The sequence below is a fragment of the Flagellimonas sp. genome, from assembly GCF_965233845.1.
Classification (GTDB): domain Bacteria; phylum Bacteroidota; class Bacteroidia; order Flavobacteriales; family Flavobacteriaceae; genus Flagellimonas.
Window position 1 is genome coordinate 3,363,187 of sequence record NZ_OZ247584.1, and the last position, 57,671, is coordinate 3,420,857.

Genomic DNA, 57,671 nt, shown 5'->3' on the forward strand with positions numbered 1-57,671 from the left:
AATCTGGCACTTTGCGCGAGGTTTATACCGAGACATATAAAGAACGACGTAGAAAAAGTTACATGGGATACAGGACGAAACAACGTTTAGTACTAGTGACAATTGATCAACAAGAAAAGAAGTACATCCTAACTTCTAATTTCAAAGAGTATTGGCCCATTTTTCAAGACTCTAGTGCAATAAATAAGTACATGAAAGTTAGATTAGGAAAAGATAATTCTAGGGAAGATCCTGTGGAGATAAGATTAGATAATAAAACAGTTTATGGTAGAGCAAGCTGGGCCAAGAACAATTGGATTTTTCCAGCTTCTATTTTGCTAGTCATTGTTCTTTTCATCCAATTGTTAGCATCCCACAATGATTCATCAAAAGCCAAACAAGCATGAAGATAATTTCCGTTCGCGAAAATCCTGAAAGCTTGGAACATGTTATCTCCTATTTCCAACAGACTTGGAAAAGTGTTCCACCAGAGGTATATCAAGATTGCATTAGTAGTTGTATTGACTCCCCTAATCCATTACCACAATAGTATTTGTTGGGAAATAATGGAGAAACCATAGGTTGCGCTGGACTGATCACCAATGATTTTATCAGCAGAATGGATCTATATCCTTGGATTTGTGCTTTGTTCATTGAAGAGAAACATAGAGGAAAGGGTTACCCCATAATCCTGATTGAAAAAGCTAAAGAAGATGCCCGCAAAGGTGGCTTCCAGCACATTTATCTCTGTACAGAGCATATAGGATATTATGAAAAACATGGATTTCAGTATGTAGGTCAAGGGTATCATCCTTGGGAGGAGGAATCAAGAATCTACGGCCTTCAATTGTAGCTCGCCAAAGTAACACACAGAAATAAAAAAACCGACTTCGAAAAGTCGGTTTTCATATCGTTAGAACTGTTTTTTATCCTTTAACGCTGGCCAATTTTCGCTCTGTACTTTTAATGTTGTTCAACTGTAGATCCCGAAGTACATTAATGGCCTCTTCTACATAAATATCCCTAGCCAAGTCCTTGTGCCAACGGTTTCTTTTTTCACGCAATACGGAGTCTTGGGTAAACAATTCAGTTTCGTATTTCAAAGATTCAAATGTGAGTTTGGAATCATATTCCCTTAGACTCTTGAAGTGGTCTGAACGCTTTTTGGCTTCACCTTCCTTGACCTTATAGACATCATAATTCAAGGAAACAATGGTTTCGTCCTGTTGTTCCTTTAACCATTTGGCATTTTCCTCAATCAACTTGATCTGTGGATTTGCAGCCATTCGTTTTTTACTATTGGCCACTGCTGTTTCAAAATCGATATAACCATCCCAGATTTCATAGTCAGCAGGAGATATCTTGTCCCAACCCAAAGGATTTTCCTGATCTCTCTCTCCCAGGTCGATATAGCTGTAACGGTCTGGAACCACAATATCACTCTTTACTCCCTCCAATTGGGTAGAACCTCCATTGATTCTGTAGAATTTTTGGGTGGTAAGCTTTATGGCCCCTAAATCTCCGTGCTCGTTGCTACGGACAATATTATCCAAGGGAATCACATTTTGAACGGTTCCCTTACCAAACGTCTGCTTACTACCGATTACAACAGCACGCTTATAATCCTGCATGGCCGCAGCCAAAATCTCTGATGCAGATGCAGACAACTCATTCACCAAGATAACCAATGGGCCATCCCATTGAATTCGCTCGTCCTTATCTTCGTGTACTTCTTTTCTTTGTCCCGAAGACCTTACTTGCACAATTGGACCATCCTTGATAAAAAGTCCGGCCATTTCCACAACGGTCTTAAGGGAACCTCCACCATTATCTCTAAGGTCAAGCACAATGCCTTCAACCCCAGCTTCCCGAAGTCGGTCTACCTCTTTGGCAACATCTGTCGCGGCATTTCTTTCGGTATAGTCCTCAAAATCTACATAAAACTTGGGCAGATTGATCAATCCATATTTGTGATCTTCTCTTTTAACGGTAGCAGATTTAGCATATGATTCTTCCAAAAGCACCACATCCCTTGTTACTGAAACCACTTCAATAGTTCCATCCACACGTCTAACGGTCAGGTCAACAACAGTGCCCTTAGGCCCTTTAATCAATTTGATGGCGTCGTCCAAACGCATTCCCACAATATCAATGGGTTCTTCGCCATCTTGGCCCACCTTAAGAATTTCATCCCCAACTTCTAGGCTTTGATCCCTCCAAACAGGTCCACCTGAAATGATTTCCATGATTCTGGCACCTTCGGGTTTCTTTTGCAAACGGGCACCTATCCCTTCAAACTTTCCAGACATTCCAATATCAAACTTCTCCTTGTCATCAGGAGCAAAGTAGAAGGTGTGCGGGTCAAATTCATCCACAATGGTGTTGATGTACTGTACAAACCAGTCTTTGCGCTCCAAGTCATCGATAAAATCAAAAAACTCGTCCAAGGTATTTTTTGTGTTTTCCCTGGCATCTGCCTCCAATTCATCCCTATTTACTGCAGAAGTAATGCTGTTATAGGTCAATAGATTGGCATTGTTTACCTGCTCCCCGGCATCCGTGATTCCGTTTTCGACCTTACCGTCAAAAACTGCCAAGGTATTGTACTTCAATTGCTTTCTCCATCGCTCCTTCAACTGCTTTCTGTTGGCAGCGTAATCTTGGTCTTTATAATCAATATTGATGGTTTCCTCAATGGAATAATCAAAAGGTTGGGACAATACCTCCTTGTAAATATCCTTTGCTTCTCCCATACGCTTCATCAAACGCTGGTACACAATGTTAAAGAAAGTGATGTCCGTATTTTTTATTTCGTCATCAATTTGAAATCTATACTTTTCGAACTCCCGAATATCGCTTGCCAAAAAGTAGCGCTTTGTTGGATCTAGAATATCCACAAAGTCATCAAATACATTAGACGAAAAACTATCATTTAGGTTTTTGGGCTCATAATGACCGCGTTCCAAGACGTAGGTAATCAAATCCAACAACAATTTGTCCTTGTCGTCGTTTTCAAAAGATTTGCTTGTAAAACTACAGGAGGCTACTGCCACAAGAATTACCAAAAGAGCTAAGGTGAAATTCTTTTTCATAAAAAGGTTGTTTAATTGGGAACGAAACTAGTTGGCTAACCAACCATAAAATCATCACTTCATCCTCCGTTTCTACTTGTATGAATTCCCTAAGATACTGAAAAAACCGTGCCAGTCTGGTCAAGTCCGTTTAATTTTTTGTTAAACACCTAGAGCTTCATATCCTAATGAAAAACGTATTTTTACCCTATTAATTATATAAAATGGATAAACCGCTCATCCTGGTCACAAATGATGATGGAATTACTGCCCCTGGGCTTCGATCATTGATCAGTGTAATGAAGGAAATAGGAGAGGTAGTTGTGGTAGCTCCAGATAGCCCACAATCCGGCATGGGACATGCCATTACCATTGATAGCACCTTATATTCCAAACAGGTCATCATTGACCAAAAAGAAGGGGCTCCCTTAGAGTACAGTTGTAGTGGAACCCCGGCAGATTGCGTAAAATTGGCCCTCCAAGAATTGTTGGACAGAAAGCCTGATATCTGTGTTAGTGGTATCAATCACGGTTCCAATGCGTCTATTAATGTTATTTATTCCGGTACCATGAGTGCTGCCATTGAGGCAGGGATTGAAGGGATTCCCGCTATTGGCTTTTCGTTATGTGATTATTCCTGGGAAGCAAATTTTGAACACACCAGTAAATCCATAAAGAAAATTGTGACTGAGGCATTGCTTCATGGAATTCCCAAAGGTACCGTGCTCAATGTGAATTTTCCTAAAACCGATAAAGAACCCAATGGCATTAAGGTGTGCAGACAGGCCAGGGCCAATTGGAAAGAACAGTTTGACAAACGAACTAGCCCCACTGGCAAGGATTATTACTGGCTTTCCGGGGAATTTGAGCTTTTGGATAAGGGACAGGACACAGATGAGTGGGCACTTTCACAAGGCTTCGTTTCCGTGGTTCCCACACAGTTTGACCTTACCGCCCATCATGCCATTCCACAAGTAAACAATTGGAGTTTAAATGAATAGCAGAAAAGAAGTTTTAATCGGGTTTGTTGTAGGTATTATTGCCAATACACTTGGAACCCTGGGATACATTTTGATTTTTTCCGACCTTGGAATTACCGAAACCTTTGAAGCCGCTGTTTCCCAAGGCCATATGGGCAGCTTACTCGCACTGGGCGCGATACTTAATTTGGTGGCCTTTTTTGGGTTTTTACGGCTTAAGAGGGACCACAGGGCCAGGGGGGTCATGGTGGCAACCCTGCTTACAGCCCTGCTCATCATGTACTTTAAATTTTTCAAATGATCTTGACCCTTGAAAATGAATTTTTAGGATGAAGTACTACATCATTGCCGGGGAAGCATCAGGAGACCTTCATGGTTCAAATTTGATCAAGGCCATTAGGCAAAAGGATGCCAGTGCCCAGATCAGATGCTGGGGCGGTGATTTGATGGAACAAGCGGGCGGCACATTGGCCAAGCACTACAAAGACATGGCTTTTATGGGGTTTTTGGAAGTCATCAAGAACATTCCCACCATCTTCAAGAACATCTCTTTCTGCAAGGAGGATATCGGAAAATTTAACCCCGATGTCATAGTTTTCATTGATTTTTCAGGATTTAACCTTCGCATTGCAAAATGGGCCAAAGCAAATGGCTTTAAAACCAATTACTACATCTCTCCCCAAATTTGGGCCTCAAGGGAAGGCAGAATCAAGAACATCAAAAGAGATATTGATCAAATGCACGTAATTCTCCCTTTTGAAAAGGATTTTTACGAAAAAAAGCATGGCTATCCAGTTCACTTTGTGGGGCATCCCCTAATTGATGCCATTGAAAACACGGATATACCCGAAGAACGGGATTTTCGTTTGCAAAACTCGTTGGATTCTGATAAACCTATCATAGCCCTCCTTCCTGGGAGTAGAAAGCAAGAAGTTCAAAAAATGTTGGCGGTAATGCTTTCGGTGACCAAGGATTTCCCACTGTATCAATTTGTGATTGCAGGTGCACCCAGTTTACCCCAGGATTTCTATTCCTCCTATCTGAAGGAAAACAAAGTGGGGTATGTTTCCAACCAGACCTATGCTCTGTTAAAGTACTCGCATGCCGCATTGGTAACCAGCGGAACGGCCACCTTGGAAACGGCACTATTTGGTATTCCCCAAGTGGTTTGTTATAAAGGGAATTGGATTTCGTACCAAATTGCCAAACGAATCATTACGTTGGATTACATCTCCCTGGTCAACCTGATCATGGACAAGGAAGTGGTCAAAGAACTGATACAAAATGATTTAACAACAGCCAACCTTAAACAGGAGCTTGGCAAGATTGTTGAAGGACCCAAACGCGAAGCTATTTTGAATGACTATCAGATGCTTCGGAAAAAACTAGGTGGAAAAGGTGCCAGTCAATTGGCGGCTCAATTAATCATTGAAAATGCTTAATTTATGGCCTCAAGTCACAAACCTACTTAACATGTTACGAAACGTCCTTTGCATTCTTACCCTTTTGTTCCTGCTTGGTTGTGGGGCAAAAAAGAAGCGAACGTATAGTAAAAACAGAACTCCTACCATCACGGTCGAAGGTTCAATTGAGGAAGCTGCACCACCCAAAATCTCCAGAAAAGAAGAACAAAAAAATACCAAGGCCCAAAATATCATTGCTACGGCGATGACCTTTTCGGGCACCCGTTACAAATTTGGGGGAACCACCCAGAAAGGCATGGATTGCTCAGGATTGGTGTTTGTTTCGCTCAAGGAAAATGATATTGAATTTCCCAGGGTATCGCACCAGATGGCGGAACATGGAAAACGCATTAAGGTAGGCCAGGTACAAAAAGGAGATCTACTTTACTTTAAAACGAGCAAAAGTGGCAAACGCATCAATCATGTGGGATTGGTGGTCGATGTCAACCGAAACGAAATCAAATTTATTCACGCTACAACCTCACGTGGAGTCATAGTTTCTTCCCTTAGGGAAGGGTATTGGAACCACGCCTTTGTCAAGGCCATGAGGATATTGTAAATGCAGCAATTTAATTTTGTGTCCATTAAGTTGACCCTCTGCCTAATCGTGGGCATTGTGTTGGGTTTTTATTGGAATATTAGGCCCCATTGGGCTCTGATTCTTCTTCTCTCACTACTCCCCATCCTTTATTTTAGTTCCAAAAAACAGAAACGTCGAGCTTTCCCTTTTTTTGAATGCCTTACTGCAATAACCACCATAGTTCTCGGAGTTTTTACGGTAACTATTTCAACGTCCAGCACATGGGAAGGAAGGTCTGAAAATCCGAAAGAAGATGTCACAGGCCTATGGGAATTAAAGATTCAGGAAGTATTAAAACCGAACCCGTATTCCCAGCGATATATAACCCAGCTGCATTCGTTGGACGGGAGCAAGTCAAGAGGGAAATTGCTGCTCACCCTGCCTTTGGATTCCACTTCCAAATTGCTCAGGGTTGATGACGAACTTGCACTTTGGGGAAAGGCAGAAACCATCCGTCCCCCTTTAAACCCCAATAACTTTGATTACCAAGACTATTTGGCCAAACAAGGAATCCGACGTCAAATTCGAGCAGAGCCCAATCAATTTAGGATTCAGGAAAATCCCTCCTCTACGCTATACGGAATAGCCTCCCGCTTTAGGAATCGAATAATTTCCAACTTGAAACAAGAGCAATTTGAAAAGGAAGAATTAAGCGTGATCCAGGCCTTGGTGCTGGGCCAGCGGAAGGACATATCTGAGGACACCTACAAAAGTTATAGGGACGCTGGAGCGGTACATATTTTGGCTGTTTCTGGACTACATGTGGGCATCCTGCTCCTTTTGTTTCAATTTTTACTGTCACCTCTGGAAAGACTCCCAAAGGGGAAAACCTTTAAGTTAATTGCGGTGGTTCTTTTTCTTTGGATGTATGCCTTTATCGCAGGATTATCACCCTCCATAGTGCGGGCCGTTACCATGTTTTCCTTTGTGGCCTATGCCATGCACTTGAACCGTCCCACCAATGCCTTTAACATCTTGGCGCTTTCCATGTTCTTTATCTTGTTGATCAAGCCTTTGTTCCTATTTCAGGTGGGTTTTCAAATGAGCTATGCTGCTGTATTTTCTATTGTTTGGTTGTATCCCAAATTGCAACGGTTTTGGTCTCCAGAAAACGTCATCTTACAAAAGTCCTGGCAACTTATGTCCGTTAGTATTGCGGCCCAATTGGGTGTTTTGCCAATAAGCCTCTATTATTTTCATCAATTTCCTGCCTTATTCTTTGTTTCCAATCTTTTAGTGGTGCCTTTTCTAGGGTTGTTATTGGGTATGGGAATTCTTGTGATCATCCTGTCTTTGGCCCATTCCCTACCCCATCAATTGGTGGAGGTATATAATTTTTTAATTGGAACCATGAATGCCGTAGTGGCCTGGGTGGGAAAGCAAGAAGGATTTGTTTTCAGGGATATTCCATTTGACCAAGTTCAGATGGTTTTGGGGTATGTTCTTATCATTGCGTTGGTACGAACGCTATCTAAACCCAGCGTTAAAAATATTTGGATGCTGGGTATTGGCATACTATTGATGCAATTATGGGCTATTTGGAACCAATGGCAATCCGGTACTGCCCAAAGCTTGGTTTTGGCCCATCAAACCAAACAGAGTTTACTGCTCCATCAACAGGGAGATGCTTTAACTATTTACAGCAGGGACACTCTTTTAACACCTACATGGATTGACCACTTCAAAATTGCAGAGCGCATTGCATCCACCAAAGTGCATGCATTAAAAAACAGTTACAGACTCAACCAAAATAGAATTTTTGTGGTGGACAGCTTTGGCAGCTATCCTACAAAAAGTGGTGTTGACTATCTCGTGCTAACCCAATCTCCAAAAGTACATTTGGGCAGACTCTTGGACTCTGTTCAACCTAAAATGGTCTTGGCAGATGGAAGCAATTACAGGAGTTATGTGGACCAATGGGAAACGACCTGTGCACAAAAAGAAATCCCCTTCCACAGTACCAGTGAAAAGGGATTTTATGTTTTCAATTTTGATAAAGATTAATGGACGTTGCCCATCAAACGTTTCATTAAAGGGCCAAATAGCAATACTACCGCCCCTGCCACCAAGGCGTAAATGGCAATCAATCGAAATCCATCCAAATAGACGTCCAAGGTTTCGAGACCTCCAACATTGCTATCCGTACTTTCAATGGCCAATTGTTTGGAGATGAACCCAACAATCTGGAAGGCATAAGCGGATGACAGGAACCAAACGCCCATCATAAAGGCCACGATTCGCTTAGGAGACAAATCTGTGATTTTTGATAATCCCACGGGAGACATAAATAGTTCTCCTACGGAAATAATAAAATATAGCCAGAGCAAATATGAAAACGGAACCATCCCATTTTCGTCTGCGCTACCCCCACTCAAGGACACCACATAAAAGGCCAAACCTGCCAATACCAGTCCCATCCCAAATTTGTATGGGGTTCTTGGATTGATTTTCTTTTTGGCCATATAGGTCCACATGATGGAAATTGGGATGGACAAAATAACAATGAACATGGAGTTCAGGGCATTTGTCTGACTTGCATTAATCAAGGACAAGTCCACATTTCGAGCCGCAAATAAGGTAATCACACTGCCGTGTAGTTCATGAAAGCCCCAGAAAATGGTCATAAAGAAGGTAATCAGCAACGCCATAAAGAGCTTTTTGCGCTCATCCGCTGTTGATTTAACCATGATGGTTGCCATATATATCAGTACGGCTATCCCCACCAGATAAAACAAGAGATTTACAATATTGGTATCCGCAAAAGCCGTTCCTTCGGCTCCCAACGATTTGTAGGAGTGCAGTAAAAATGCAATCAAAGGTGCGGACAAAAAGGCCAAAATGGGAATCAGATGCTTTTGGGGAATTCCCATCACCTTCTTTTCATAAACCTCAACACTGGGTGGTCTCCCTCCATCACCAAATACATTCTTTTTAATGCCGCTCCAGAAGAAGAGCAGACCCGTTAACATTCCAATTCCGGCAAGACCAAAGCCGTAGTGCCATCCATAGGTTTCTCCAAGCCAACCACAGAGCAAAGGGGAAACAAAGCCTCCAATGTTTATTCCCATATAAAATATGGTGAATCCAGAATCTTTTCGGGTATCTCCATCCTTATATAGTGTTCCTACGAAGGTGGATATGTTGGGCTTGAAAAAACCATTTCCAACAATGATCAAAGCCAGAGCCAAGAAGAAAGCTATGTTGTGTTCAATGGCCAACACGAAATGGCCTAGCGCCATCAAAATTCCACCTAAAAAAATGGACGCCCGCATTCCTAGAATGGAATCCGAAATCTTACCCCCGATAACTGTGGAAGCATAAACCAAGGAACCATAAGAAGCATAAACTGCCGCTGCGGCATAATCCCTCGTGGCCAATGCCTCAAAAATTACATTAACCATATAGAGCGTGAGCAATGCACGCATTCCATAGAAACTAAAGCGCTCCCACAACTCTGCAAAAAACAGGTAGAATAGGCCTTGTGGGTGCCCAAAGAGCTGCTTTTCGCTAGCCGGTTTTACAATATCTGACATATATTAGATAGTTTGGTTACAAATTTTCCTTGACGAACTTGGTCATCTTACTAAAGAGATGGAGTCGGGTATTGCCCCCATAAATCCCATGATTTTTATCGGGATAAATGGCCCAATCAAAATCCTTGTTCGCCTGCACCAAGGCCTCGATCATGCGCATGGAATTTTGCACATGCACATTGTCATCCCCTGAGCCATGAACCAAGAGGTATTTCCCCTTTAACAATTCAGGGTAGTTAAAAGGTGAGTTGTCGTCATAACCGCCAGGATTTTCTGCCGGGGTACGCATAAAGCGTTCGGTGTAAATGGTGTCGTAGAATCGCCATGACGTAACCGGCGCAACGGCAATGGCCATTTCAAAAACATCATTTCCTTTCAACAAGCAGTTGGTACTCATATGACCTCCGTAACTCCAACCCCAGATACCGGTACGGTTTTCATCAATATAGGGGCGTTCACTCAGTTTTTTGGCGGCAGCTATCTGGTCTTCTGTTTCATATTTTACCAGATTCATATAGGTGACTTTTTTGAAGTCGCTCCCTTTTAAGCCCGTTCCCCGCCCATCCACACAGGCCACAATATAACCTTCGGATGCCAACATTTCGTGCCAATAATCGTTGCTTCCCAACCACCTATTGGCAACTTGTTGGGAACCCGGACCGCTATATTGGAACATTAAGAGCGGGTATTTTTTATTGGGATCAAAATCCGCAGGTTTGATCATCCACATGTTCAAATCATTGCCGTTGATGCTGATGGTTGAAAATTCCTTTGGACTTAATTCATAGCCTTCCAATTTTTCGTCCAGGACTTTATTGTCCTTGATTACCTTGAGCAGTTTTCCATCCGATGCTTGGTGCAAGGTAAATTGATATGGAGTGGTGGCACTGGAATACGTATTGATATAATAGGTAAAGTTCGCGCTAAAGGCAGCTCCATTGGTGCCTTCTTTGGCGCTCAATATCTTCTTTTTCTTTCCATTTGACCCAATGCTATACACCCCCCTATTTATAGAACCATTTTCCGAGGATTGGTAATAAACTCGTTTTCGTTTTTCATCATACCCATAATAGGCCGTTACCTCCCAAGGGCCCTGGGTCACTTGGTTTTTCAACTTCCCATCCTGTCCATATAGATAAATATGGTTAAACCCATCCTTCTCGCTCGTCCAGATAAAACTGTCATCAGGTAAAAAGGTGAGATCATCCGTGATATCCACATAAGCTGCATCTTTTTCTTCCAACAAAAGACCAACCGAATTGTTCGTCGCGTTGACGGTATACATCTTCAGATCGTTCTGATGTCTGTTAAGGATCTGGACACTCAACTCATTGGGATTGTTTTTCCATTTGATTCTTGGAATGTAATAGGCGTCGCCCAAATCCACATCGGAGATATTTCCAGAGGCTGCGTCATACATGTGCAGGCTAACGGTGGCGTTTTCCTCTCCTGCTTTGGGATATTTGAATTCATATTGAAAGGGGTACAGGTTCTGCCCAAAAACATCCATGGAAAAATGGGGAACGTTGGTCTCATCAAAACGAAGGAAAGCAATCTTGCTCCCATCGCTGTTCCATGCAAAAGCCCTTACAAAGGCAAACTCTTCCTCGTACACCCAATCGGTAACACCATTGATTATGGTTCCCTTACTCCCATCCGAAGTGATTTGCTTGGTGGATTTGGCAGATAGGTCAAACACATAAATATTGTTGTTGTAGACATAGGCCACAGCTGACCCATCAGGGGACAGCAAAGGCTCCTGAATTTTTTGATCGGAAATCTTGGTGATGCTTTTTGCTCCTACGTCATATACATAATATATGCCCAGACGAGAATGTCTAAAAATGGGCTCTATTTCCGTGGCCAATAAAACTTTGGACTCATCCTTACTAAAGGTATAGGAACTGAAAAAGGGAACCTCCCCAGAAGAGGCAACAATGGTTTCCACCTTTTCCGATGTTTCATAATTGTATTTATCCAAACTACTGGATCTTGGGGATCTGTTGAAATTAAGAACCGTATAGTCCGTTCCATTTTTCATGGAGCGGAGCGCATCCATATATTCTGTTCTGAAGGATCCTTGCCAGATATCTTCAAGGGTTATTTTCTTTTTTTGGGCTTGTGAAAATGTTAAAAATCCGAGGGTAAAAATGCAAAGCAGGAATTTGTTTCCCATATATGTTAGAAATTGATTAAAAACCGTCAAGTTTACTAATATTTTACCAAAATATAAACTTTGCAGTTACACTTATAACAGGAAATCTCCTTGAAACCGCTCAAATCCCGTCCCAAAATGGGATTATCCTTATATTTGAATCCTTTAACCAAGCACCATGAACACTCCCGTTGAAGGATTTTCAAAGCTTTCCAAAACCGAAAAAATCGATTGGATTGCGGAACATTGCACCAAGGACCCCATCGCTTCAAAAGCACTGTTGGAACAATACTGGAACGAAGACCCCGAGGTTCAAAAGGTGCATGATGAGTTTATCGAAAATACCTTATCCAATTATTACCTCCCATTTGCGGTGGCCCCCAATTTTTTGCTCAATGGAAAGTTTTATGCCATTCCCATGGTCATTGAGGAAAGTTCAGTGGTCGCAGCAGCAAGCAATGCCGCTAAGTTTTGGTTGAGCCGTGGTGGTTTTACATCCGAAATTATCGGCACCGAAAAAGTGGGGCAGGTTCATTTTATGTTTCATGGCAACGCGGACAAGCTACCATCATTTTTCGCACAGCTTAAACCCAAGTTGATCAGCGGTGTCTCCGCCATCACCAAAAACATGGAAAAACGCGGTGGAGGAATAATTGATATTGAACTCCGAAGTCTGGACAACAAGCTTAAGGGATATCATCAACTACACTGCACTTTTGAGACCCTGGATGCCATGGGTGCCAATTTCATCAACTCCTGCTTGGAGCAGTTTGCCAAGACCTTAAAATCCGAAGCCAAAACGTATGCTGCATTTACACCCGAAGAAGCAGAAGTGGAAGTGGTCATGAGCATCCTCTCCAATTATGTTCCCCAATGTTTGGTAAAAGCAGCGGTAAGCTGTCCCATATCCGACTTGGACCAAGCTGGTATCTCTGGACAAGAATTTGCCCATAAAATAGTTCGGGCCGTGGAGATTGCCAAGGTAGAACCACACAGGGCAGTTACCCACAACAAGGGCATTATGAATGGAGTGGACGCGGTGGTTCTGGCCACTGGAAACGACTTTAGGGCCATAGAGGCCGGGGTACATGCCTACGCAGCTAAAAACGGACATTACTCCAGTTTGACGCATGCCAAAATTGAGGATGGTATCTTTTCATTTTGGATTGAACTGCCTTTGGCCTTGGGTACCGTGGGTGGGCTTACATCGCTTCATCCCATGGTTAAACTTGCGCTGGAAATTCTAGGGGAGCCTACTGCCCAAGAACTGATGCAGGTGGTTGCCGTAGCCGGATTGGCCCAAAATTTTGCCGCGTTGCGATCCTTGGTCACCACGGGGATACAAAAAGGGCATATGAAAATGCACTTGATGAACATGCTCAACCAAATGGGAGCAAGTGAAAGTGAGAAAAAACAGCTTGTCAATTATTTTAAGGACCATACAGTTACCAATGCATCCGTTAAGGAAGCCTTGGAAAAGATCCAGTCGCAATAATGCAGCAAGAATTTTATAGCAATGGAAAACTGTTGCTCTCCGGGGAGTATGCCATTCTGGACGGAGCTGTTGGGCTCGCCGTGCCCACTAAGTTTGGGCAATCCCTTAAAGTTGTTCCATCCAACAGTCCTTTTTTAGAGTGGAAGAGTTTTGGTGCCGATGGAAAACTTTGGTTTGAAGCAGAATTTGAAATTCCAAAGCTTAAGCTAAGGGCAACTTCAGATGAAAAAATGGCCAATCGATTATTGGAGGTTCTTACTGTTGCAAGATCCTTGAATCCAAATTTTGTGGCTGATAGCAATGGCTGGAGTTTGGAAACCTTCTTGAGCTTCCCAAGAGATTGGGGGCTCGGCACTTCCTCCACCTTGATCAACAATATTGGCCAATGGGCCATGGTGGATGCACACGACTTATTGCAAAGAACTTTTGGGGGCAGCGGTTACGATATTGCCTGTGCACAGTACAACTCTCCTTTGTTATACCATCTTAAAGACAACCACCCTAGCGTTGAAGAAGTGAGCTTTGATCCTCCCTTTAAAGAAAATCTGTTTTTCGTGTATCTCAATAAAAAACAAAACAGTAGGGATGCCATTGCCAACTATCGTTCGCTGGAATTTGACAAAATTGAATTAACCCAGAATTTAACCCATATCACCAAAAACATGGTGACATGCAGTACCCTAGCCGAGTTTGAAGTTCTGATGGATTTGCATGAACAAACCTTGTCAGAAGTGCTAAAAGTACCCACGGTCAAAAACACGTTGTTCCCGGATTATCCTAGATTCGTTAAAAGTTTGGGTGCTTGGGGGGGTGATTTTGTTTTAGCTACAGGTGGTCCTGAAGATCAATTGTATTTTAAGAATAAGGGATATTCCACTATACTTCCTTATTCGGAGATGGTACTCTAAGCAGTTTACCTTTACATTTGGAAGTCGAATCCAGGCTCACCATCTAAATATTTCAAAAAGATAAACATCTCTCAAAATACCTCATCCGTAAACTGAAATGGGGCATTCGTCAATTTAGGGGGTATAAACATCATGGATTTTCAGAATTTTTCATTGAAACTTAAATGGTAAAAATTCAGATACTATGGTGCCTTCTTGGGATTTTACTTTTTTATTCTTCTTATTTCAAGTACTACTGATCATCGTTATATCCCTTTGGAAAAGGAAGAAAAATCGAAATGAGCAGAAAATGGCACTGCTTTTTGTAGTGCTGCTGTCCTATAATGCCTTTCTGACCTACTACGGTTGGGGCAGTTCCAAAGAGGAGTTTTATCTAGTGATGAGCTATGTGCAGTTTGTTCCCTTGCTTTTGCTCACCATCACCTTTTACATAAAGCCGTGGCGGGTTGGGGCTATCAATCAACGGATCCCAAAGCATCTTTGGTCTTTTGGGAAAGATCACAAATATGAAAAAACGGGGCTTTCCAAGGCCTTTTCCCATGAACTAAAGAACAAACTGGAACATCTGATGTTGACCCAAAAACCTTATTTGAATCAGGAATTAAGGCTGGATGACATTGCCAAATTGCTGGATGTTTCCAGACATCATGCTTCACAAGTAATCAATGAGAATTTTGGTCTAAACTTTTACGAATATGTCAATAGGTTTAGAATTGAAGAGGCGAAAAAGAAGCTATTGCTTCAATCCGAGCATACTGCCCCATCCATTTCTGAGGTGGCCTATCAATGTGGATTTAACAACCGGGTTTCCTTCTACAAAGCATTCAGAAAAATAACCCATTCCACACCTTCGGAATTTATGGGCAAGGTAGCTTAGCAAGCCATCAGCTCCCATCAACTGAATTACCATAAAGATCAAATAAATTAATCCATAAGCTGTAAATCCAGCCAGCCCGATTCTATCGCTTTCTATCCCCATGTATCCGCATTGACCAGAATTTTTGATTCACGGGTCAGCCTGTAAATCTCGTTCGGCAATTGTGTAAAGGTTTTTAAGGGTTAACAAAGTCCGTGTTTTCAATTCGTTTTTTTGCTCGGCAATCTTCAAAAAACAGGAGCCAAAACTTTTCTTCCCCATTTATTTCCATGAGGATTATTTGAATTAGCTGACAAATACAAAGTTGAACTCCTGTTTGGTCGATTGCTCTGACTAACTCTTAATTATTATTTATGAAATCAAAAAATCTATGCATGATGCTGGTGCTATTGCTTTGTATAAGCGCAACCGCACTGGCACAAGAGAAGAATGTTTCGGGTACCGTTTCCGACCAAAACGGATTTCCACTCCCGGGTGTTAACATTGTAGTTGCAGGCACTTCCAATGGCACCCAATCCGACTTTGATGGAAAATACTCCATTATGGCCAGTCAAGGCCAAACCTTGGTATTCTCCTATTTGGGTCAAAAAGATGTTAGCGTTGCTGTAGGAGCAAGCAACACCATCAATGTCCAAATGGAAGAAGATGCCCAAGCCCTTGAGGAAGTTGTGGTAGTGGGCGCCTTTGGTATTAAAAAACAAGCACGTTCCTTAGGTTACGCGGCTACAAAAGTTAGTGCCGAGGATTTAACGGAAGTTGTAAACACAAATCCGCTGGAATCTCTTTCTGGATCGGTTCCAGGTGTTGATATTTCAGCTCCAGCTCAACCAGGTGCATCCGCCAAGGTAATCTCACGAGGTTTTGGATCTATTACGGGAAGCAATACTCCTCTCTATGTGATTAACGGTTCCCCTGTTCTTGATAGGGCCAATGGTTCCATTATAACCACAAGTTCTTTCGATGTAGGTTCCGGAGTCGTGGATTTGGACCCTAACAATATTGAAAGCATCAACTTTCTAAAAGGTGCCGCCGCTACCGCTCTTTATGGATCACGTGCTGCCAACGGGGCTATCATTATTACAACCAAAACAGGCAAAGGCAGGATTAAAGTTGATGTAAGTTCCTCCATCGACTTTAATGAAGTTGGCAAATTGGTGGATAAACAACAGCAATTTGGCACGGGTTGGGCCGGACATTCCTATTCCAATGTAACCGGGGAAGGTCCTTTGGCCGCAAGTAACGAAAATGGTTCTTGGGGGGCTCCGTTTGATGGTGAAATTAGAGCATGGAGCCGTATTGTGGACAATACCCAGTTAATCAAACCTTACGTTCCATTGGAAGATAATGTTAGGGAGTTCTTTGATATAGGACACACCTACACCAACTCCATAACCATCAGTGGTGGTGACGAAAACGCAAACATGGCCTTCACCTACTCCAGGGTGGACTCAGATGGGATATTTCCAACAGATTCAGACTCCTTTAAAAAGGACAACTTTGGACTGAACACCGGATTAAAAGTAGACAAACTGGCCATCAAGGCCAGTGCCAACATTACCAATAAGGATCAATGGGCTATCCCTTCAGGTCAGGGTGATGATGCCGCTTTTGGGAAATCATTGATGCAGGAGATGATTCAGATGCCCAACGACATTAGCATTGTTGACATGGAAGATCAATCCAACATTTTCAACACCCCAAGTTATTTCTATACTCCTTATGCCGCCAATCCCTATGTTTCATTGGAAAGCAATAAAGTTCGGTCTTTAAAAAATCGATTCTTTGGAAATGTAAATCTCAACTACGAACTCCATGAAAATTTCAACTTAATTTTCCAAATAGGAGGGGATGTGGACAATGAATATATCAAAAGAACCGGGGCCATAATAAACTATATCGAAGGTGCTCCCCAAAATTTGGCAGGCTCCAATGAAGTTGTGGGTGCAGTAGGCGAATATAAATATTCAAATAAGGAATTGGATACTTATTTGAACTTAAATTTCAACAAGGATCTTAACGAAGATCTAAACTTGAATATTCTAGCAGGTTTTAACTATAATCAGCGAAACGGAGATGCCCTTTCGGTGGTGGTAACTGATTTGGACTTGCCCGATTTTTACGAATTGAGCAATTCAGCCTCAACCCCATCTCTTGGACAAAGCAATTATCTCCGAAGGGTATTTGGACTTTACGGTAGTGCGGAGCTGGGTTTTATGAATCGTTATTTCCTGACCCTCACAGCACGAAACGACAACTCGTCTACCCTACCCATCCAAAACAATTCATATTTCTATCCTTCTGCCTCCTTGGCAGCAGTGGTAGTTGATACCAATTCAAGCTTTGTTAAGCTGAGGGGCGGGTATGCACGAATTGGTAACGACACCGGTCTCTATCAGGTATATTCCACCGCAGGACAAGCTGTAAACGCCGGTTATTTTGGTGCCATTGAATATCCTTTCGCAGGGCTGAATAGTTACGAAGTATTTGGTAGAATAGAAAACCAAAATCTAAAACCTGAAATTACTGACGAACTGGAATTTGGACTCGAAACACAATTCTTTAACAATAGAATAGGTCTGGACGTTTCCCTATATCAGCGGGACACCAAAGATCTCATTGTTGATTTGAATGTTCCCCGTTCCACGGGTTACAATCAGATTACCGGAAATTTTGTGGATCTTCAAAACAAGGGTATAGAGTTGGCCTTTACGGCCAAACCTATTCGTACCCAAGATTTTGAATGGAGCCTGACCTATACCTTCGCCAAGAACGAAAGTGAAGTGACCCACGTAGAGGGAGAGGACGAATTTGATGAAGATGGCAATAAGTTAAAAAAGAAAATCTCCATCTATTCTGCCTATGACATTAACTTTTATGCACAAGAAGGACAACCCCTAGGCGTGTTTTATGGTCCGGCACCAGAGACAACAAATGATGGCGAATTTATTGCGGATCCCAATACCGGATACTATACCTATGATGGGAAAGAACATTTTCTAGGAACCTCCCAGCGTGACTTTATCATGGGGTTACAGAATTCCTTTGAATACAAAGGGTTTAGGTTATCCGCTAATTGGGACTGGAAACAAGGGGGCAAAATGTACTCCTATACCAAAAGGTTGAGCTATTTTGTTGGGAACGGACAGGAAACCACCTATAATGATCGGAATCCATTCATTCTTCCCAATTCTGTAATAGCTGTTACGGATGAACAAGGCAATGTGACCGGTTATGAAGAAAACACCACCTATGTGGATTATGAAGATGTGACCGCCTTTTATAATGCAAGCCAAAATCAGGCTATACAAAGCGAGCATATCATTGATAAATCCTTCATCAGATTGCGCTCAGCCGCACTAACCTATAGTTTCCCTTCCAAGTTTGTTCAATCCGTTGGGTTAACCGGTATGTCCTTATCGCTCTATGGTAAAAACCTCTTTTTGTGGACTCCAAGTGATAACACTTACGTAGATCCCGAAACTACCTCCTACGGTAGGGGTATTCGAAGTGAATTTGGAGAGTTCGCCACCAACCCAGCCCAACGTGCTTACGGAGCCCGCGTTAAATTCTCATTTTAAAAACAAATCCATGAAAAAAACATATTTCATTTATACTCTTTTACTGTTCACCGGAATTGTAAGTTTAATTTCCTGTGACCATGATCTGGATATAAACGTTGATCCTGACCTATTAACCCCCGAACAAATACCCATGGCAGCTGAGCTGCCCACCGCGCAAACAGGAATTGCCGCGGCAGCAGGCACATATTTTGCCATTCCCGGGGGCTTTTGGAGCCAATTTTGGACCCAGAGTGCGGTAGCCAATCAATACCGTATTTACGATAACTACTCAGTTACCAATTCAAGCACCTTGTTCAATGATGGTTGGTCCCAAATGTATGATGCCCTAACCGATATCAGAAACATTAAGGCAAATGCAGCAACCCAGAGCAATTGGAATTACTATTTGATCGCTTCTACCCTAGAAGCCTATGCATTTCAATTGCTGATTGACTTCTATGGTTCTGTACCTTATACCGATGCCAATAATACGGCAATTCTAGCGCCAACTTTCCAGTCCGCAGAAGAGGTTTATGACCCAATGGTCGCCGACTTAAAACAGGCCCTTTCAAAAAATTTGGCCGATTCTCCTTTGGACAATGTCCCGGGAGAAACAGATCTTCTTTTTGAAGGAGATATGGAAAAATGGACTCAATTTGCCAATACTTTATTGCTGCGCCTATATTTAAGACAAACCAATGCACGACCAACTGTTGCCTCTTCAGGGGTTACGGAATTGATCAATTCTGGTGCCAGCTTTTTAAACGAATCCGCAGCGATTACCCAATTTGTGGATGAGGCCAGCCGAAGCAATCCCCTATATGAAAATGAAAAAAGGCAGCTCAATGTAGGTACCAATTTAAGAGCAAGTAACACCATGGGATCCTTTTTGGAGGCTGCCACGGATCCAAGATTGGCAGAATTCTATGATGGCAACACCTTTCAATTACAGGGTGATTTTGATGATGGGTCCGGAGATGCCTCCGTGGTTGTACTTCATGCCACTGACCCCTTCTACTTTATTTCTGAAGCTGAAAGTAAGTTTCTCCAAGCGGAAGCGTACGAAAGATATTCGGAAGGAACTGAAGCACAGGACTTTTATGAAGAAGGAGTCTTGGCAGCATTTGCCCAATTTGGTTTGGATGGTAGCGATATGCTGGCCACAAATTATGCCTACCCCAATGACAACGATGAAGAGGTAAATATTAAGGCCATAATTACCCAAAAATGGATCTCGCTCTATCCAGGTAGTGGTTTTGAGGCTTTTATTGAACACAATCGGACGGGATATCCCCAAATAAGTCCTGTAGCAGGCGATGACAACAATTATGTCCCAGGTGAATTCACCTACTCTGTAGAAGGAACCACAGGAGGGCTTTTCCCAAAGCGATTCCTTTTTCCTTTGGATGAAGCCCAACGTAACCCAAATACTCCCGCCCAAATTCCATTGACGGAAGAAGTATGGTATGCTAATTAAAAAAGAAAAGAAGATGAAAAATAGATTATCAATTATTATGGCAATAGCGGGACTGTTGTTTTCCTGCTCATCGGATATGGAAACTGGTAATGTCTCCAGACTTACTTATTTCCCAATAATCACCATGAACGGGGATGCTGAGCTACTAGTCCCTTTTGATTCAACCTTTGAAGATCCGGGAGCCACAGCCGACGCTGGTGGAAGTTCTGTTGAAGTTGTTACCTCAGCTAGCGGCACTTATCAGGGAGCAGATGGCGTAGATACCTCGGTTCCTGACAATTATTTAGTAACCTATTCTGCTCAAAACGATGACGGTTTTGATGGAACTGCGATACGAAATGTCTGGGTAGCCAATACTGGGGATTTGGTCAACAGTATAGAAGGGCTCTATTTAGCCAACGTACAAAGAGCACCAGATTTTGAGGCCCTTCCCCAATATAACGATATGAACTACGTCCTAATTTGGCAAACAAATGATGGAACAGCTACTTACGAAATATCGCATGCCCTGGGGGGTTATTATGATTTTGGTCGTGGCTATGGTGCTGGCTATGCCGCTCGAGGTGCAGTGATCACAGCAAATGATATCCCATCCAACGACTTCACCATTAGTCAAGCTGTATTTCCAATTTGGGGAAATACTGTTGACATTACAGATCTTCAAGTTGACCCGGAAAACAAAGAAATAACATTCACGGGAACAGGAAATTTTGGTAATGGTGTATTTCAAGTTCAGCTAACCCAAGTTCAATTTTGATTTAAGAAAAATGAAAAACATATATAAAAGTAAAATTCTGAAGGCCTTGTTTATATTTTCAATAGGGGTTTTGGCCTTGTCCTGCGACAAACATGAGGATTATGTACCTGGCAAATCAGATTTGTCCGAAATGAGCGGAGATTGGTACATAAAGTTTTTAGTAGATGATGAGGATATCTACGGTTTGGGATATCAACTGATTACCACAGCTAACAGCGCTGACGACTCCTCACTTTGGATTGACGACCATTCGCACACATGGTCATTTAAGGTAAAAAGCTCGGTTGACATGGAAGCCATGACATTTTCAGGCTCAGATTTAGAGAGTAATGTTGACGATTATGAGGTTAATGTTAATATTACCAAAGGCACTATCCTGAAAGATGCCGTGGAGTCAACAGGCGGAAATGTCGTAGACAGCATATACTTTGAAGCCGAATTTTCAGATGACCCAGGTACAATTTACCAGTTGGCAGGGTATAAGCGAACCGGTTTGGCAGAAGATGAACATTAAAGTGTAGCAAGGAAGCCATTTTTGACGAGGGTTTTCCCAAAAGAGGTTGTTCCAAATGAACAACCTCTTTTTTTGTGCCGCCCAGCGTATCTGTCAAAACAACTTGAGCTTAAATAAGATTCTACTTACCCTCTAACATTCAACCGCTTAAAATTTTATGTCAGGTCGAGCCTTTCGACCTTGCTCAAGATAAACTGAAATCGAAATCTATTGAAAAATGAAGGTATAATGACTTCTCGACTGCCTGCCTGTAAGGAGACACGGCCCTCGAAGTGACATCCGTTATTTTTATTGGAATTCCCGATCAACAAGCTGTATACTTAAGTTCAATACAGTCAAATTATGATTACTGGCGAACCCCTGAATAAAACGAAACAAAAAAGCCTCCCTTAAAGGGAGGCTTTTTTATGCTGTAATATTTGTTGTCTACTAATAAAAAGTAGCGCGCTTGTCCTCAATATCGGCACCATCCTTAAGTGCATTGTACACCGCTCCGTTTACCCTATTGGCAGCATTGGTGCGCAAGGTTTTGGCATAAGTGCTAAAGTTGTCCACACTGGGCGCTTCTTCTTTCTTTGTCACCTGGATCATAAATACTCCTGTTTCTCCTTTAATCAGGCCTGAGGTTGCACCTTGATCCAAAGCAAAGGCGGTACCCACCACCAATGGCTCCCTTCCTGCTCCAGGCAGGGTAGGCGACTTCATGGTCAATGCCGAGGCATTGGACTTGGCAACGTTGCTTGCTGAAGCAAAGGCATCCAAATCCATATTGGAATGTGCAGCAATGATTTGCTCTGCCTTACGTTCTTTTCTGATAAGCGGTAAAGCCGTGGCAGAAGCATCCTCCGGAGTCATTAGTCCTTCCTTATATTTCTTGGTCACTTGCACTACGGCATAACCGTTGTTGATGTTGAAACGTCTAATGTCTCCCACCTTGGTATCATCATTAAAAGCCCACTGAACAATCCCACGTTGGGCGGAAAGCCCCGGTAGGTTTTCATCCAATTCCTTGATTTTGTTAACCGGTCTAACCACATAACTGCTCTCCGTGGCAATATCACCAAAAGCTTCAGGTTCGGCATCAATGGCCGCCATTTCAAATTTGGTGGCATCGGTGAACAAGGTATTGATAGTTTCCTCAGATGGAGCTACCTCACGTGAAAGCGTGGCCACCTGGAGCAAATCTTGCTTGTCATCAATTTTAATGATATGGAATCCAAATGGCGTTTCCACCATTCCAATTTCATCCAAGTCGTGCTCAAAAAGGAAGTTTCTGTAATTTTCTGCCAAGCCTAGATCAGTTTGTCTGAAATAACCAATATCTCCTGAACGCTGAACGGCTGTTGGATCATCTGAATGTTCTCTGGCAAGTGCTGCAAAATTGGCATCCGCCTTTTGGGCTTCCACCAACATTTTCTTGGCTTCTTCCTCTGCTTCCTCCTTGGTTCTTGTCACATCTGCCCCAGCTCTTTCAGCACCTTCATAGGCAAAAAGAATGTGGCTTGATTTCACGGCACCTTCGGCCTTCTTGTCCAACACTTTGGTCACCCTAAAGAAATCCCCATCACGGTATGGCCCGTAAACCTCTCCAATGGACAATCCCATCAAGGTATCGGCAGCAATGGATGGCAATTCACTTTTGGTCTTAAAAATGCTATCGTATTTGGTATCAGAATTTCGATCCAGGAAGGCAGCAATGTCATCTGTATTGCGAAATTGCTTTTCCACATAGGTGGTGTCCGCCGCATTGGTCACCTTGTCCTCAATTAAATTGGTAATATCCTCTTTAACTTGGTTCTCATCATCCAAAGAAGGTTTTTCCTCAAAGTAAACAAAACGGATATCCCTGGCTTTTTCTTGTTTGAATTGGTCCTGGTGGTTGTTGATATACGTCTGGATATCATCTTTTGAAACTTGGATGGTGCTATCGGCAATGGCAGTATAAGGTACACGTACATATTGGATGTCCACCTTCTCGTTGGCCATTTTGTAATCAAACTCTCCTTCTGCAAGTGTGGCTCCCACACCTCCTTTGATCAAGTTAAAATACAAACGCTCTTTGGCGGATTGAATGATACGTTGCTCATCCTGCAACCACGCATCGTAACGCAAAGGGTCATTTACGCTCCAGTTGGCAACAGCACTTCGGAATACTTCGGCATTGAAAATTCCATTCTCATCCTGGAATTCCGGGATTTGGGCGTAGCCGGAAGTTCTAACGAACTCAATGATCTGATCGCTCTCCACATCAATTCCCAAATCCTTGAACTGCTGATCCAAAATGGTGTTTCTGACCTGCTGTTCGTACACTTGGTTCACCAATTGTGTATTAGAAAAAGTAGGGCCAAAACGTCTTGAAGCCGACTCCACCTCTTTTCTAAAATCGTCAATGGAAATACTCTCCCCATTAATCTCAGCCACCGCGGAGCCAACTTTGGCACCTCCTGCAAAATCATTGCTGGTAAAGACTCCTGATATTACAAAGGCGAACAAGGCCATACCGATAATCAAAATCAGCACAGTTGTTCGTTTCCTAATATTCTCTAATATTGCCATTTTACTGCTTGTTTTCTATATTTTCAGTGGGCGAAAATACCATTTTCTTTTCAAATAGGAAAGCTTAAAAAAGCTTGGAAATTGTTAATCTTCAGGGAAAACCTGTAGGTTGACCAAATCGATTTTGGTATTGGACACTTCCAATATCTTGAATGAAAAATTATCGATTTTCACTTCCGAATCTTGTTCCGGGATTTCACCCGTTCCATTCATGATGAGTCCACCCAATGTTTCGTACTCCTCACTTACGGGAAGTTCCAACTTATAGTTTTCGTTGATGTAGTCCACCTCCAGTCGTGCTGAAAACTTGTAAACGTTCTCGCTCAGTTGTTCCTCATGCAAGTCTGTGCTATCGTGCTCATCCTCAATCTCCCCAAAAAGTTCCTCTACGATGTCTTCCACGGTCATGATGCCGGATGTACCCCCATATTCGTCCAAGACCACCGCCATGCTCTTCCTTTTTTTGATGAGTACGTTAAGGATATCCTGAATCAACATGGTTTCTGGGACAAATTCCACCGGAAGCAAGATGCTTTTGATGGTTTTGGGTTTTTTGAAGAGTTCATAGGAATGTATATACCCTATAATCTCATCTATGCTTTCTTTATAGACCAAGATTTTGGAATATCCCGTTTCCGAAAACAATTTGGCCAGATTCTTTGGAGTCTCATCCAACTCTACCGCCATAATTTCGGTTCTAGGCACCATGGCCTCCCTTGCCTTAACATTGGAAAATTCCAGGGCCTTCTGGAAAATCTGGATTTCGGAGTCCACTTCATCTTCCTCCTCCACTGTTTCCATTTGTTCGGTAATGTAATCCCCGAGTTCCATTTTGGTAAAAGCCAGTTGCACCTCGTCCCCATCGGTTTTGAAAAAGACCCGCAATATAAAGTCCGACACTTTGATCACGAACCAGGAAATAAAAGAGAAAAGCACATAAAAGAAATATGCGGGAATGGCAAAGAACTTCAGTAAGGTGTTGGAATAAATCTGAAAGAGCACCTTGGGCAGAAACTCTGCGGTGATCAATATGATGAAAGTGGAAATTATGGTTTGCGAAAGCAGGCTGAAGTCCGTCAACAAGGCATTCAGAAACTCACTTGTTGTGGGCAGCAGGGTTTGGAACCATTCCATAAGCACATCGCCCATAAAAAGCCCGTAGACCACCAAGGCAATATTGTTGCCAATGAGCATGGTTGCAATAAATTTGGATGGTTTATCGGTTAGCCAGGTAAGTACTTTGGCAAAAAAACCTTCCTGCTTTTTCTCAATTTCAATGTGGATACGGTTAGCGGAAACAAACGCAATTTCCATTCCGGAAAAAAAAGCCGAAAACAGTAAAGACAATACTATTATGATCAGCGAAGGGTCCAAACAATACTACTGTTGGTTATCTTGTTTTCGTTGCTCAAAGCGTTTGCGGTACTTTCTCCTAAAAAGAAACATGGCAATGGAGACCACCGCGAAAAAAATAAATATATAGGTCTCTTTGGGCTCCACGCTCCACAAGGTGGCTACCTTGTAAATGGAAACAATGGCAACCGCCAAATACAGGTATTCGGTATATCTTAAAATCTTAATCATCCAGTTCTTTTTCTTTTATTGTCATTAGACCAAAGGTCTTATGGGCCTTAAAATAGCTACGGTTCCTATTGAAATCCATTCCTTCCCCATTCATAATGGAACCGTCTTCGGGATTGGTAAAGGTGAAGGCCTCCTCCGTAAATATCCAATTGTTGGATCGGTCAAAGAACATTTGTGGTGCCTCCAATTTTTTCCCATCATGACTTTCCAGAACCACATTGCCCTGCAAGTCAATCAGATCGGTTTGGGTATACACAATTCCATAATCGGCGGTAATAACACTCTTCTGATTGCTATCGTCAAAAAAGTCTACCTGGAGCCCATTAGGAAAGGTACGAAATTTAAAAACTTGGTTATCGAAGTCTTCATAAACAGGACTTGTTAGAATAGCTATGACCCGTGAGCTATCTTGATCTTGGGTTCCCATTTCTTTGGGAGTCTCTGTGTAGGTGAGGGTCAAATTTTGCGCGATCCCTTGCGGATAAATTGGTTTTACGGCTTCTTCCCCAACCCTTTCATAGTTGTCCCCACAGGACATAAAAAGGATTGCCACGGTAAAAACCGTGGCAAAACACTTTAAAATATTTCTTGATTTTCGAATCACGCTATAGATTAGGTACTCTTACGCTACCTCCAACCCAGCAGCTAAAACTAACTGTTTTTCCAGCCATTCCAGAGCTAAATATCATCTCTTTGGTAGGAGCCCTTTCTGTATAACTGGAAGCAGATTGATTGGCTCGTCTACTCAAAGATGGATCTACACGTCCAGCCTTTCTGGCCATTTCCGCAGCCCTCCAGTAAATTGCTCTTTTCTCAAACGGAGTACTACCGCAAGCGTTGGCACTGGTAGCATATAAATTGGCAATCAGCAAATATGCCTTACCATTGGCGGGGTTGGCATTGATTGCTTTCTGGGCATAGTTTCTTGCCTGGGATTTGCTACTTCTTCTTACCGTAGTGGCGATCTTGTAAAGGATATTGGATTTTCTATATGGATCTGTCTCCAATTCAACAGCCTTGTTAAAGTCATCAATGGCACCTTTGTTATCGCCTGCTTTTTGCTTCAACACACCTCCATACATATAAGCATCTGCAGAGGGGTCTAAGGCCAATTGCGCCTCAAATAATTTTCTAAACATAGGGTCGTCCGTACATTCTTTGGAGAACATTCTACCAACAGCACGTTTTACCCAGTTTACATCGCCCTTCTTGGCGTCATAATTCTTTTCGTAAAGGGGAATCAAATTTTCGCAATTTGCCAAATCCCCTAATTTGGTGTCGATGCTGGAAGCAATTTGTCCGTAAGACTTGGAATTGGTCTCGTATACCTTTTTAAGACGTTTTTCCTTAGAGGTCAAAGCCGTACCGGCATCCTCCTTTTCCAACAACTTGCTAAGCGCATCTGTAAGCTTTTTATTTTCCGCCTCAACTTTTTCAGTTACATCATCGTAGTTGTCAAAAACTTCTTGCAGTTCTTTAGAACCTGCCTTGTGCAAATCAACCAAAGTAGAGAAGTATAGGTAAAGGGCCTTGGGATTTTTGAAGTTTTTGCGGTCTTCCTTAAAGGCTTTATCCAACATGTCGTACAACTGGGCATCAGAAGCCATATCATTGTCATACATCAAAAGAGCTTTATCAATGGCCACCCCTGCAACGGAGAACTTTGTTGGGAAGAATTTTAAACTATTATCGTAAAGGGACATCAAATCTTGGATATACCCATCTTTATCTGCCCCAGAAGAATTTTTGATTTTATGGGAAAGTATTTTTTCGCCGTAGGAGAAATTGGCCTTGTTGATGTCAGGACAACTTTCATAAACCATTTTCCATGGTTCGTATGCGGCGTCATAATTTTTAACCTTAGCGTGTTCTGCGTAAATGGAAAGATTGGTCATGCACTCTGGATTCTGTGCTTGGGCCATACTTAATCCCATCGACATAAGTACCGCTATCATCGTTAAGTAGTGTTTCTTCGTCATCTTACTAATTTTAAAGTGGTTAATGTACAAATTTTCATGAAAAAAATATCTTAAAGGAGCAGATATCGCAGGTATTTTGCAGATATCAAAATAAAATCCCCATCAATTTATTTTTCTTTTAAGGAACCATTTGTCATTTAAGGACAGACCAACGTTGACTTTAAAGTAGCCCTCTTCAATCAGGTTCGCATCTGTTGTGCCTCGTTTTCCTAGCTCAAATCCTAAGTTGACATTGGAGAAACTATTGCCCAACGGCAACCCAAATCCAAAATTTATGCCAAAATCATTGATCTCTTGCCCATTAACTTCCAATCCGCTCACTTCGTAACGAACTCCTGCCCTATAGGTTATTCTTTTATGGTACCCTCCCAAAGCCCTATAATCAGGTACCCAATATCCACCCAGTGCAAAACTACTTGCATCCACGTACGATACATTTTCTATCCCAAGAAAGTCATTCTTGAAATCACTAAACTGCTGAAAACTGTATTCCCCTCCAATAAACCACTTCTTGTTCTCACCAAAGCCTAGACCCATAGTAGTTTTGGTAGGTATTTTCAACTCCGTATTTTTAAGATTGTTTGCATGCAGGTTCACATCAATTACCTCAATTTCCTGCCCGTTGACCAAGGAGAACGAACCCAACCTGGCTGAATTCTCCGAAGCAAGGTTGCCCTGGGTATTGACCAAAACAGAGGTGTACAAGGTATACTTGTTCTTAATGGTAGGGGTATATGTGGCCGCATAGTTGAAATCCAATCCGTTGATCCGTGACTCCCTTCGGTCCAAAGTCCCAAACTGAACCCCTTCCACACTTTGGATACGTTGATATTCCAAGGTTCCAAAATTGAAATTTCCTGTGACCCCAATACTCAGGTTTTTAATGGGCTCAAATCCAATGGAGAAGAATATACGGTTTAATCCACCATCTCCCGTAAATACATTGGTAACGGCCTGACCATCATTATTGGTAGTTTCATCCGTAAGCTCATAACCCACCGATGACAACGGCATAATTCCAAATCCAGCCCCAACTTTATTTCCAATGGGGAACCCAATGGCCAAATAGTCCAAATTGGTGACATTGGCATTCTGCTTTTCCTGACTGTCCTTTAGGGTGAACCTGCTACGGGAAATTCCCGCGGTATAGGTGGTAAGCCTCAACTTGGAATAAGCCGATGGATTATTAAGGTTCAAGTGGATACTATCCGCATACAAACTAATTCTTCCCATCATTTGGTTTTCCACAGAACCGCTGTTCCTAAGGTCCCCAATACCAAAATAAGAGTAAGGTGATATGGTGGCGTTTTGCGCAAAAATGCCATGTGCAGCTACGCAAAATAATGCAATCAAAAATTTCTTAACCATCTAGCGTTTGTTGTATTCCAGCAAGTAGTTTAGCCCCTCCAAGAGAAATTTAGAATTCGCAAATATGGTATTTTTTAGCCGTTTAGCAAAAAAATGGAAGTCGCCGCCTGTTAAAATAACTGTTAAATCTTGAAAGCGAGATCGGTACTGGTCAATTACTCCGTCAATTTCTTGCGAAACCCCATTGATTACACCACTGTGCATGCTGGTTTCGGTTGAGTTACCAATAAAGTCCAGAATATCATCCGGTTCCAACAACGGAAGCGCAGCTGTTTGGTTGTTCATGGCCCTATATCGCATTCGTACTCCGGGAGAAATGGCACCTCCAACATACTCCCCTGAGTCATTGATCATGTCATAGGTAATGCAGGTGCCCGCATCCACAACCAAGGTATTCTTCCTAGGATTTTTATAGAAGGCTGCGGTGGCCAAGGCCACCCGATCCATCCCAAGGGTATGTGGTGTGGCATAACTGTTTTTAAAAGGTACTTTGGAATCATGGGACAGCAGGTGTACCTTGCAAAAAAGGGAAAGCAAATCGGATTCTTTATGCTCCAGCTCCCCTACGGCGGATATTAAAGCGTGGTTTATCTTGGGAAATTGCTCAAAGAGTTCTTTTACTTTGGATAGGAACAGTGTTGATTCGGAAGCTTGGTCGAACAACAGTGTGCGGTTTTCAAAAACAGCATACTTTATAAGGGTGTTTCCAATGTCTATGACCAAGTTCATATTGCAAAGATGGAAAATTGAAAAAAAACACCTGCCTTTTTTCCCCTTTTTGTTTGTATATCCTAATTTTGAAATTATATTTGCACCCGCCTTCGCAACCCCTAAGGTGTTGCTTCGGCTGGCAAGCCCTCTAAAGGCTTACCTTTCATGAAATACTGGTACCTTAGCTCAGTTGGTAGAGCAACGGACTGAAAATCCGTGTGTCCCTGGTTCGATTCCTGGAGGTACCACGAAGTGGTAGATACAGAAAGCACTCTTGGAAAAAGGGTGCTTTTTTTGTGCAACAAAATGAATCGAAGCCTGTCCTGAACTTGTTGAAGGAATATCCGGAGGTACCACAAAGTGGTAGATACAGAAAGCACTCTTGGAAAAAGGGTGCTTTTTTTGTGCAACAAAATGAATCGAAGCCTGTCCTGAACTTGTTGAAGGAATATCCGGAGGTACCACAAAGTGGTAGATACAGAAAGCACTCTTGGAAAAGGGTGCTTTTTTTATGCGCTTTTTGCAAATTTTATCCGTGCTCTGCAATCACAGGTTCCCAGGTCATAAGTTATGGATGTTAGTGCTGTATCCGCAGAAAGATTACTTCAGTATCCAAAAACTTTCCAGTCAATACATACAAATGGTTCAAAAAAATACGTTGTAGGTAAACACTTACATTAATTGTGGTCTTTATTTATAATTCGTATGAATGCAACTATTATAAGGGAAACAGTAAAAGGTACATTTACAAATACTTTTAAATCGACAGCCATACCAGTGGCGGCCATGTTATTGTCTTCAATCTTAATAACCTGGCTTGTATCCAGTTATGATATGCAGTCCTTACCCATGTACTGGGCACTGATTCTTGGCTTAACCTCCCTGTTGTTGGTTTCCAGTCTTTTGGTTTTTAGAAATCTAAAAAAAACGGCAAGAGATAGTGCACATTTTGCTCGAAACAGGGCCATAATCAAAACCGCAGCAGAGTGCATCTTCACTATGGATGGCAATCAGATTATACAATCCTTCAACCCTGCAGCAGAATCCTTATTCCAGTATACCGAGAAGGAAATGAAGGGAAAGCACATTGACGTATTACTCTCAGACGATTTCGTCCATAATGCGAATGACACTACGGACTGCAGTAAGAGCGGCAAAAATGCCAAGCTAATAGGCAAGAATCAAAAGGTACTGGCCAGAAAAAAAGACGGTACCCTATTCAACATCAATATTTCAGTTGCCGAAATTCAGATAGGGACTGAGATTACCCTAGCGGGCATTATGCGGGATCTATCCGAAGAGACCCGACAACAGGAAGAAATTGAAAAAAGGACGCGGGAAATTGAAAAACAAAATTGGATAAAAACAGCCATTTCCAAAGTATATGATGTAACCAAGGGGGTTCAGGACATTGATGCACTTACAGCCATCTTGAGCGGGGTGATCAGCAAACTACTGGAAGCCTCCGTGGGCACCTTTTATCTAAACCAAGGCCTTTTTGATCGTGGGTCGGACGAATTAAAACTATATGGAAGCTACGCTTTCAAAAACACCAAGGGACTTCCCGACACTTTTAAGTTTGGAGAAGGCTTGGTAGGACAGTGTGCCTTGGAAGGCGAACCCATTACAGTAAAGGATATTCCAGAAGACTATATAGAGGTCAACTCTAGTTCAGGCAAAGCAACCCCAAAGGAAATCACAATAATTCCAATAAAACACAACAAGGAAATCATCGGGGTAATGGAGTTTGGAACTGTAAATAGTTTCAGTGAGATACAACAAGAATTTGTAAAAGAGATCTGTTCCTCCATTGGAATCATTATCAAAGGTGTGGTTGAACGAGCCAAAATCGAGGCCTTATCTATCGAGGTCAGTAATCAGATTTCTGCCATTAACCGTTCCAATGCGGCCATCGAATTTGACGTGGACGGACATGTGCTTACCGCCAATGAAATCTTCCTAGATCTGATGGGCTACACCTTGGATGAAATCAAGGGAAAACACCACAAAATATTTGTGGACAATGCCTATTCCAAGTCCGACGAGTACAAAAGGTTCTGGAAAGAATTGAGGCAAGGGGACTTTAACCAAGGGGAATTTGAGCGTAGGGCAAAAGACAACAAAACGATCTGGATCCAAGGATTGTATAATCCCATCCTAGATGTGGAGGGTAAGCCCTATAAAGTCCTTAAAATAGCAGTTGACATTACGGAACAAAAAGAGATTCAGTTCGAAATACAAAAACAAAAGGAGATTGTGGAAGCCCAAGAAGAAGAATTGCGGGTTTCCAATGAAGAACTCACCAAACAGGCCAACCAGTTACAGGCTTCGGAAGAAGAACTGAGGCAACAGCAGGAAGAATTGGAAAAAGCCAATGTGTTATTGGAAGAAAAAGCGCAACAACTGGAAGAACAACATCTCTACACGGTTGAAAAAAATGCGGCTCTGGAACAGGCCCAAGCGGCTTTGGTCCTCAAATCGCAAGAACTTGAAAAAAGTGGTCGGTACAAATCGGAATTTTTGGCCAATATGTCCCATGAGCTTAGAACGCCACTTAATAGTGTCATCATTCTCTCCAAATTGCTGCAAGACAACAAAACGGAGAACCTCACCGAAAAACAAATTGAGTTTGCCCAAATCATCAATAAATCTGGAGAGGACCTGCTTAGCTTGATCAATGAGGTATTGGATCTGGCCAAAGTGGAATCTGGTAAAATTGAGTTGGAAATTGAATCCGAAGATCTAAGGGCATATGCCGAGGAAAGTAAAAAAACCTTTGTTGCCATAGCACAGGACAAAGGGGTCGATTTTGTTTTGAACATAGACAAATCTCTTCCAGAGACCTTTACAACCGATAAGCAAAGGCTGAACCAGGTTGTCAAAAATTTACTGAGCAATGCTTTCAAATTCACGGAAGAAGAAGGAACGGTAACCCTAGACTTTAAAAAAAGCAAAACACTTCCAAAATTCACAAGTCCCTCCCTCTTGCAACAAGAACAGGTGTTGCAAATTTCTGTGACAGATACCGGGATTGGAATAGCGAAAGAAAAATTGGGATCGGTTTTTGAAGCGTTCGTACAAGAAGACGGCACCACACAAAGAAAATATGGAGGAACCGGTCTAGGTTTGAGCATTTCCAAAGAATTGGTAAAACTTTTAGGCGGAGAAATTTTTGTGGAAAGCGAAGTTGGAAAAGGTTCCGTTTTCACACTGTTCCTCCCCTTCGAATGTTCGGAAGTGGTTCAACAAACAACTTCTGAAAACAAGGAACCCGAAGCTCAATCAACCGAACAGGAAGACCCCAAGGCTTTGGAAACTCAAGAAGCGGATGAAAAAACCGCATCGGGGAACAAGAAAAAAGCGCCAGGAAAGAAGTTGGAAGCTGTAATAGCGGATGACCGTGAACAGCTACAAGACAGTGATAACACCATACTCGTTGTGGAAGATGACCTTCAATTTGCCAAGGTACTTTTAGATCAAGCCAGAGAGAATGGTTTTAAAGTAGTGGTCACCGATCAAGGCGACAAGGCCCTCCAACATGTGGAGGTATACAACCCAAAGGCCATAATCCTTGATATGCAATTGCCTGTGATGGATGGCTGGACGGTGTTGAAAAAACTAAAAGCCAGCAAAGATCATGCCCACATCCCAGTACATGTTATTTCCGGTATTGACAAGACCAAACTTGGTCTGGAAATGGGAGCCGTGGAATATTTGGTGAAGCCCATTGCGCTTGATACCCTGGAGCAAACCTTTTTCCGCATTTCTGAATCCATTGCAACCAATAATGTTAAAAAAGTACTGATCATTGAAGATGATGAATTGAACAATCAAGCGTTACAGGAGATGATCAAAAGCAAACGACTGGATGCTGTTGCAGCGAAAAATGCCAAGGATGCTCGAAAACTGTTCAAAAGTGAGCATCCTGATTTGGTCGTGTTGGATCTTGGCTTACCCGATATAGATGGCATTGAACTCTTGAGTGAGCTAAAAATGCAGAAAAAAGAGGTTCCGGTCATTGTATTTACCGGTCGCGAACTGACCAAAAAAGAGTTGAAGCAGATTGAGCGCCACAAAGACACTTCGGTAGTGTTAAAGACCACAAAATCCTATGACCGCCTTTCTGAAGAAACCGAACTCTTCATGAACATGCTCAACGCCACCCAAACCGATTATCAAGTCTTACCTCCCAAGAAATTTGGGTCAGAAGACATCATAAAAGGAAAAAGGATTCTAATTGTGGATGATGATATGAGGAACATCTATGCCCTTGAAACGGTTTTGGAAGAAGCAGAGATGGTGGTAACCGTGGCCACCAACGGCGCGGAAGCTGTGGATGAAGTAAAGAACGGAGAATTCGATGCCGTCCTCATGGATATCATGATGCCGGTCATGGACGGGTACGAGGCGACCCAAAAAATTAGGGCAATGGGGCACACTAAACTTCCCATAATTGCATTGACCGCCAAGGCCATGAAGGGAGACCGCGAAAAATGTCTGGAAGCAGGGGTAAGCGACTATATGTCCAAGCCCTTGGATGTGGAAAAACTAATGTCCCTATTAAGGGTTTGGCTGTATAATTAATGGAAGCGTTGTTGGAAATATCGGAAAATGAACTGGATGATTTTATACAATTATCGGACAAACTTTATGGCATCGATTTTTCGGGCTACGCATTGGAGTCTTTGCGCAGGCGGGTAATGCGCCTCATGCAGCTAAAATCATGCAACTCCTTTACGGCTTTCAAGTTCTATCTGGCCAATCAGCAATTGAGCGATGAAGAGTTACTGAACGAAATCTCGGTAAACACCACGGAAATGTTCCGGGACTTTGAAGTGTTCAAATTCCTCAAGGACGAAGTGTTCAGTGTACTGCACACCTATCCCAGGATCAACGTCTGGCATGCAGGATGCTCAACAGGGCAAGAACCCCTAAGTCTAGCCATATTGTTAAAGGAACAGCAACTACTGGGAAGAACAGTCCAGTATTGCACGGACATTAATTCCGAAGTGCTGGCCCAGGCCAAAAAGGGAATTTATGAACTGAAGGAAATGAAGGACTATTCCGCCAATTATATCAGGGCAGGCGGAGCCTTGTCCCTGTCGGATTATTATGTAGCCAACTACGGTAAGGCAAAAATGAACAGGGAATTGGGCAAGAATATGGTATTTACCAAGCATAACCTCATCAACGGCACCTCCTTCAATCAAATGCACATGATCATGTGTCGCAATGTATTTATCTATCTGACCACAGAGCAGCAAAACAAGGTGTTGCGCCTGTTTATAGATAGTCTTGTACCTCGTGGTTATCTGATTTTGGGCGTGAAGGAAAGCGCAGTTTTTTCAACGGTTTTAAATGAACTGGAAATTGTAAATGGCAAACTCAAGATATATAGAAAAAAAAGGTAGCCATTACACCATCAAGGTGGTACTCTTTTGTGGTTCTACCGGTGCCATTGAGGTGTTGGAAAAGTTTTTGATGCATGTAAGCCAAAAAACCCTGAGAGCCGCCATTGTAGTGATCCTGCACAGAAAAGCCGGCCACCAGGATTTACTGGTCAGGTATTTGAACCAAAAACTCAAAGTAATGGTGAAAGCAATTGAACATGGGATTCCTTTGGAAAAAGGAGTCATTTACATCGCCCCTGCGGGATACCACTGTATGCTGGAAAAAGACATGACCTTGAGCCTGGACCTCAGTGAAAAAGTAATGTTCTCCAGACCTTCCGCGGATGTATCCCTGGAATCCTTTTCATATAACCTTAAGGATCGATTGATCGCCATAATTGTAAGCGGTGCCAACACGGATGGTGCAGACGGAGCCAAATTCGTATCGCGTAGAAAGGGAAAAATCATTGTGCAAAATCCGACAGAGGCCTTTGCCAAAACAATGCCAAGTGCAGTTATTGATAGCTTGGACAAGGTAGACCACATTGTAACCACCAAAGAACTTTATAAAACAGCCGCCAAATACTTTTAAAAATGGACAAAGCAAAAATTCTTATTGTAGATGATCTAGTGGAAAATTTATATTCCCTGGAACAGATTATTGAAAGGGAGGACCGGGAAATAATTTCGGCCACAAGCGGAAATGAAGCTTTAAAATTGGCACGAAAGCACGAATTTGCATTGGTCATCACGGATGTTCAAATGCCAGAGATGAACGGTTTTGAGTTCGTGGAAATATTTAGGAGCAAAAAGAACACCCAAAACGTACCGGTCATCTTTGCCACCGCCATCAATAAAGAAAAAAAATACGTGATCAAAGGGTATTCTGAAGGCGCTGTGGACTATCTGTACAAACCCTTAGATCCAGAAATCGTTGCGGCCAAAGTGGACATTTTTGTCACCCTCTACAATCAAAAAAGAACCTTGGAACACCAGTATCAAGAACTGGATACACTGAACCAACTCAAAAATAAATTCCTGGGCATTGCGGCACATGATATCAGAAATCCTCTGGCCATAATCGAGTTTTATTCCAAATCCCTGCTAAACGAATTGGAGCCTGTCCTTACGGATCCCGCCAAAATCCAGGAACTGGAAAACATTTTCGTTTCCACCAAATTTGCCCAAAACCTGGTCAATGAATTTTTGGATGTCAGTAAAATTGAATCTGGAAATATGGATCTTGAAGAGGAAATGGTGGATGTAGGCTATTTTTTGGAAAACAATATCCAGTTCAACCAAGTATTTGCCAATAACAAGAAGATCAGTCTCATTGGCGATATTCAGGTCAATGGACTTCAAACAGCTTTTGACCGCAACAAGATGAACCAGGTCTTCAACAATCTGATCACCAACGCCATCAAGTTTTCACACGAGGGTACCTCCATCCATTTGAAGGCCTATCAAAAAGATGACCATCTCGTGATTTCCCTCGAGGATGAAGGGCAAGGCATTCCGAAAAACGAAATTGTCACTTTGTTTGATCCCTTTGCCAAAACGTCTGTAAAGTCCACGGCTGGTGAGAAAAGTACAGGACTGGGGCTTATGATCGTCAAGAAAATTGTGGATGCCCACCAAGCAGAAATAACCGTGACCAGTAAGGTTGGGGTGGGTTCCTGCTTTACCATTGAAATTCCCATCCGGGAGTTGGGAACCTTGGAGCCAATTTCCAATCAATTTGCCGAGCAAGAATTACCATCAAAAGATGAACAACTAAACATTGTGGTGGTTGATGATGATATCTTGATGCGAACCCTTTCCGAAGTCGTATTCAGTAAAATTGGCGGGAACATTACCATGCTTGAAGATGGGGAGGCCTTGCTTGATCAGGTAGAGGCCATAAATCCAGATTTGATCTTTACGGATATCAACATGCCCGGAATCAGTGGTTATGATTTGGCCAAAGAAATTCGAAATAAGGGCATTGAAATCCCCATTTTTGGATTAACCGGATTTATAAACGATGAAGTCCAGGCACTTTCCAAAAAGTCGGGAATTGATGGAGTCTATGAAAAGCCGCCTGTGGAAAACATGCTAAAGCACCTCATTTCACAGGTCAATGGGAAACGTACCGTCTAGGGTTTGAAGTTTTGCCTGTTCTACTTCAATCTCCATGTAGGGAGACTCTAAAGATTTCTTGGAGGTGAGGGAGTAAAATAATACCTTCACCTACCTATGAACTTAAACCAAATTACCGTTCCTTCTTTGGATTTATCCAAGTCCATTCCGTTTTATGAGACCTTGGGATTAAAATTGATTGTGGAAGCTTTACCCCACTATGCGAGATTTGAATGTCCGGATGGAAACTCCACCTTCTCCATTCACCACACAGAAGAGCTGCCCAATGGCGATGGGATCTATGTATATTTTGAGTGCGAAGATTTGGATGCCCATGTTGATGGTTTGATCCGAAAGGGCATAGCATTTGACTCAAAGCCTGCTGATCAACGTTGGCTTTGGAGGGAAGCCCGATTAAAGGACCCTGACGGAAATCAATTGATTCTGTTTTATGGTGGGGAAAATAGATTAAATCCTCCCTGGAGAATCAAAAAAGAAGGTTAGCACTTGGTGCGAAAGAAACCGCACGCTAAGCCCAAAAGCCTTCTTTAAACAAGATCACCAATACAAGTAGGGCTGCCAATACAAGGATTCCTACTGATCCATATATTTGGTTTTTAAGATGGTTCATGTGTTCTAAGGTTGATTTATCAATATACGGAATTTGTAGTATTATTCCCTAATCAATAGATTATTTATCACACAGTATTTGAATTATGTAAAATATGGGTGTTTTTTGATGCCATGATGGGACGCAACATAGTTGGCATTAAAAGAAGTAAGTGCCACCAGTTTTCAACTGTTGGTATTCCCCATGAATTGAGCCTAGTAAACCAAAATACCGCAAGAGCCTCAGTTCACCTGAACTAAAAATCTTTACTTTTAGCTTCAAAGGATACGTCATGAGGAAATTGCTATTGATATTGGCACTTTTTAGCGTTAGCGGGTTGTTTTCGCAACAATTGGAATCAGCAGAACTGGAAGAACTTGCTTCCAAATTCACAAAAGCTTCATTTCCCATCTATAGGGAATTGCTCTCCATTCCCTCGGATGCCAATTATCCCGAAGATATAGAGTTGAATGTGCAGTGGTGCGAAAATGCTTTTCAAAACAGAAACTTTACCACCACTAGGATCAAAACCGAAAATGTACCGCTTCTGCTGGCAGAACGAAAAGCAAAATCAGCGCAAAAGACCGTCCTTATTTATTTGCAGCTGGACGGCCAGCCCGTTGACAATACAAAATGGCATCAGGAAAGCCCTTGGGTTCCCGTATTGAAGCAACAAAATGAAAAAGGCGATTGGGAACAAATCCCTTGGGAGAACATTGAGAACTACGAGGATGACTGGAGGGTATTTGCCCGTGCTGCTTCGGACGCCAAAGGACCTGTTGCCATGTTTCTCGCTGCTTTGGACGCCATTGAATCCCAAAATATTGAACCCAATTTCAATATGAAGGTGATCATGGATTTTGAGGAGGAACTAGGTTCTCCCCACCTTCCGCAAGCGGTAAAAGACAACTCGGACTTGCTAAGCGCAGATATGTTGATCATTCTGGATGGGCCGGTACATAATTCCAACAAACCCACCCTCGTATTTGGAGCGCGGGGAATTGCACAAATGCAATTGACCACTTATGGCCCAATAGTACCGCAACATAGTGGCCATTATGGTAACTATGCACCCAATCCGGCCTTGCGGTTATCCAAGTTGCTGGCTTCCATGAAAGACGATGACGGAAGGGTTACCATTCCAGGATTTTACGACAGTGTCCATATTGATGCGGCAACAGAAAAAATACTGAAGTCCGTCCCAGATGATGAGACCGAAATTAAAAACAGGCTCAAAATAGTTAAACCCGACAAAGTTGGGAGCTATTATCAAGAGGCCATCCAATACCCGTCACTCAATATTCTGGGGATGGAATCTGGATGGGTAAGGGAGCAGACCCGGACCATAGTGCCCAGCAAGGCTATAGCCGAATTGGATATGAGGCTGGTACAGGGATCCGACCCGCAACGCCTTATTGGATTGGTTCAAAAACACATAGAAGCGCAAGGTTACTATGTAATTGGAAAGGAACCTACGGATGAGGAACGAATGAAATATGACAAAATCGCAACATTTACCCATAAAGTGTTCTACCATTCTTTTCAAACCGATTTTAATACGGAAGTGGGCCAGTGGCTCCAAAGGGCCTATGATAGAGCTTATGCGGTGGATCCCATACGGATTAGAATGGGAGGTGGATCCATCCCCATTTCACCTTTTGTGACCACCTTGGGTATTCCCGCAGTCCTTGTGACCACCGTTAATAGTGACAATAACCAACATAGCCCGAATGAAAACCTAAGATTGGGCAACTATAGGGAGGGCGTAAAAGCGATGATTGCTTTTTTAACCGAGGACCTGTGACTCCTGTCCTCAGATTGGGAAGATATTTGTTAGGAAGCACTAAAAGATGTGCTTGCACCAAGGTTGACCAAGTGATCTTGCGGGAGCTGCAGTCTGTTTACTTAAGTTTATTGTTTATCCGTTCAACCACCATTGGGGTTTGTTCCCTGTCGTAGTTAACAAGTCCGATGGAATAGGAGTGGGCATTTGTACACAATTCCAACGTTCCCTTTCCTCTTTTCCAGTGACCAACACCATGCCCGGTTATAAGGTCTACCACCATTGTAATTATTCCAGTAATCCAAGGGATATTGCCTTTGATAAACTCCACTGTTTTTATTTCTGCGTAGCTCGTCTTTTTGATTAAAACGGAGCCAGACTTTCTAACCTCCAAGTCATGTTCAGTAAACACCACTTCAATCCTTGGAGATTCCTGTAAAATTAGAATTTCTTGTGTCACAGCTAATTGATCGTTTTGTCAATATTCCGTCGTTTCATTCTTCCGAAAGATTTCGATACACTTTCTTCATCACTGCTGTTTTAGCTTCATCTTTGGCAACCGAATTGGTCGTAAACATCATCACTCCTGTAGACTCCCCTGCCAGTCCACCTAAAAGCACGGTTTCAAATTCCTCTTTGGAGATAATACCAGGGTCATCATGGGCCTGTACAATGGGCCACACCTTTGGAAATTTCCCCTTTTTTATGTCCAACCGCTTACTAAACCATACGATGTTTTTTTCTACCCATTTGGGGTCTCGGTGCATTCTGCCGTGGTAAACCATAGGAGAAAACACATCAATAGTTTCCCTTAACAAATCATAATCCAACCCTAGATTGCGGCGTCTGGCACCATTGTATTCTTCGTCATTCCAAGGGCAGTGGTAAAGCCCCAAGAGCGCATCGGGATTGGCTTCTTTTACAATTTTCTTCATTTCCAAGGCCCAATCGTAAATGACCTGGCATCTCCAATTGCGCCATTCCGTGTCATGTTGGGTTAAAATCCATTGCGCCTTTTCCGAAGTGGTTCCCTCAGGTATTTGCAGACCGGTGTATGCCGAAAATTCGTTGACGCAGTGGTCATTAAAACAGGTTTCGGGTAAAATGGGTTCTGGGTCTTCAAATTGAGCATGCCAATGCACATAGTCCATCCAAATTCCATCCAGGTCAAATTTGGCTAGCAAAACCCTAAGCTGATTAAAGCGATATTCCCGAAAACCGGGCTCTGTAGGACACACGCCCATAAACCAGGTAGCCGCCTCCACTTTTTCACCTTTTTCATTGATGGCCCAGGCCTCGGGATGGTTTTCCACATAATTTTTCCCGTTCAAGGTGGCAAACTCGGCATATACCTTAGCTCCTTCGGATTTGGCCCTTTCCACCATGGCTTGATCAATGGCACCACTATGGACAAAAATGGCATTGACCCCAAGCTCGTTTAACTTATATCCTTTATCCCAAAGGGGTTTGGGATTCCCATAGACCCCCCTCACCTCAACAGTTTTGGTAGGTTTTTGAGCGCATGACAGCGTAAAGACCAGTCCAGCAGCAATAAGTACAATAGGTTTAAAAGACATTTTTCCCATCACAAAGCCAATTGATCCATTTTTTCTTTTTCATATCGGCTATCCTCTGCAGGATATCTCAATCGGTCTTCGTAATTGCCCGATTGTTTGGCCAAAGACCAGATCAAACTTTCGCCGGCAAAATCGGGACTTGGTATTTGCCCAAAAATGGGATCTTCAAATGCCTTGTCCGAGTCCACAACCTTCCAACCTTTGGCCTTAAAAGCCTCAATCAAATCGCCAAGGAAAAGAGCCGACGTCAGGTTATGGTGCAGCAGCAACGTATGTTTTATATGCCTTCCGTTTATTTCATAGGACAGATTTTCGTAATACGCAGCACGTTCCAAAATATGCTGTACATAAAAGTTGCGAAATGCGTCAAACTGTGTATCCGAAACTCCATTTGCCTTGATTTTTTTGATCAAACGGCTGTTGACATACCAATCCGAAGCATCAATAGTGACATACCCATTTCGATAGCCGTTTTGGGCAAGGACATTTCTAATGCTGTCCACCTTGGCCGGGTTTTGCCCCTCCTTTAAATATGGAAATCGGAACAACTTGGAACTGTTCCCAAATTTTGAAATTACGGAATCCGTGCGCAACAATTGATCGGCAAACATTTGGGCCGTATTGGCATCCGCATTAAAGTTGGGATGGGAAAAGGTATGATTAGCGATTTGATGTCCCTTATCGTTCCAGCTTTTCAAAAGGAACTGGCCTCTTTCATCCAATTTGTTCTGCCCTGTGACAAAAAAGGTGGCCTTGAGACCCTCCCTTTCCAGATGGGACAAAAGCATTTGGTTCCATTCCTTGAACGGATACCCCGCCAAGTCTGCGGTAATGCCATCATCAAAAGTAAAACTAACCATTGGGGCTTCCTTACTTTGGACAGTAAGAGCATCCTTTTCCGTTTGTCTTGAATTTGGGTTTTTACATCCAAACAGCAGGATGGTTATTAAACATAAAGTAATGTGGGTCAATTTCATGGTGGGCGGAGAGGCATACAACTCCTTATAAAGATACGTCATTTTATGGGTTCAAAGTTTGGAGCAACTCAAGATCTTAATAAACACTTCATAAAATGGAGGATTGACCAATCCTATAGTAATAGGCAATATTTTAGCAAAAGAAATGATAGTTTCGGCGGTTTTAATTTGGAATCTTATCCCATAATATTATCCTTGCACAATCTTTTAAACTTCAGCATGAAATTAGTTAAACCAGTTTTGTTGGCACTTTTGTTTCTCACATATTCTTGTAGTAGTGATAGTGCCTCTGACGAGGCAACCCCAACGAATGAAAATCCTGATAACACTAGTTCAGATGACGAACCTGAACCAACCACAATTTCTTTTTGTGAAGCAAATGATAATCTTAAGCCAACGATTGGAGCTTATAGTGATCAAGGGTTGTCCATTCATTTAGAACTACCAGAAAATCTGTCCTTGGAAAATGCGGAAGAATTCGGATTTACAATTACTAGAATCTATGATTCTGAAGAGGTTAAAATGGATATCTCCCAATCGGCCACTTCAGATTTTGTTCTTACCATTGAAAATTTAATTAGCGGTTTTGATTACGAGATTGTGGGATTTGCAACCATAGAAGGGAGTACTTGCTTCAGCAATCCCGAAAGCATTACCGCAACAAGGAATTATCCCATGTCTCCGTGGTCCGTTGTTCCTTCAGGCATTATAAACCGATATAATTCTTATGGCGTTACGGTTGATGGGAATCCGTACATGTTGCTTCAAGAAGGGAGTTTTTTCTTAATCAATGAAGACGGGTCGGTAGAGCAAAAATCCAACTTTCCAAAAACAGGAAACACAGTTTCAGGCTACACCATTTTTGACCTTGAAGGCTCTGCCTATGTAAAAAGTGCTTATCATAGTGATTTGTATAAATATGACCCAACTTTGGATACCTGGGAAAAAGTGACCGATATTCTTTCCAATGCCGGGTATTTTAGCGGCCAATTGGATGGTATTGGATATACGTTTGACAATAGTTGGAGTTTTAGCTATACCCCCGGCGATTCCAATTTCACTTTCGTAGGGGATGAATATTATACAACAGATCTCCGGTCAAAGTTTCAAACAGACACCGATATTTTTATTATAAACCGTGAATATGAAATACTACAGTTCGATAAAACCAATGGCACCTTTAGTGTAGTAGCAAATTACCCTGGAAATCAAATAGATCAGAATCTGACAAACGATGATATTGTCAGCTTTGTCCAAGATAATAAGGCATATATAGGTCTTAATTTAAGATATCGTGATCCGGGTTCGGTAAATTTCCTTGATATTTATGAGTTCAATCTAGACACTTTTGAGTGGAAGGAATTGCAACCATTTCCTGTTCCCTTCAAAAGCACTAGCCATATTGGCCAAGTAGATGGTAAAAATTACAGTTACCTATTTTTCAATGAAGGCGAATTTGGGTTGAACGGTTATGTATGGAGATTTGACCCAACCCAAGTGGTTTATAAAGAGTAGAATTTTTAAAGTGCATTACAAACAACCACATTTATGTTATCGCCGGTTAGTCATGGGTGGTTTCCAACCTTGAAGATTATGTAAAACAAGAAGTTTGCTAATCCAGCTGAATTATTTCAGGCCAAGGAGAGGACTCAACAAAAATCTTAAGCAAAATCCAATTACACCCTAATGAAAAATACCCTTAGTATTCTATTCCTCCTGCTGTTATCAGCTAGCTGCAACCAGAACAAACCGACACGTCAAGAAGTTATCACCAAATATTACCAAGCTTTTGAGGAAGGGGATTACCAAAAAATAAAAGCATTGATCAATGACACCCTTACCCTTACATCCGGAGATTATGTTACCCCTTATACCCATGAAAGTTTCTATGAATTTTTTAAATGGGATTCCATTTTTAAAACCTCCTATGCCATAGTTCAATTGGATGAAGCTGACCATGAGGTTATAGTCAAGGTGACTTCAGAATCCGTACGTTATAGGTTTTTAAAGAACAATCCGTTGACCTGTCAGTTTACCATCTCTTTTGATTCTGGAAAAATTTCCAAAATTGAATCGGGGGAATGCCCTGGAACAGACTGGGATATTTGGCAAAAAGAACGGGATTCCTTGGTCAGTTGGATCCAGCAAAAACACCCAAGACTTGACGGGTTTATCTATGATATGACCATGGTCGGGGCCATCAATTATGTTAAGGCCATAGAACTATATGAAGCTAAACCCTAAAAATGTTGTTTAAAATTCATCATTCCTCCAAGTACTCTTATAATTAAAATTCCCGTTGCAGTTTCTTTGTAGAAAATCATATGGGCCTCAAAGCGAAATCTTTTTAACTCAACTTGACTCCCTAGAAAAAAGGTCAAACCCAATTTGGGATTGGACGCCAGCAAAGTACAGGTTTCAATGAGTCCATTTCGGTATTTGCGGGCCTGATTGATCCCGAACTTATGAATGGTATATTCCGCTATGGATGCAATGTCCAATTCTGCGGCTTTGGTCAATTGAAATTCAGGAATTCTTTTTGGCATGACGCTCCTCCGCTTCCTTCCAAATTTCCTCAACAGTTTTGTCACTCATCCCACTATCCAAACCCGTTTGAATTGCTGCCCGTAGCTCCTCCAACTTTTGTTGATTGGCTTGATCTCTGCGAACCAAATCCCGTAAGTATTCACTATCGTTGGTATAATCTCCTTTCTCTATCTGCTGTTTAATCCACAAATCTTGTTGATGCGTGAAGGTGATGGATTTTCTAACCGTAGCCATATCGCTGAACGTAATATTATTGGTGCAATATAGCACATTATTGATGTGTTTGCAACTATACTCCTCACAGAAAACAATTTTAGAAATCCAAATGACTTAGTCATCGCGGGGTGGTGGTACTCCCTAATCCAAGCTGTTCCAAGCTTTTTCCAACAATGCCTTGGTAAGCAGTATGCCCTCATGTTCTGGCGCATCCCCCTCGTATTCTATGCCAATATGCCCATTCCATCCAAAGTCTTTAACAATTTTGAGCATCTTGTAATAATCTATGGAAGGGTGTTCTCCCTGATCATCAAAATTGTATGATTTGGCACTGACCCCTTTGGCAAACGGCAAGAATTCAGTTACGCCTTGGTAGATATCATAGGCCCTATCACAATCTCCCTTGGTGCTTCCCCATTTGGCGGTAAGACACCAATTTCCAAAATCCGGTAGCGTACCTACATTTGGGGTGCCGACCTGTTTTAAGATTTCGGTTATCAACTGGGCATCCGAGCTGTACAACCCATGGTTTTCTATTACAATATTGATGTTTTCCTTGGCGGCATAATCGGCCAGGCGTCCAAGGCCATCTGTCATGGCAGATTTAAAGGTATCCCTATCGCTGGCACCAAAGGCATTGACCCTAATGGAATGGCATCCCAAAATTTTGGCCGCATTGACCCATTTATAATGATTCTCCACAGCTTTTGTTCTTTCCTTGTCATTGGCTGCGCCAAGGTCACCCTCTTCATCTACCATGATTAGTAAACTGTTTACGCCTGCCTTGTTCGCCCGTTCTTTCATGTTTGCCCAAAAGCGCTCGTCTTTCCCGGAGTCTTTATAAAAACCGTTTACGTACTCCACGGCGTTTATCCCGTAGGTATCACTGGAAATACTGGCAAAGTCCATAGCATTTAGGTTCCCATTTTGAAATTGACGATGTAAAGACCACTGCGCCAATGACAATTTTAAATCACTCGCCTTGGGGACGCTTCCATCATCCTGAAAATTATAACCGTAGGTTATAAGAGGTGAAGCAGACAAAACCCCAGCGCTCACACAAACTTTTCCAAAAAAAACCTTCTTTTCATAATGTTCTGTTTTATAATGCATTACCCCCAACCCAAATACACCTACCAAGTTAATCAAACTAAACCGAGAATGCCACGAGATGTGCTTGTATCCAGCTTGACTCACTCATCTTGCAGTAGCTGAGGTACTGTATGCTAAGAGGGGTTTTATATATTCCCAAAATAATGGCTAATTCCACTTAGTATGCTTTGAACGGCATAGGACGCCAAAATCAACCCCATTATTTTACTTATTACCGTTATTCCGTAGTTACCAATCCGCTTTTGTAAATGATTGGCCCCTAAAAGAATGAGACTGGTAATACCAATTACCACTAATACAATACCTGTTGTAATGGCCTGTTGCTGAATACTGTATAAATGATTGTCGGTCATTAGAACTACAGCCATGATCGCCCCTGGTGAAGCTATGGAAGGTATTGCGATCGGAAATATGGTAACGTGTTTATAATCCGATATTCGATTTTTCTCTTGCTCTGGTTTTCCATCCCCAAATATCATTGTAAGAGCAAACAAGAACAGAATCACTCCGCCCGAAATCTGGAAAGCATCAAGTGAGACGGACATACCCTCCAAAATTATCTGTCCAATAACAATAAAGAACAGAAGTATTAAAAAGGCTATTGCAGATGCGCGAACCGCAATTTTCTTTTTATGTACGGAATCAAATTCTTTCGTTGCCTCAAGATAAACCGGAATTGTCCCAATTGGATCTATTACGGCAAACACGAAAAACACCGTTGTTAAAATCTCTACCATTTATTCAATTCGTTTGGCTTGCGTGGTAAAAGACAATCCTTGCTGTCCCATAGTTGAAGACATTATCCCCTCGATAAGTGGTTCCGGACAGTTCCTAGGTATTTTCCATTCAAAAATAAAATTTGACCCGGTTCCGCCAGTTACATCAATTTCATCAATGATTATCTCTGATGTTTCCAGAGGAGCCAGATAAATGGGGAAGTCAAAATATTTTCTGACCGATTTGCCACTGGTGTCATAAAATTCCGCCCTCAACAGATAAATTGTGTCGGATTCACTCGTATTTCTCATACTTATCATGGAGGTAAGGTTGTGCGTCTCATGCTCATTAATGCTATAAATCTGGGCATAAACGGACAGATAGGATTTTCCAAACTCAAGGGAATCTTTAGATGAGATATCAATAGCTCTTTTGGACCAATTCTCAGGATCAACGGAACTGTTCCCTTTCTTTTCCTCACAACCAAAAAGGAACATGACAACTATGATGCTCATGTACTTGTACTTTGCTTTCATTTTAAGGTGACTTTTTCAACGCTGTATAACCACCACATAAAGATACCCCATTTAAAGGGGCCATGATACCCCCAAATTAAACAAAGTAAACTTGGAATGCCACAAGATATACTCGCACCCAGCTTTACCGGGTGATCTTGCGGTAGCGAGGGTCATTAAGTTTATTCTTTATTGCCAACACCATATTTTAATTAGACTTCTATTTAATATCACCCTCCAAACTCAAAAAGCTCCTCAATCTTAACATCCAAGGCTTTGGCAAGTAACACCAAATTGGAAATGGTGGTGTTTACTTCGCTATTCTCAATACGCCACACTTGATTTTTGGATAATCCCGCAATGGCCTCCAATTTGGTCTGCGATAAATTTCGCTCTTCCCGCAAAGCTCTCAGGTGCAATCCAAAGTCTCTTACAAACAACTTTTCTTCGCGACTCAATTTATTCCTCAAAACCTTCTGCAAAAAATTCGGTTATAGTCAATTCAAAGTATTCCGAAATCCTCCGAATTGTGCTGAATTTGGGATCCCATCGACCTGTTTCTATCCTCCCAAAGTGAATTCCTGTGTCATTATAGGCGTCCTCCTGAGTAAGGTTTCGATTATCTCTTAGTGATTTTATCCGATTGGCCAATTGCCCAAGAAAATCAACATTATGATCGCCTTCTTCACTCATACGACAGCAATGCTAGAACACCTTAACCTCATTTATCAAAAGCTAACAATTCAGAGGTGCTAATCTCAAATGCATCCGCAATTCTCTTCATCATGGATATTTTCATTTCCTGTTTACCCAATTCATATTTTCTAAGGTTTTGGGCATCAATCCCTGCTTTAAAGGCGACTTCTTCAATGCTCAAATCTTTTTCATTTCTTAAGGCCCTAAGATGCTTCCCAAAGGCTATACAGAAATCCGGCACTTGTTTTTTTCGTTCACGCTTCGACATATCTCAAAGTTGCAAACAAGAAGTTTTGTTCATTTTTGCCCTCCAAACTCAAAAAGCTCTTCAACCTTAACATCCAAGGCTTTCGCAATTTTTTCCAACTGAAGAATGTTAGCTGCTCGTTCACCACGTTCTATCCTACCCACCGTATTTCCATGAACCCCCGCTTCAAATACAAGGTCGGCCTGCGTCATCCCACTTTCATCTCTTAGACGTCTGAGATTTGTGCCAAATTTCATAAGATATTGTTCTTCCTCTTTGGATAGATTTTTTGGCATAAGGTAAATTATTCACGTCATCTCTACTTAGTTTCCAAAAACTCATTTAAATCGACATTTAGGACTTTAGCTAACTTGTAAAGATTCAAAACATTCGTCCCCATTTCACCTCTTTCTACTCTTCCAACGAGATTGTCATGAACCTGAGCTTGAAAACCTAAATCCTGTTGGGTTAAATTTTGACTTTTTCGGATTTTCCTAATCCGTTCCCCTAGTGTTTTCAGAAATTTCTTTTCGTCTTGGGAAAGTTTTTTTGCCATGTCCCAATTTGGGGGAATCAAACAATCAAAAAAAGCACTTTAAAGTGTTATTACAGGAATTTTTTTTTACCTTGCAATCACCCCGTTTCGAAAAATCCAACAATCCCAACCTCCATACAAAGTCAAATGTTTAAAGTCCATAGTCTGTGGTCAAATTCCAAAACCCAAATCCCAAATCCCAAAACTGAAAACCGAGAACTGATAACTGTTAACTGTTAACCATTAACTGACAGCTGATAACTCAAAATCCAACAATCCAAACTCCCACTATGCCCACACCCATTCTCCCAACCATCCAAAACTTCGTCCACCACAGCCCTTATACCTGCATGGAAATTATCTTTGCCGATCATCTTGTGCTCAACAGTCAAAACCAACTTCCCTTTCTGCCCGTGCTAAAACAGCATAGCCGTATCATGCTCTGCAAAAAGAGCCCTAAATGCCTGGTGCAAATGTTGGTGGCAGACAATCCCGTCTTCAACTTTTCCTTTGATTTTGTCTTGCCCGCGGAGCAGGAATTTTATCTGGGTACCATGTTGCACCTACCCAGCCCCTTAGATCAAGGCCATCTGCACATGGATGCCGACCAGTTGACCCTGTGCTACCGTATCAATGCCAAGGATCCCAAGCTCAGGGTCTATGTTTCGCAGACCTTTACCCATGTCCATCATGTAGAAAAATTTCCCTCGGGCCATTTGGTGTAGCAGCGTACAGAGTTTAAGAAAATATTGGGGGTTTATATACAGTTTTTTTCCTTTATTTGCAGGCTCTTGGGGTAAATATTTTGGCTTGATATAAAAAACGAATACCCCTATAGGTAGAAAATATCAAAGTATCCCTTATATTTAGTCAATCTAGATTAATTTTAAATAAAAATGACCGAAGATTTATTAGCAAAGGCAAAGGAGTTTATTGGCAGAACTTTGAGTCATATGTCAACTAGTGACAGGGTTGCCGCTTCGCGCGAGGCAAAGGCCCTTATACTTTCCATTAATGAGATCTATAAGGAGACCAAAGACCAAAACCTTATGGACGTTATGAAGGAGCTTACCGAAAAGAAGCGCAAGATCGAAAAGCGCCTAAAAGGTACTCCGCTGGTTTAATCCCGTTCCATTTCTTGGAAAAGGAAATCAATTCCCCTGTTTTTTAAAGAGTGTCCCGCCCACGATCAAGGCCGCGGATATGATCATTACGTTTTTGATGATATACTGCCCTTCCAAGGTAGGCAACAGGTAATTGCCATTTTGAAAGGTGATTTCCGGCAGAAACACCAGAGGCATAAAAGTGCCCACCATTTGTAACAGCAAGAGGGCAATGGCAATCTTAGTGGTCTTTTGGAACAAAAAGGTGATCCCGATCACCACTTCCCACCATCCTATGATCACCAACCACATATCTGGCGAGCCAAAGGGCAACCAGGCCACCGTGGCCTTTAAAAGTCCGGTTGCGGCAGAAAGCCCAAAGGGCTTTAAAATCCCAAACCAGAAAAAGATAATGGCAAAAGAAATGCGCACCGCGGGAATACCCCATTTGCGCATGCGTTTGGAAATGGCTTGGTCAAGTTCTTGGTAGTTCATAGGCTCCGGACTTGATACAAAATTACACAGCAACCACCTCGTTACCAAGTGGAAAAGTTGTCTTTCCTACAAAAATCCATAGGGCTATTTTTCATTCCTACAAGTTGTTGGGAGGTTGATTTGCCATCCACAAAAAATTTGCTACCAATTATGTGCTTTTTGGGGCAACCAATAAAAATGTAACATTATGATTGGGCTTTCTCAGTAATTTCGGAGAGAAGATAAAATGCAACCACCAGAACACAAAAACGTTACAATGAACACTGTAGAAGAAAAATTGGGGTACTTATTTTGGTATTTCGTACTGGCTTGCTCGGTGGGTTCGCTGATCACCAGTTTATACCATTATATCAACTAACCATAAAACAACGAGGGCCGCTTACGCGGCCCTTTCCTTTTCCATTTCTTTTCAACTATCCCTTGATTTCCAAGATCTGACGAATCATCTGATTGGTGAATCCCCATTCATTGTCGTACCAGGTCATCACTTTCAGCAAATCCCCGTCCACCACGCGGGTCATGGACAGATCCACTGTTGAGGCATACGGGCTTTTAATAATGTCCGAAGAAACAATAGGCTCATCCGTGGTATCCAGCACATCGGCATAACGATCCGTCTGGGTTTCCTCCACAAGAATTTGGTTCACCTCTTCTGCGGTCACAGGCCATTCCGTAACAAAAGTCATATCAGAGATAGAACCTACGGGAACCGGAACCCTAATGGCCACCCCATCAAACTTACCTGCATAGGCTGGCAGTGCCTTGGTAGTGGCGATGGCCGCTCCCGTTGTTGTCGGAATCAGGTTTTGTGCCCCTGCCCTTCCCATTCTAAAATTCTTGGCCGAGGGAGCATCTACCGTACCCTGCGAAGCGGTATACGCATGGACAGTGGTCATAATGGCCTTTTTAATTCCAATGCGTCGGCCCAAGACCTCAACCACTGGACTAATGTTGTTGGTGGTACAGCTGGCACAGGAAAATACGCTTACTTTCCCATCTTCTGAGTTTACCCCATGCACAACCGTTGGAGTGTCCGCACTTTTGGTAGGTGCGGAAATGATCACCGTCTTGGCCCCTGCTTTAAGGTGGCGTTCTGCATCCTCACCTTTGGTGAAGACCCCTGTACTCTCGATCACCAAGTCCACATTGTGTTCTCCCCAGGGCAATTCCTCCGGGGTGCGGATGGAGGAGTAATGGATTTTTTGTCCGTCCACCACCAAAGCATCAGCTTCGTGGGTTACCTCTTTTTCATATTTTCCATATACCGTATCATACTTTAAAAGGTATGCGGTGTTTTCTATGGAAACAATGTCGTTTACAGCCACGACCTCCAGGCCGGGAGTCTCATTGATCACCTTAAGGGCGGCCCGTCCAATACGGCCCATCCCGTTGATTCCTATTCTCATTTTTAGTGTTGTATTTGTTATTACTTGTTTACTTGCCATTAGTCCGAAAACCACCTCAAAAATTACAGCGTAGGTGGCTTTGGAAAACAGTCTTTGGTTTCCTTAAAAAAATGGTCTTATAGCCAGTCAATTTTAGGCCACATGCCCTCCTTTTTACTGTGCAGTTTTTCCATTCCCCGAAGCATTTCATCCAAGAGTACAATGGCTTCATTGATATATGGCCCCTTGTTGAGCATTACGCACTCCGCACGCACGGAGGAGGTTATGTCCGTAATCTCGGAACGCGAAGGCAACCCACTTTTGGCCAAACCTTCCAATACTTGGGTGGCCCATACCACCGGAATGTGGGCGGCACTACAAAAGGAAAGGATTTCTTCCTGTACCTTGCCCATATTTTTCCAACCCACCTCCAAGGCCAGGTCGCCACGGGCGATCATCACCCCAACATATTGGGTCTTCATGGCGGCCAACAGAATTTTCACCAGGTTTCTATAGGCAAATCGAGTCTCAATCTTTAAAATGACGCTTACCTTGTCCCTTACCCCAAGCTGTTCCAACTGATCTAGGAGTTCATCCACATCCTCAGCTGTGTTCACAAAAGAAAAATTGACGATATCGGCATACTTGGCCACAAACTTTAGATCTTCCCTGTCTTTGTCAGTTAGGCCAGAAAGGCCCATATCCAATGTTGGAAAATTGATTCCTTTTTCTGCCTTGAGTCGTGCACCATTTTCCTTGGCCTTAACAATCCTGACCATGAAATGGTCTTTGTGAACTTCGGTGATGACGCCTTCTATCTTCCCATCATCAAAGAGGATAGGTCCCCCTTTTTTGGCTTTGGAAACCACTTTTGAGGGCAGGCAGGGAATGCTTCCCACATGTATCTGCTTTCCTTCTTCGTCAAACTGGGGAAGTTTTCCTTGCTCCTCGTTTGCTGTTACCGCCAACAGGTTGCCCGTGTACAGTTCGATGAATTTGTCCGTTGCTGGAAGCTCTCCAATAACACCCTCTGGAATGGATTCCCTTTGCGATTGCAATCGGGTTCCTGTTTCCAGATAAACCGTTCTTTTACAATGCAAAAGCACTTCTCCCTCTTCCAGTTTGTGAACCGCCAGTTTCCGCTTTTTTCCACGGGTGTCCTTTAGGATGAATTTATCCCCAACCTGAAGTAAGACAAGCCAGTCCTTAGCAACTGGAATTACAGTGGGATCAATGCCCTTTTTATCTTCGGGCACCCATCTAATTTGGGCTGGGGTTTCCACTATCCCAAGCACCGACCTTTTCGGTTTAAACTTCAACACCTTCGGCCCCAATCCCAGAGACCCTGTCCTAATTTTTGGTCCTGCCAGATCCATGGCAATCTTTACATCGGTTCCACATTCGGCCGCTGCCTTTCTCACATTATCGGCTATGGCTTTCCAGATATCTGGACTGTCATGGGCACAGTTGATCCGTGCACAATTCATCCCATTTTGCACCATTTCCAAGACCTTGCTGTAGTCATGGGCGGATTCGGTTGGCTGCGTGACCATGATACGCACCCTTCTACTTTTTTTGGGGGTTGGGAAAAGGGCATTGGTATGTTTTCTGAGTCTCTTTTTACCCTGTCCAATTCCCAATGTAGGTGATGGATATTCCTTTGAAGGTTGCCCCATCAATCTTAATAGATTGTGTGCATTGGTAAGGCTTCCTAAAATATTGCCTTCTGAATTGGCAAAACGGGAGAGCCCAAGGTGTTTTAGTTTTTTCTGGATCGACCTAAGATCATAGGTTCTAAATGTGCTATAGTGCAACAGGTTTTTGGCACTTTCCTGGTAGGTTTCACAAACCTCTTTTAACAGTGCTTCATTATCCCTTTCATTGGCGGCACAATTTTCTATGATATCTTCCAACCGTTTGGCAATGGAAGGAAGTTTTTCTGGGTCGATGTTCATTCTGGGAGGTTTGACTTAGCAAAATTTCAACTTAAAAACTTAACTACTGCTGATATATATCAGGCTTAAAAACATTTGTCATTCGGATTGCCAAACTGATTCCATCTTGCGTACCGAAACATTTTGAATTGCCTCGGTGCTATCCCGATTTTCCAAAATCAGTTCATTGAAAGGTTGGTTTGGGAATATTTGGTCGGTTAAGGTAACCAATCCCCCATCCACAAAAACCTCAATGGAAGACCAATCCAGTAAAATGGAAACCTCGTACAGTTCATTTTTCAATGGAGTTAGAGGCGCATAGTGTTTTTTGTTGCCAAATTCAGCCTGAAAGTCCACTTTGCCCGAGTTGATTCGATTCAGTAAAAGTGTCTTACTTTTGGAATCCATAGCTAAATCCAAGCTTTCCCCTTCAGCATTTTTTAGGGTCAACCTAAAATCCTTGGAGGCCGTCTTGAACTGAATTTTGGATTGGTGCACGCCTGGAATTTGCAAACTTTTGGTCTCTCCAGCAGCAACCTCCAAGTGCTCCACCAAAATCGTGGACATCAAGTCATCAACCGATGCTAGGGGATAATTGGCCAAGAAATAGTCATCCCCAATCTTTTGAAGCGATATATTCCTAGGCACCGTCATGGCACTCCTCCATTTTTCCGTAGGGGTGTCACGGGCATAATCCCAATTGCTCATCCATCCAATAAAAATGCGTTCGCCATTAGGAGTGTTGTTGTAGGTAACCCCAGCGTAGTTATCCGTGCCGTAATCCAACCATTTGGCTTCTGTTTGATCGGTTGTGAATCGGACCCCATCAAACTCCCCGATAAAATATTGGGTGCCACTACCCCCGTTAGGTGCTCCGGGATTTATACTGATAATCAACACCCATTTCTCCTCATCAGTTCCTTCTACCTTGAGCGGGAACAAATCCGGACATTCCCACACCCCGCCATGGGCACCGTGGTTTTTACCAAAATCACTGATATGTTTCCATTCCTTTAAATCCTCGGACTGATAAAATTTCGCATGGTCACCTGCCACCAAAGCCATGATCCACTTTTGGGAGGCTTCGTGCCAAAACACTTTGGGATCTCTAAAATCCTTGATGCCATCATTGCCAATTACGGGATTTCCCTCATACTTTGTCCAGCTTTCCCCATTGTCCAAACTATAGGCTATCCCTTGGGTTTGAAAGTCATTTCTTCCCGCTTTCTCCCCTTCCATTAAATGATAGGTATAGACGGCCACCAAAGGAGATTCCCCGTTTTTGGCAAAGCCGGAAGTATTGTTTTTGTCCACCACCGCACTTCCCGAAAAAATGAGGCCGTGCTCGTCTGGGTAAAGTGCAATGGGTTTATGTTCCCAATGTACCATGTCCTTGCTTACCGCATGCCCCCAATGCATGGGCCCCCAAACAATATCTTCTGGGTAATATTGATAAAAAAGGTGGTAAATGCCATCATTATAGACCAGCCCGTTGGGATCGTTCATCCATTTCTCTTCGGGAGAAAAATGAAATTGAGGTCGATAGGCTTCTGTGTAATACTTCTCATTTTCTGGTTGAACTACCTTATTTTGTTGCTTTTCCTGTTTGCAGGAAACCAAGGAACAACACAGCAGAATGGGAATGATCAGTTTTTGCATGCGACAAAGGATTAAACGGTATATTAAGATAGGGATATTCTTCCATCACCATGGTAAAATGTATCTTTGATTGTAATTTTCGTAGGCACGATCGAACATATATTCTTAAATCCTGATTCGCCAAAATCCCTAAATCATTTTCATTGGATAAATCGAAGCATTTACTTTTAATTTTTACACGGAATCCTGAATTGGGCAAATGCAAGACCCGATTGGCCGCTAAGGTAGGAGACCAAACTGCTCTGGACATCTATAAATTCCTCCTGTCTCATACGGTCAATATCACCTCTGAACTGGATGTGACCAAATGGGTGTTCTACTCCAATGAAATTTGGGAAAAGGATATCTGGGCCAATGGTACCTACCAAAAAAAGTTGCAAAATGGTACCGATTTAGGCCAGCGAATGCTCAATGCTTTCCAGGAAGGATTTGAATCCGATTATGAAAAAATTGTTATTATTGGAAGTGATATGTACGATTTATCCCAAGTGGATTTGGAATCGGCATTTTCCCAATTGAACCAGCATGATTATGTAGTTGGCCCCGCCGAAGATGGGGGGTACTATTTGCTGGGAATGACAGCATTGAATAAAGAGTTGTTTCAAGACAAACAGTGGGGAACAGAAACCGTGCTTGAGGACACCTTAGCGCATTTTGAGCAGGAAAAAGTCAGCATGCTACCTGTTAAAAATGACGTAGATCATTACGAAGACATTAAAGACATCAAGGCGTTCCAGCCTTTTTTAAAACATATGAAAGAATGACCAAAAAACAGCTTGAAGAATCTGTAGAATACTTGAAAAAAAAGGGATTTGAATCCCCGGAAATAGGCATTGTTCTAGGCACTGGGCTAGGGCAATTGGTGGGTGAAATAGAAAATCCTGTTGAAGCCCATTATAACCATATCCCCTACTTTCCGCTGGCCACTGTTGAATTCCATTCGGGAAAGCTCATTTATGGCACCATAGCAGGCAAAAAAGTGGTGGTTATGCAGGGAAGGTTCCATCTATACGAGGGCTATGACTTTTTGGACATTACTTATCCCATTAGGGTGATGCGCCTTTTAGGTATTCAAAAACTGTTTGTATCCAATGCCGCAGGGGCGATCAACCTCAACTTTAAAAAAGGAGATATGATGCTAATCGAGGATCACATCAATCTACAAGGTGGCTCTCCTTTGGCATTTAAAAATGTGGCCGAGTTTGGTGATCGTTTTGTGGACATGGCAGAACCTTACGATGTAGAAATGAGAAAAACGTTGGAGGCTATTGCCGACAAAAATGGGATTTCCCTACAAAAAGGTGTTTACGCCTCAGTGGTAGGACCACAACTGGAAACCAAGGCGGAGTATCGAATGCTTAAAATATTGGGCGCGGATGCTGTGGGAATGAGTACCGTTCCCGAAGTAATTGTTGCCAACCATTTACGACTACCCATTGTAGCTGTGTCTGTTTTAACGGATGAGTGCGACCCAGACAATCTTCAACCGGTTAATATTCAGGAAATTATTGAGATTGCTGGCAATACGGAACCCAAAATGATTCAATTGTTCAAAGAACTAATTAAAGAAATATGAGCTATTTAGAAGCAACCCACGATTTATACAAGGAGGCGGCCCTAACCCCAGATGTAGGGCTTTGTTGTACCACCAATCCCATTTGGCAGTTCCCAGGGCTATCCATCCCAAAGATCATGCAGGAAATGAACTATGGATGTGGAAGTACGGTTTCTGCACAAGATTTGGTCAACGACCCCAAAGTCTTATACGTGGGTGTTGGAGGTGGAATGGAACTACTGCAGTTCTCCTACTTTTCCAGACAAAAGGGAGGTGTTATTGGCGTGGATTCCGTGGATGAGATGTTGGAGGCGTCCCGAAACAACTTCAAGATTGCCGAGGAGGAAAATGACTGGTTCAAAAGTGAATATGTGGATTTGGTGAAGGGGGATGCCCTGAACCTGCCCGTTGCGGATGAAAGCATTGATGTTGCGGCCCAAAATTGCCTGTTCAACATTTTTAAAATGGAGGATTTGAAAAAAGCCGTGTCAGAAATGTATAGGGTACTCAAACCCCATGGCCGTTTGGTGATGAGCGACCCCACTTGTGAGCAGCCTATGAACGATGAGCTACGAAATGATGATAGATTAAGAGCTCTTTGTCTTAGTGGCAGTATTCCTATCAAGGATTATGTAAAAGTGCTGACGGATGCTGGTTTTGGAACTATAGAAATCAGGGGGCGTAGGGCATACCGTGTGCTTTCGCCCAACCACTATCCTACGGATGAACTGGTTTATATTGAGTCCATAGAGATTGCCGCCATCAAAGATCCCATGCCAGAGGATGGGCCATGTATGTTTACTGGCAAAACAGCTATTTATTTTGGTGACCAGGAGTACTTTGATGACAATAAAGGACATGTCCTGTTGCAAAATCAGCCGTTGGCGGTTTGTGATAAAACGGCTGCTGCCCTTCAGGAAGCATCAGATGAAATATTTGTCAGCGAAAGTAC

The 57,671-nt window shown here is 42.5% G+C and carries 54 protein-coding genes and 1 tRNA gene (2 of these 55 only partly in view); 28 read left to right on the plus strand and 27 right to left on the minus strand.

What is annotated here, in order from left to right:
- Positions 1-386 carry the 3' portion of a hypothetical protein gene (locus ACO6S0_RS14935; RefSeq protein ID WP_422349120.1) on the plus strand. 133 nt of this gene lie to the left of the window's left edge, so only the last 386 of its 519 coding nucleotides appear in the window; the start codon falls outside the window, past its left edge; its stop codon occupies positions 384-386.
- 149 nt (positions 387-535) lie between these two features.
- Complete coding sequence (locus tag ACO6S0_RS14940) at positions 536-832, plus strand: GNAT family N-acetyltransferase (protein WP_422349121.1); 297 nt, start codon at positions 536-538, stop codon at positions 830-832.
- 73 nt (positions 833-905) lie between these two features.
- Here the strand turns inward: ACO6S0_RS14940 and ACO6S0_RS14945 are convergent, their stop codons facing one another.
- Positions 906-3,071 carry a carboxy terminal-processing peptidase gene (locus tag ACO6S0_RS14945; protein ID WP_422349122.1) on the minus strand — a complete coding sequence of 722 codons (2,166 nt, stop codon included), beginning with the start codon at positions 3,069-3,071 and terminating at the stop codon, positions 906-908.
- A 203-nt stretch (positions 3,072-3,274) separates the two neighbouring features.
- On the opposite strand from ACO6S0_RS14945, the gene surE reads away from it, so the two are divergent.
- From surE to ACO6S0_RS14970, 5 genes are read left to right on the plus strand one after another with little or no spacing between them, the layout of a single operon-like run.
- On the plus strand, positions 3,275-4,051 hold the full coding sequence (gene surE / locus ACO6S0_RS14950) for a 5'/3'-nucleotidase SurE (RefSeq protein ID WP_422349123.1): 777 nt from the start codon (positions 3,275-3,277) through the stop codon (positions 4,049-4,051).
- The gene (locus ACO6S0_RS14955) at positions 4,044-4,331 is read left to right on the plus strand and encodes a hypothetical protein (protein ID WP_422349124.1); all 288 of its coding nucleotides are present in this window, start codon (positions 4,044-4,046) and stop codon (positions 4,329-4,331) included. Before surE ends, ACO6S0_RS14955 begins: the two co-directional genes overlap by 8 nt.
- 28 nt (positions 4,332-4,359) lie before the next feature.
- Positions 4,360-5,472 (plus strand): lipid-A-disaccharide synthase, encoded by a 1,113-nt coding sequence (lpxB, locus tag ACO6S0_RS14960; RefSeq protein WP_422349125.1) that lies wholly within the window; start codon positions 4,360-4,362, stop codon positions 5,470-5,472.
- Between the two features lie 31 nt (positions 5,473-5,503).
- Complete coding sequence (locus tag ACO6S0_RS14965; RefSeq protein WP_422349126.1) at positions 5,504-6,052, plus strand: C40 family peptidase; 549 nt, start codon at positions 5,504-5,506, stop codon at positions 6,050-6,052.
- Positions 6,053-8,077, plus strand: a complete 2,025-nt coding sequence (locus ACO6S0_RS14970) for a ComEC/Rec2 family competence protein (RefSeq protein ID WP_422349127.1) — start codon at positions 6,053-6,055, stop codon at positions 8,075-8,077. It abuts the gene before it with no gap.
- Here the strand turns inward: ACO6S0_RS14970 and ACO6S0_RS14975 are convergent.
- Positions 8,074-9,606, minus strand: a complete 1,533-nt coding sequence (locus ACO6S0_RS14975) for a peptide MFS transporter (RefSeq protein WP_422349128.1) — start codon at positions 9,604-9,606, stop codon at positions 8,074-8,076. The two genes, ACO6S0_RS14970 and ACO6S0_RS14975, sit on opposite strands and share 4 nt — an antisense overlap.
- Before the next feature lie 16 nt (positions 9,607-9,622).
- Positions 9,623-11,782, minus strand: a complete 2,160-nt coding sequence (locus ACO6S0_RS14980) for a S9 family peptidase (RefSeq protein WP_422349129.1) — start codon at positions 11,780-11,782, stop codon at positions 9,623-9,625.
- Positions 11,783-11,939: 157 nt separating this feature from the next.
- Here ACO6S0_RS14980 and ACO6S0_RS14985 point away from each other — a divergent pair, with 157 nt between their 5' ends.
- The 7 genes from ACO6S0_RS14985 (at position 11,940) to ACO6S0_RS15015 (ending at position 21,349) form a co-directional block, all read left to right on the plus strand.
- The gene (locus ACO6S0_RS14985) at positions 11,940-13,256 is read left to right on the plus strand and encodes a hydroxymethylglutaryl-CoA reductase, degradative (protein ID WP_422349130.1); all 1,317 of its coding nucleotides are present in this window, start codon (positions 11,940-11,942) and stop codon (positions 13,254-13,256) included.
- A complete protein-coding gene (locus ACO6S0_RS14990; protein WP_422349131.1) occupies positions 13,256-14,164 on the plus strand; it encodes a GYDIA family GHMP kinase in 909 nt (302 codons plus the stop codon). The genes ACO6S0_RS14985 and ACO6S0_RS14990 overlap by 1 nt, the downstream gene beginning before the upstream one ends.
- A 289-nt stretch (positions 14,165-14,453) precedes the next feature.
- Positions 14,454-15,041, plus strand: coding sequence for a helix-turn-helix domain-containing protein (locus ACO6S0_RS14995; RefSeq protein ID WP_422349132.1), 588 nt, complete (start codon positions 14,454-14,456; stop codon positions 15,039-15,041).
- Positions 15,042-15,394: 353 nt separating this feature from the next.
- Complete coding sequence (locus tag ACO6S0_RS15000; protein WP_422349133.1) at positions 15,395-18,619, plus strand: SusC/RagA family TonB-linked outer membrane protein; 3,225 nt, start codon at positions 15,395-15,397, stop codon at positions 18,617-18,619.
- Positions 18,620-18,629: 10 nt separating this feature from the next.
- On the plus strand, positions 18,630-20,078 hold the full coding sequence (locus tag ACO6S0_RS15005; RefSeq protein WP_422349134.1) for a SusD/RagB family nutrient-binding outer membrane lipoprotein: 1,449 nt from the start codon (positions 18,630-18,632) through the stop codon (positions 20,076-20,078).
- A gap of 13 nt (positions 20,079-20,091) precedes the next feature.
- Positions 20,092-20,835 (plus strand): BT_2262 family domain-containing protein, encoded by a 744-nt coding sequence (locus ACO6S0_RS15010; RefSeq protein ID WP_422349135.1) that lies wholly within the window; start codon positions 20,092-20,094, stop codon positions 20,833-20,835.
- 10 nt (positions 20,836-20,845) lie between these two features.
- Positions 20,846-21,349 (plus strand): lipid-binding protein, encoded by a 504-nt coding sequence (locus ACO6S0_RS15015; RefSeq protein ID WP_422349136.1) that lies wholly within the window; start codon positions 20,846-20,848, stop codon positions 21,347-21,349.
- 429 nt (positions 21,350-21,778) lie between these two features.
- Here ACO6S0_RS15015 and ACO6S0_RS15020 read toward each other — a convergent pair whose 3' ends face one another.
- From ACO6S0_RS15020 to ACO6S0_RS15050, 7 genes are all read right to left on the minus strand, one after another.
- Positions 21,779-23,905 (minus strand): peptidylprolyl isomerase, encoded by a 2,127-nt coding sequence (locus ACO6S0_RS15020; protein WP_422349137.1) that lies wholly within the window; start codon positions 23,903-23,905, stop codon positions 21,779-21,781.
- An 84-nt stretch (positions 23,906-23,989) separates the two neighbouring features.
- Positions 23,990-25,279 (minus strand): hemolysin family protein, encoded by a 1,290-nt coding sequence (locus ACO6S0_RS15025; RefSeq protein WP_422349138.1) that lies wholly within the window; start codon positions 25,277-25,279, stop codon positions 23,990-23,992.
- Between the two features lie 6 nt (positions 25,280-25,285).
- Positions 25,286-25,489 carry a hypothetical protein gene (locus ACO6S0_RS15030; protein ID WP_138837866.1) on the minus strand — a complete coding sequence of 68 codons (204 nt, stop codon included), beginning with the start codon at positions 25,487-25,489 and terminating at the stop codon, positions 25,286-25,288.
- Positions 25,482-26,093, minus strand: a complete 612-nt coding sequence (gene lptC / locus ACO6S0_RS15035; RefSeq protein WP_422349139.1) for an LPS export ABC transporter periplasmic protein LptC — start codon at positions 26,091-26,093, stop codon at positions 25,482-25,484. Before lptC ends, ACO6S0_RS15030 begins: the two co-directional genes overlap by 8 nt.
- 1 nt (position 26,094) lies before the next feature.
- Positions 26,095-27,468 (minus strand): hypothetical protein, encoded by a 1,374-nt coding sequence (locus tag ACO6S0_RS15040; protein WP_422349140.1) that lies wholly within the window; start codon positions 27,466-27,468, stop codon positions 26,095-26,097.
- A gap of 102 nt (positions 27,469-27,570) precedes the next feature.
- Complete coding sequence (locus tag ACO6S0_RS15045; protein WP_422349141.1) at positions 27,571-28,836, minus strand: hypothetical protein; 1,266 nt, start codon at positions 28,834-28,836, stop codon at positions 27,571-27,573.
- On the minus strand, positions 28,837-29,565 hold the full coding sequence (locus ACO6S0_RS15050; RefSeq protein WP_422349142.1) for a type III pantothenate kinase: 729 nt from the start codon (positions 29,563-29,565) through the stop codon (positions 28,837-28,839).
- A gap of 157 nt (positions 29,566-29,722) precedes the next feature.
- Here ACO6S0_RS15050 and ACO6S0_RS15055 point away from each other — a divergent pair.
- From ACO6S0_RS15055 to ACO6S0_RS15085, 7 genes are all read left to right on the plus strand, one after another.
- Positions 29,723-29,795, plus strand: a tRNA-Phe gene (locus ACO6S0_RS15055).
- Between the two features lie 586 nt (positions 29,796-30,381).
- Positions 30,382-34,131, plus strand: a complete 3,750-nt coding sequence (locus ACO6S0_RS15060) for a response regulator (RefSeq protein WP_422349143.1) — start codon at positions 30,382-30,384, stop codon at positions 34,129-34,131.
- On the plus strand, positions 34,131-34,958 hold the full coding sequence (locus tag ACO6S0_RS15065) for a CheR family methyltransferase (protein WP_422349144.1): 828 nt from the start codon (positions 34,131-34,133) through the stop codon (positions 34,956-34,958). Before ACO6S0_RS15060 ends, ACO6S0_RS15065 begins: the two co-directional genes overlap by 1 nt.
- Positions 34,924-35,529 (plus strand): chemotaxis protein CheB, encoded by a 606-nt coding sequence (locus ACO6S0_RS15070; protein WP_422349145.1) that lies wholly within the window; start codon positions 34,924-34,926, stop codon positions 35,527-35,529. The genes ACO6S0_RS15065 and ACO6S0_RS15070 overlap by 35 nt, the downstream gene beginning before the upstream one ends.
- Before the next feature lie 2 nt (positions 35,530-35,531).
- Positions 35,532-37,076 carry a response regulator gene (locus tag ACO6S0_RS15075; protein WP_422349146.1) on the plus strand — a complete coding sequence of 515 codons (1,545 nt, stop codon included), beginning with the start codon at positions 35,532-35,534 and terminating at the stop codon, positions 37,074-37,076.
- Between the two features lie 96 nt (positions 37,077-37,172).
- The gene (locus ACO6S0_RS15080; RefSeq protein WP_422349147.1) at positions 37,173-37,559 is read left to right on the plus strand and encodes a VOC family protein; all 387 of its coding nucleotides are present in this window, start codon (positions 37,173-37,175) and stop codon (positions 37,557-37,559) included.
- A gap of 398 nt (positions 37,560-37,957) precedes the next feature.
- Positions 37,958-39,469: a M20/M25/M40 family metallo-hydrolase gene (locus ACO6S0_RS15085; RefSeq protein WP_422349148.1), complete on the plus strand. Its 1,512-nt coding sequence runs from the start codon at positions 37,958-37,960 to the stop codon at positions 39,467-39,469.
- A gap of 97 nt (positions 39,470-39,566) precedes the next feature.
- Here the strand turns inward: ACO6S0_RS15085 and ACO6S0_RS15090 are convergent, their stop codons facing one another.
- Genes ACO6S0_RS15090 through ACO6S0_RS15100 form a run of 3 tightly spaced genes read right to left on the minus strand, consistent with a single transcriptional unit; the run spans position 39,567 to position 42,044 of the window.
- Complete coding sequence (locus ACO6S0_RS15090; RefSeq protein ID WP_422349149.1) at positions 39,567-39,908, minus strand: hypothetical protein; 342 nt, start codon at positions 39,906-39,908, stop codon at positions 39,567-39,569.
- Positions 39,909-39,942: 34 nt separating this feature from the next.
- Complete coding sequence (locus tag ACO6S0_RS15095; protein ID WP_422349150.1) at positions 39,943-41,034, minus strand: hypothetical protein; 1,092 nt, start codon at positions 41,032-41,034, stop codon at positions 39,943-39,945.
- On the minus strand, positions 41,034-42,044 hold the full coding sequence (locus ACO6S0_RS15100; protein WP_422349151.1) for a polysaccharide deacetylase family protein: 1,011 nt from the start codon (positions 42,042-42,044) through the stop codon (positions 41,034-41,036). Before ACO6S0_RS15100 ends, ACO6S0_RS15095 begins: the two co-directional genes overlap by 1 nt.
- 177 nt (positions 42,045-42,221) lie before the next feature.
- On the opposite strand from ACO6S0_RS15100, the gene ACO6S0_RS15105 reads away from it, so the two are divergent.
- A complete protein-coding gene (locus tag ACO6S0_RS15105; RefSeq protein WP_422349152.1) occupies positions 42,222-43,517 on the plus strand; it encodes a hypothetical protein in 1,296 nt (431 codons plus the stop codon).
- 171 nt (positions 43,518-43,688) lie between these two features.
- A complete protein-coding gene (locus tag ACO6S0_RS15110) occupies positions 43,689-44,246 on the plus strand; it encodes a hypothetical protein (protein WP_422349153.1) in 558 nt (185 codons plus the stop codon).
- On the opposite strand, the gene ACO6S0_RS15115 is transcribed toward ACO6S0_RS15110, so the two are convergent.
- From ACO6S0_RS15115 to ACO6S0_RS15160, 10 genes are all read right to left on the minus strand, one after another.
- Positions 44,243-44,548 carry a type II toxin-antitoxin system RelE/ParE family toxin gene (locus ACO6S0_RS15115; RefSeq protein ID WP_422349154.1) on the minus strand — a complete coding sequence of 102 codons (306 nt, stop codon included), beginning with the start codon at positions 44,546-44,548 and terminating at the stop codon, positions 44,243-44,245. The two genes, ACO6S0_RS15110 and ACO6S0_RS15115, sit on opposite strands and share 4 nt — an antisense overlap.
- Positions 44,529-44,783, minus strand: coding sequence for a type II toxin-antitoxin system ParD family antitoxin (locus ACO6S0_RS15120; protein ID WP_422349155.1), 255 nt, complete (start codon positions 44,781-44,783; stop codon positions 44,529-44,531). The genes ACO6S0_RS15115 and ACO6S0_RS15120 overlap by 20 nt, the downstream gene beginning before the upstream one ends.
- A 123-nt stretch (positions 44,784-44,906) precedes the next feature.
- Positions 44,907-45,878: a sugar phosphate isomerase/epimerase family protein gene (locus ACO6S0_RS15125; RefSeq protein ID WP_422349156.1), complete on the minus strand. Its 972-nt coding sequence runs from the start codon at positions 45,876-45,878 to the stop codon at positions 44,907-44,909.
- A gap of 125 nt (positions 45,879-46,003) precedes the next feature.
- Positions 46,004-46,615, minus strand: a complete 612-nt coding sequence (locus tag ACO6S0_RS15130) for a MarC family protein (RefSeq protein WP_422349157.1) — start codon at positions 46,613-46,615, stop codon at positions 46,004-46,006.
- Positions 46,616-47,131 (minus strand): DUF3124 domain-containing protein, encoded by a 516-nt coding sequence (locus ACO6S0_RS15135; RefSeq protein ID WP_422349158.1) that lies wholly within the window; start codon positions 47,129-47,131, stop codon positions 46,616-46,618.
- A 209-nt stretch (positions 47,132-47,340) separates the two neighbouring features.
- Positions 47,341-47,592, minus strand: a complete 252-nt coding sequence (locus ACO6S0_RS15140; protein WP_422349159.1) for a helix-turn-helix domain-containing protein — start codon at positions 47,590-47,592, stop codon at positions 47,341-47,343.
- Complete coding sequence (locus ACO6S0_RS15145; RefSeq protein WP_422349160.1) at positions 47,570-47,803, minus strand: helix-turn-helix domain-containing protein; 234 nt, start codon at positions 47,801-47,803, stop codon at positions 47,570-47,572. Before ACO6S0_RS15145 ends, ACO6S0_RS15140 begins: the two co-directional genes overlap by 23 nt.
- Before the next feature lie 28 nt (positions 47,804-47,831).
- Positions 47,832-48,074: a helix-turn-helix domain-containing protein gene (locus ACO6S0_RS15150; RefSeq protein WP_422349161.1), complete on the minus strand. Its 243-nt coding sequence runs from the start codon at positions 48,072-48,074 to the stop codon at positions 47,832-47,834.
- Between the two features lie 29 nt (positions 48,075-48,103).
- Positions 48,104-48,349 carry a helix-turn-helix domain-containing protein gene (locus ACO6S0_RS15155; RefSeq protein WP_422349162.1) on the minus strand — a complete coding sequence of 82 codons (246 nt, stop codon included), beginning with the start codon at positions 48,347-48,349 and terminating at the stop codon, positions 48,104-48,106.
- A 23-nt stretch (positions 48,350-48,372) separates the two neighbouring features.
- Positions 48,373-48,609 carry a helix-turn-helix domain-containing protein gene (locus ACO6S0_RS15160; RefSeq protein ID WP_422349163.1) on the minus strand — a complete coding sequence of 79 codons (237 nt, stop codon included), beginning with the start codon at positions 48,607-48,609 and terminating at the stop codon, positions 48,373-48,375.
- 269 nt (positions 48,610-48,878) lie between these two features.
- On the opposite strand from ACO6S0_RS15160, the gene ACO6S0_RS15165 reads away from it, so the two are divergent.
- The gene (locus ACO6S0_RS15165; protein WP_422349164.1) at positions 48,879-49,313 is read left to right on the plus strand and encodes a hypothetical protein; all 435 of its coding nucleotides are present in this window, start codon (positions 48,879-48,881) and stop codon (positions 49,311-49,313) included.
- 171 nt (positions 49,314-49,484) lie between these two features.
- Positions 49,485-49,712 (plus strand): hypothetical protein, encoded by a 228-nt coding sequence (locus ACO6S0_RS15170; RefSeq protein WP_138837758.1) that lies wholly within the window; start codon positions 49,485-49,487, stop codon positions 49,710-49,712.
- Between the two features lie 27 nt (positions 49,713-49,739).
- On the opposite strand, the gene ACO6S0_RS15175 is transcribed toward ACO6S0_RS15170, so the two are convergent.
- The 4 genes from ACO6S0_RS15175 to ACO6S0_RS15190 all read right to left on the minus strand — a co-directional run bounded on the left by ACO6S0_RS15175 (position 49,740) and on the right by ACO6S0_RS15190 (position 55,164).
- Positions 49,740-50,186, minus strand: coding sequence for a hypothetical protein (locus tag ACO6S0_RS15175; protein ID WP_422349165.1), 447 nt, complete (start codon positions 50,184-50,186; stop codon positions 49,740-49,742).
- 413 nt (positions 50,187-50,599) lie between these two features.
- Positions 50,600-51,592 carry a type I glyceraldehyde-3-phosphate dehydrogenase gene (gap, locus tag ACO6S0_RS15180; RefSeq protein WP_422349166.1) on the minus strand — a complete coding sequence of 331 codons (993 nt, stop codon included), beginning with the start codon at positions 51,590-51,592 and terminating at the stop codon, positions 50,600-50,602.
- A 116-nt stretch (positions 51,593-51,708) separates the two neighbouring features.
- The gene (locus ACO6S0_RS15185) at positions 51,709-53,526 is read right to left on the minus strand and encodes a pyruvate kinase (RefSeq protein WP_422349167.1); all 1,818 of its coding nucleotides are present in this window, start codon (positions 53,524-53,526) and stop codon (positions 51,709-51,711) included.
- A 78-nt stretch (positions 53,527-53,604) separates the two neighbouring features.
- Entirely contained in the window at positions 53,605-55,164 is a 1,560-nt protein-coding gene (locus ACO6S0_RS15190) for a glycoside hydrolase family 32 protein (protein WP_422349168.1), read from the minus strand.
- A gap of 143 nt (positions 55,165-55,307) precedes the next feature.
- On the opposite strand from ACO6S0_RS15190, the gene ACO6S0_RS15195 reads away from it, so the two are divergent.
- The 3 genes in view from ACO6S0_RS15195 to arsM are tightly spaced (each overlapping or abutting the next) and all read left to right on the plus strand, a layout consistent with a single transcriptional unit that may run on beyond the window.
- On the plus strand, positions 55,308-55,928 hold the full coding sequence (locus ACO6S0_RS15195) for a TIGR04282 family arsenosugar biosynthesis glycosyltransferase (protein ID WP_422349169.1): 621 nt from the start codon (positions 55,308-55,310) through the stop codon (positions 55,926-55,928).
- Positions 55,925-56,740, plus strand: coding sequence for a purine-nucleoside phosphorylase (locus ACO6S0_RS15200; protein WP_422349170.1), 816 nt, complete (start codon positions 55,925-55,927; stop codon positions 56,738-56,740). The genes ACO6S0_RS15195 and ACO6S0_RS15200 overlap by 4 nt, the downstream gene beginning before the upstream one ends.
- Positions 56,737-57,671, plus strand: partial view of an arsenosugar biosynthesis arsenite methyltransferase ArsM gene (arsM, locus tag ACO6S0_RS15205; protein WP_420400980.1) — the 5' portion only. It continues 31 nt past the right edge of the window; 935 of the gene's 966 nt are visible here — the first part of the coding sequence; its start codon is at positions 56,737-56,739; its stop codon lies beyond the right edge, outside the window. Before ACO6S0_RS15200 ends, arsM begins: the two co-directional genes overlap by 4 nt.

Bases quoted from the DNA above. Each gene is read 5' to 3' on its own strand.
- gap (WP_422349166.1), bottom strand. From the start codon at position 51,592: ATGAGAATAGGAATCAACGGGATGGGCCGTATTGGACGGGCCGCCCTT.
- ACO6S0_RS15200 (WP_422349170.1), top strand. From the start codon at position 55,925: ATGACCAAAAAACAGCTTGAAGAATCTGTAGAATACTTGAAAAAAAAG.
- ACO6S0_RS15155 (WP_422349162.1), bottom strand. From the start codon at position 48,349: ATGCCAAAAAATCTATCCAAAGAGGAAGAACAATATCTTATGAAATTT.
- ACO6S0_RS15080 (WP_422349147.1), top strand. From the start codon at position 37,173: ATGAACTTAAACCAAATTACCGTTCCTTCTTTGGATTTATCCAAGTCC.
- ACO6S0_RS15075 (WP_422349146.1), top strand. From the start codon at position 35,532: ATGGACAAAGCAAAAATTCTTATTGTAGATGATCTAGTGGAAAATTTA.
- ACO6S0_RS14995 (WP_422349132.1), top strand. From the start codon at position 14,454: ATGGCACTGCTTTTTGTAGTGCTGCTGTCCTATAATGCCTTTCTGACC.
- ACO6S0_RS15100 (WP_422349151.1), bottom strand. From the start codon at position 42,044: ATGACGTATCTTTATAAGGAGTTGTATGCCTCTCCGCCCACCATGAAA.
- ACO6S0_RS15010 (WP_422349135.1), top strand. From the start codon at position 20,092: ATGAAAAATAGATTATCAATTATTATGGCAATAGCGGGACTGTTGTTT.
- ACO6S0_RS15120 (WP_422349155.1), bottom strand. From the start codon at position 44,783: ATGGCTACGGTTAGAAAATCCATCACCTTCACGCATCAACAAGATTTG.
- ACO6S0_RS15125 (WP_422349156.1), bottom strand. From the start codon at position 45,878: ATGCATTATAAAACAGAACATTATGAAAAGAAGGTTTTTTTTGGAAAA.
- ACO6S0_RS15030 (WP_138837866.1), bottom strand. From the start codon at position 25,489: ATGATTAAGATTTTAAGATATACCGAATACCTGTATTTGGCGGTTGCC.
- ACO6S0_RS15060 (WP_422349143.1), top strand. From the start codon at position 30,382: ATGCAGTCCTTACCCATGTACTGGGCACTGATTCTTGGCTTAACCTCC.
- ACO6S0_RS15005 (WP_422349134.1), top strand. From the start codon at position 18,630: ATGAAAAAAACATATTTCATTTATACTCTTTTACTGTTCACCGGAATT.
- ACO6S0_RS15040 (WP_422349140.1), bottom strand. From the start codon at position 27,468: ATGACGAAGAAACACTACTTAACGATGATAGCGGTACTTATGTCGATG.
- ACO6S0_RS15190 (WP_422349168.1), bottom strand. From the start codon at position 55,164: ATGCAAAAACTGATCATTCCCATTCTGCTGTGTTGTTCCTTGGTTTCC.
- ACO6S0_RS15130 (WP_422349157.1), bottom strand. From the start codon at position 46,615: ATGGTAGAGATTTTAACAACGGTGTTTTTCGTGTTTGCCGTAATAGAT.
- ACO6S0_RS14990 (WP_422349131.1), top strand. From the start codon at position 13,256: ATGCAGCAAGAATTTTATAGCAATGGAAAACTGTTGCTCTCCGGGGAG.
- ACO6S0_RS14980 (WP_422349129.1), bottom strand. From the start codon at position 11,782: ATGGGAAACAAATTCCTGCTTTGCATTTTTACCCTCGGATTTTTAACA.
- ACO6S0_RS14965 (WP_422349126.1), top strand. From the start codon at position 5,504: ATGTTACGAAACGTCCTTTGCATTCTTACCCTTTTGTTCCTGCTTGGT.
- ACO6S0_RS15105 (WP_422349152.1), top strand. From the start codon at position 42,222: ATGAAATTAGTTAAACCAGTTTTGTTGGCACTTTTGTTTCTCACATAT.
- ACO6S0_RS14975 (WP_422349128.1), bottom strand. From the start codon at position 9,606: ATGTCAGATATTGTAAAACCGGCTAGCGAAAAGCAGCTCTTTGGGCAC.
- ACO6S0_RS15160 (WP_422349163.1), bottom strand. From the start codon at position 48,609: ATGGCAAAAAAACTTTCCCAAGACGAAAAGAAATTTCTGAAAACACTA.
- ACO6S0_RS15150 (WP_422349161.1), bottom strand. From the start codon at position 48,074: ATGTCGAAGCGTGAACGAAAAAAACAAGTGCCGGATTTCTGTATAGCC.
- ACO6S0_RS15045 (WP_422349141.1), bottom strand. From the start codon at position 28,836: ATGGTTAAGAAATTTTTGATTGCATTATTTTGCGTAGCTGCACATGGC.
- ACO6S0_RS15085 (WP_422349148.1), top strand. From the start codon at position 37,958: ATGAGGAAATTGCTATTGATATTGGCACTTTTTAGCGTTAGCGGGTTG.
- ACO6S0_RS15165 (WP_422349164.1), top strand. From the start codon at position 48,879: ATGCCCACACCCATTCTCCCAACCATCCAAAACTTCGTCCACCACAGC.
- ACO6S0_RS14985 (WP_422349130.1), top strand. From the start codon at position 11,940: ATGAACACTCCCGTTGAAGGATTTTCAAAGCTTTCCAAAACCGAAAAA.
- ACO6S0_RS15065 (WP_422349144.1), top strand. From the start codon at position 34,131: ATGGAAGCGTTGTTGGAAATATCGGAAAATGAACTGGATGATTTTATA.
- ACO6S0_RS15070 (WP_422349145.1), top strand. From the start codon at position 34,924: ATGGCAAACTCAAGATATATAGAAAAAAAAGGTAGCCATTACACCATC.
- ACO6S0_RS14945 (WP_422349122.1), bottom strand. From the start codon at position 3,071: ATGAAAAAGAATTTCACCTTAGCTCTTTTGGTAATTCTTGTGGCAGTA.
- surE (WP_422349123.1), top strand. From the start codon at position 3,275: ATGGATAAACCGCTCATCCTGGTCACAAATGATGATGGAATTACTGCC.
- ACO6S0_RS14955 (WP_422349124.1), top strand. From the start codon at position 4,044: ATGAATAGCAGAAAAGAAGTTTTAATCGGGTTTGTTGTAGGTATTATT.
- ACO6S0_RS15145 (WP_422349160.1), bottom strand. From the start codon at position 47,803: ATGAGTGAAGAAGGCGATCATAATGTTGATTTTCTTGGGCAATTGGCC.
- ACO6S0_RS15175 (WP_422349165.1), bottom strand. From the start codon at position 50,186: ATGAACTACCAAGAACTTGACCAAGCCATTTCCAAACGCATGCGCAAA.
- ACO6S0_RS15000 (WP_422349133.1), top strand. From the start codon at position 15,395: ATGAAATCAAAAAATCTATGCATGATGCTGGTGCTATTGCTTTGTATA.
- ACO6S0_RS15135 (WP_422349158.1), bottom strand. From the start codon at position 47,131: ATGAAAGCAAAGTACAAGTACATGAGCATCATAGTTGTCATGTTCCTT.
- ACO6S0_RS14970 (WP_422349127.1), top strand. From the start codon at position 6,053: ATGCAGCAATTTAATTTTGTGTCCATTAAGTTGACCCTCTGCCTAATC.
- ACO6S0_RS15015 (WP_422349136.1), top strand. From the start codon at position 20,846: ATGAAAAACATATATAAAAGTAAAATTCTGAAGGCCTTGTTTATATTT.
- ACO6S0_RS15095 (WP_422349150.1), bottom strand. From the start codon at position 41,034: ATGGGAAAAATGTCTTTTAAACCTATTGTACTTATTGCTGCTGGACTG.
- ACO6S0_RS15185 (WP_422349167.1), bottom strand. From the start codon at position 53,526: ATGAACATCGACCCAGAAAAACTTCCTTCCATTGCCAAACGGTTGGAA.
- lpxB (WP_422349125.1), top strand. From the start codon at position 4,360: ATGAAGTACTACATCATTGCCGGGGAAGCATCAGGAGACCTTCATGGT.
- ACO6S0_RS15020 (WP_422349137.1), bottom strand. From the start codon at position 23,905: ATGGCAATATTAGAGAATATTAGGAAACGAACAACTGTGCTGATTTTG.
- ACO6S0_RS15115 (WP_422349154.1), bottom strand. From the start codon at position 44,548: ATGCCAAAAAGAATTCCTGAATTTCAATTGACCAAAGCCGCAGAATTG.
- ACO6S0_RS15110 (WP_422349153.1), top strand. From the start codon at position 43,689: ATGAAAAATACCCTTAGTATTCTATTCCTCCTGCTGTTATCAGCTAGC.
- ACO6S0_RS15050 (WP_422349142.1), bottom strand. From the start codon at position 29,565: ATGAACTTGGTCATAGACATTGGAAACACCCTTATAAAGTATGCTGTT.
- ACO6S0_RS15170 (WP_138837758.1), top strand. From the start codon at position 49,485: ATGACCGAAGATTTATTAGCAAAGGCAAAGGAGTTTATTGGCAGAACT.